General features: G+C 64.1%; 67 protein-coding genes (2 of these 67 cut by a window edge). 36 read left to right on the top strand and 31 right to left on the bottom strand.

What is annotated here, in order from left to right:
* The 3 genes in view from ACK4R0_RS03460 to ACK4R0_RS03450 are tightly spaced (at most 35 nt apart) and all read left to right on the top strand, a layout consistent with a single transcriptional unit that may run on beyond the window.
* On the top strand, positions 1 to 203 hold the 3' portion of the coding sequence (locus tag ACK4R0_RS03460) for a helix-turn-helix transcriptional regulator (protein ID WP_409670221.1). The gene continues 10 nt to the left of window position 1, outside the view; 203 of the gene's 213 nt are visible here — the last part of the coding sequence; its start codon lies off the left edge, out of view; its stop codon occupies positions 201 to 203.
* A complete protein-coding gene (locus tag ACK4R0_RS03455; protein ID WP_409670218.1) occupies positions 172 to 615 on the top strand; it encodes a hypothetical protein in 444 nt (147 codons plus the stop codon). Before ACK4R0_RS03460 ends, ACK4R0_RS03455 begins: the two co-directional genes overlap by 32 nt.
* A 35-nt stretch (positions 616 to 650) precedes the next feature.
* Positions 651 to 1,613, top strand: a complete 963-nt coding sequence (locus tag ACK4R0_RS03450) for a TraB/GumN family protein (RefSeq protein WP_409670215.1) — start codon at positions 651 to 653, stop codon at positions 1,611 to 1,613.
* 42 nt (positions 1,614 to 1,655) lie between these two features.
* Here the strand turns inward: ACK4R0_RS03450 and ACK4R0_RS03445 are convergent, their stop codons facing one another.
* Positions 1,656 to 2,786, bottom strand: a complete 1,131-nt coding sequence (locus tag ACK4R0_RS03445) for an epoxide hydrolase family protein (protein ID WP_409670212.1) — start codon at positions 2,784 to 2,786, stop codon at positions 1,656 to 1,658.
* Positions 2,787 to 2,993: 207 nt separating this feature from the next.
* On the opposite strand from ACK4R0_RS03445, the gene ACK4R0_RS03440 reads away from it, so the two are divergent.
* Positions 2,994 to 3,623: a fasciclin domain-containing protein gene (locus tag ACK4R0_RS03440; protein ID WP_409670209.1), complete on the top strand. Its 630-nt coding sequence runs from the start codon at positions 2,994 to 2,996 to the stop codon at positions 3,621 to 3,623.
* Between the two features lie 61 nt (positions 3,624 to 3,684).
* Here ACK4R0_RS03440 and phhA read toward each other — a convergent pair whose 3' ends face one another.
* A complete protein-coding gene (gene phhA, locus ACK4R0_RS03435; protein WP_409670206.1) occupies positions 3,685 to 4,629 on the bottom strand; it encodes a phenylalanine 4-monooxygenase in 945 nt (314 codons plus the stop codon).
* A 134-nt stretch (positions 4,630 to 4,763) separates the two neighbouring features.
* Between phhA and ACK4R0_RS03430 the strand changes: the two genes are divergently transcribed.
* The gene (locus ACK4R0_RS03430) at positions 4,764 to 5,231 is read left to right on the top strand and encodes an Lrp/AsnC family transcriptional regulator (protein ID WP_409670203.1); all 468 of its coding nucleotides are present in this window, start codon (positions 4,764 to 4,766) and stop codon (positions 5,229 to 5,231) included.
* Between the two features lie 6 nt (positions 5,232 to 5,237).
* Here ACK4R0_RS03430 and ACK4R0_RS03425 read toward each other — a convergent pair whose 3' ends face one another.
* Genes ACK4R0_RS03425 through ACK4R0_RS03415 form a run of 3 tightly spaced genes read right to left on the bottom strand, consistent with a single transcriptional unit; the run spans position 5,238 to position 8,161 of the window.
* On the bottom strand, positions 5,238 to 6,662 hold the full coding sequence (locus tag ACK4R0_RS03425) for a tetratricopeptide repeat protein (protein WP_409670200.1): 1,425 nt from the start codon (positions 6,660 to 6,662) through the stop codon (positions 5,238 to 5,240).
* A gap of 59 nt (positions 6,663 to 6,721) precedes the next feature.
* On the bottom strand, positions 6,722 to 7,417 hold the full coding sequence (locus ACK4R0_RS03420) for a hypothetical protein (protein WP_409670198.1): 696 nt from the start codon (positions 7,415 to 7,417) through the stop codon (positions 6,722 to 6,724).
* 27 nt (positions 7,418 to 7,444) lie between these two features.
* Complete coding sequence (locus ACK4R0_RS03415) at positions 7,445 to 8,161, bottom strand: AAA family ATPase (protein ID WP_409670195.1); 717 nt, start codon at positions 8,159 to 8,161, stop codon at positions 7,445 to 7,447.
* Between the two features lie 267 nt (positions 8,162 to 8,428).
* Here ACK4R0_RS03415 and ACK4R0_RS03410 point away from each other — a divergent pair, with 267 nt between their 5' ends.
* Complete coding sequence (locus ACK4R0_RS03410; protein ID WP_409670192.1) at positions 8,429 to 9,637, top strand: SPOR domain-containing protein; 1,209 nt, start codon at positions 8,429 to 8,431, stop codon at positions 9,635 to 9,637.
* Positions 9,638 to 9,784: 147 nt separating this feature from the next.
* On the opposite strand, the gene ACK4R0_RS03405 is transcribed toward ACK4R0_RS03410, so the two are convergent.
* The 3 genes from ACK4R0_RS03405 to rplU all read right to left on the bottom strand — a co-directional run bounded on the left by ACK4R0_RS03405 (position 9,785) and on the right by rplU (position 11,285).
* Positions 9,785 to 10,324, bottom strand: coding sequence for a GNAT family N-acetyltransferase (locus ACK4R0_RS03405; RefSeq protein WP_409670189.1), 540 nt, complete (start codon positions 10,322 to 10,324; stop codon positions 9,785 to 9,787).
* A gap of 181 nt (positions 10,325 to 10,505) precedes the next feature.
* Positions 10,506 to 10,781, bottom strand: coding sequence for a 50S ribosomal protein L27 (rpmA, locus tag ACK4R0_RS03400; protein ID WP_300880572.1), 276 nt, complete (start codon positions 10,779 to 10,781; stop codon positions 10,506 to 10,508).
* A 27-nt stretch (positions 10,782 to 10,808) separates the two neighbouring features.
* Positions 10,809 to 11,285: a 50S ribosomal protein L21 gene (gene rplU, locus ACK4R0_RS03395; RefSeq protein WP_409670186.1), complete on the bottom strand. Its 477-nt coding sequence runs from the start codon at positions 11,283 to 11,285 to the stop codon at positions 10,809 to 10,811.
* Positions 11,286 to 11,598: 313 nt separating this feature from the next.
* Here rplU and ACK4R0_RS03390 point away from each other — a divergent pair, with 313 nt between their 5' ends.
* From ACK4R0_RS03390 to ACK4R0_RS03380, 3 genes are all read left to right on the top strand, one after another.
* The gene (locus ACK4R0_RS03390) at positions 11,599 to 12,138 is read left to right on the top strand and encodes a hypothetical protein (protein WP_409670183.1); all 540 of its coding nucleotides are present in this window, start codon (positions 11,599 to 11,601) and stop codon (positions 12,136 to 12,138) included.
* 99 nt (positions 12,139 to 12,237) lie between these two features.
* Positions 12,238 to 13,146, top strand: a complete 909-nt coding sequence (locus ACK4R0_RS03385) for a hypothetical protein (RefSeq protein WP_409670181.1) — start codon at positions 12,238 to 12,240, stop codon at positions 13,144 to 13,146.
* A 166-nt stretch (positions 13,147 to 13,312) separates the two neighbouring features.
* A complete protein-coding gene (locus ACK4R0_RS03380) occupies positions 13,313 to 14,257 on the top strand; it encodes a glycine-rich domain-containing protein (RefSeq protein WP_409670178.1) in 945 nt (314 codons plus the stop codon).
* A 46-nt stretch (positions 14,258 to 14,303) separates the two neighbouring features.
* Here ACK4R0_RS03380 and ACK4R0_RS03375 read toward each other — a convergent pair whose 3' ends face one another.
* The 3 genes from ACK4R0_RS03375 to surE all read right to left on the bottom strand — a co-directional run bounded on the left by ACK4R0_RS03375 (position 14,304) and on the right by surE (position 17,316).
* Positions 14,304 to 15,353, bottom strand: a complete 1,050-nt coding sequence (locus ACK4R0_RS03375; RefSeq protein ID WP_409670175.1) for a potassium channel family protein — start codon at positions 15,351 to 15,353, stop codon at positions 14,304 to 14,306.
* Between the two features lie 10 nt (positions 15,354 to 15,363).
* On the bottom strand, positions 15,364 to 16,452 hold the full coding sequence (locus tag ACK4R0_RS03370; RefSeq protein ID WP_409670173.1) for a peptidoglycan DD-metalloendopeptidase family protein: 1,089 nt from the start codon (positions 16,450 to 16,452) through the stop codon (positions 15,364 to 15,366).
* Positions 16,453 to 16,545: 93 nt separating this feature from the next.
* A complete protein-coding gene (gene surE / locus ACK4R0_RS03365) occupies positions 16,546 to 17,316 on the bottom strand; it encodes a 5'/3'-nucleotidase SurE (protein WP_409670170.1) in 771 nt (256 codons plus the stop codon).
* Positions 17,317 to 17,592: 276 nt separating this feature from the next.
* Here surE and sseA point away from each other — a divergent pair, with 276 nt between their 5' ends.
* The 3 genes from sseA (at position 17,593) to ACK4R0_RS03350 (ending at position 21,132) form a co-directional block, all read left to right on the top strand.
* Positions 17,593 to 18,429 (top strand): 3-mercaptopyruvate sulfurtransferase, encoded by an 837-nt coding sequence (gene sseA, locus ACK4R0_RS03360; protein ID WP_409670167.1) that lies wholly within the window; start codon positions 17,593 to 17,595, stop codon positions 18,427 to 18,429.
* Between the two features lie 157 nt (positions 18,430 to 18,586).
* On the top strand, positions 18,587 to 19,816 hold the full coding sequence (metC, locus tag ACK4R0_RS03355) for a cystathionine beta-lyase (RefSeq protein ID WP_409670164.1): 1,230 nt from the start codon (positions 18,587 to 18,589) through the stop codon (positions 19,814 to 19,816).
* A 23-nt stretch (positions 19,817 to 19,839) separates the two neighbouring features.
* Entirely contained in the window at positions 19,840 to 21,132 is a 1,293-nt protein-coding gene (locus ACK4R0_RS03350) for a mechanosensitive ion channel family protein (RefSeq protein WP_409670161.1), read from the top strand.
* Between the two features lie 136 nt (positions 21,133 to 21,268).
* Here the strand turns inward: ACK4R0_RS03350 and ACK4R0_RS03345 are convergent, their stop codons facing one another.
* From ACK4R0_RS03345 to ACK4R0_RS03330, 4 genes are all read right to left on the bottom strand, one after another.
* A complete protein-coding gene (locus tag ACK4R0_RS03345) occupies positions 21,269 to 22,024 on the bottom strand; it encodes a hypothetical protein (RefSeq protein WP_409670158.1) in 756 nt (251 codons plus the stop codon).
* A gap of 167 nt (positions 22,025 to 22,191) precedes the next feature.
* Complete coding sequence (locus ACK4R0_RS03340; RefSeq protein WP_409670155.1) at positions 22,192 to 22,746, bottom strand: GNAT family N-acetyltransferase; 555 nt, start codon at positions 22,744 to 22,746, stop codon at positions 22,192 to 22,194.
* Between the two features lie 161 nt (positions 22,747 to 22,907).
* Entirely contained in the window at positions 22,908 to 23,396 is a 489-nt protein-coding gene (locus tag ACK4R0_RS03335) for a glycine zipper 2TM domain-containing protein (RefSeq protein ID WP_409670152.1), read from the bottom strand.
* 299 nt (positions 23,397 to 23,695) lie between these two features.
* Complete coding sequence (locus ACK4R0_RS03330; RefSeq protein ID WP_409670149.1) at positions 23,696 to 24,829, bottom strand: zinc-binding dehydrogenase; 1,134 nt, start codon at positions 24,827 to 24,829, stop codon at positions 23,696 to 23,698.
* A 97-nt stretch (positions 24,830 to 24,926) separates the two neighbouring features.
* Here ACK4R0_RS03330 and ACK4R0_RS03325 point away from each other — a divergent pair, with 97 nt between their 5' ends.
* Positions 24,927 to 25,469 (top strand): pseudouridine synthase, encoded by a 543-nt coding sequence (locus tag ACK4R0_RS03325; RefSeq protein ID WP_409670146.1) that lies wholly within the window; start codon positions 24,927 to 24,929, stop codon positions 25,467 to 25,469.
* 247 nt (positions 25,470 to 25,716) lie between these two features.
* Here the strand turns inward: ACK4R0_RS03325 and ACK4R0_RS03320 are convergent, their stop codons facing one another.
* The 10 genes from ACK4R0_RS03320 to ACK4R0_RS03275 all read right to left on the bottom strand — a co-directional run bounded on the left by ACK4R0_RS03320 (position 25,717) and on the right by ACK4R0_RS03275 (position 29,514).
* On the bottom strand, positions 25,717 to 26,136 hold the full coding sequence (locus ACK4R0_RS03320; RefSeq protein ID WP_409670143.1) for a SufE family protein: 420 nt from the start codon (positions 26,134 to 26,136) through the stop codon (positions 25,717 to 25,719).
* A 54-nt stretch (positions 26,137 to 26,190) separates the two neighbouring features.
* Complete coding sequence (locus ACK4R0_RS03315; protein WP_409670140.1) at positions 26,191 to 26,433, bottom strand: hypothetical protein; 243 nt, start codon at positions 26,431 to 26,433, stop codon at positions 26,191 to 26,193.
* A gap of 51 nt (positions 26,434 to 26,484) precedes the next feature.
* Entirely contained in the window at positions 26,485 to 26,757 is a 273-nt protein-coding gene (locus tag ACK4R0_RS03310; RefSeq protein WP_409670137.1) for a hypothetical protein, read from the bottom strand.
* A gap of 13 nt (positions 26,758 to 26,770) precedes the next feature.
* Positions 26,771 to 27,031 carry a hypothetical protein gene (locus ACK4R0_RS03305; RefSeq protein WP_409670134.1) on the bottom strand — a complete coding sequence of 87 codons (261 nt, stop codon included), beginning with the start codon at positions 27,029 to 27,031 and terminating at the stop codon, positions 26,771 to 26,773.
* A gap of 51 nt (positions 27,032 to 27,082) precedes the next feature.
* Complete coding sequence (locus ACK4R0_RS03300) at positions 27,083 to 27,370, bottom strand: hypothetical protein (protein WP_409670893.1); 288 nt, start codon at positions 27,368 to 27,370, stop codon at positions 27,083 to 27,085.
* Positions 27,371 to 27,405: 35 nt separating this feature from the next.
* The gene (locus tag ACK4R0_RS03295; protein ID WP_033924441.1) at positions 27,406 to 27,726 is read right to left on the bottom strand and encodes a hypothetical protein; all 321 of its coding nucleotides are present in this window, start codon (positions 27,724 to 27,726) and stop codon (positions 27,406 to 27,408) included.
* A gap of 54 nt (positions 27,727 to 27,780) precedes the next feature.
* Positions 27,781 to 28,191: an envelope stress response membrane protein PspC gene (pspC, locus tag ACK4R0_RS03290; protein WP_409670130.1), complete on the bottom strand. Its 411-nt coding sequence runs from the start codon at positions 28,189 to 28,191 to the stop codon at positions 27,781 to 27,783.
* Complete coding sequence (gene pspB / locus ACK4R0_RS03285; RefSeq protein WP_409670127.1) at positions 28,188 to 28,490, bottom strand: envelope stress response membrane protein PspB; 303 nt, start codon at positions 28,488 to 28,490, stop codon at positions 28,188 to 28,190. The genes pspC and pspB overlap by 4 nt, the downstream gene beginning before the upstream one ends.
* A 4-nt stretch (positions 28,491 to 28,494) precedes the next feature.
* Entirely contained in the window at positions 28,495 to 29,190 is a 696-nt protein-coding gene (gene pspA / locus ACK4R0_RS03280; protein ID WP_188513555.1) for a phage shock protein PspA, read from the bottom strand.
* Between the two features lie 126 nt (positions 29,191 to 29,316).
* The gene (locus ACK4R0_RS03275) at positions 29,317 to 29,514 is read right to left on the bottom strand and encodes a hypothetical protein (RefSeq protein WP_409670124.1); all 198 of its coding nucleotides are present in this window, start codon (positions 29,512 to 29,514) and stop codon (positions 29,317 to 29,319) included.
* Between the two features lie 162 nt (positions 29,515 to 29,676).
* On the opposite strand from ACK4R0_RS03275, the gene pspF reads away from it, so the two are divergent.
* From pspF to queC, 7 genes are all read left to right on the top strand, one after another.
* Positions 29,677 to 30,729 carry a phage shock protein operon transcriptional activator gene (pspF, locus tag ACK4R0_RS03270; RefSeq protein ID WP_409670121.1) on the top strand — a complete coding sequence of 351 codons (1,053 nt, stop codon included), beginning with the start codon at positions 29,677 to 29,679 and terminating at the stop codon, positions 30,727 to 30,729.
* A 12-nt stretch (positions 30,730 to 30,741) separates the two neighbouring features.
* Positions 30,742 to 31,548: a hypothetical protein gene (locus ACK4R0_RS03265; RefSeq protein WP_409670118.1), complete on the top strand. Its 807-nt coding sequence runs from the start codon at positions 30,742 to 30,744 to the stop codon at positions 31,546 to 31,548.
* A gap of 50 nt (positions 31,549 to 31,598) precedes the next feature.
* Positions 31,599 to 32,762: a JmjC domain-containing protein gene (locus tag ACK4R0_RS03260; RefSeq protein ID WP_409670115.1), complete on the top strand. Its 1,164-nt coding sequence runs from the start codon at positions 31,599 to 31,601 to the stop codon at positions 32,760 to 32,762.
* A 322-nt stretch (positions 32,763 to 33,084) separates the two neighbouring features.
* Positions 33,085 to 34,344, top strand: coding sequence for a dicarboxylate/amino acid:cation symporter (locus tag ACK4R0_RS03255; protein WP_409670111.1), 1,260 nt, complete (start codon positions 33,085 to 33,087; stop codon positions 34,342 to 34,344).
* A 64-nt stretch (positions 34,345 to 34,408) separates the two neighbouring features.
* On the top strand, positions 34,409 to 35,347 hold the full coding sequence (locus tag ACK4R0_RS03250) for an Hsp33 family molecular chaperone HslO (protein WP_409670108.1): 939 nt from the start codon (positions 34,409 to 34,411) through the stop codon (positions 35,345 to 35,347).
* Between the two features lie 130 nt (positions 35,348 to 35,477).
* Positions 35,478 to 35,894, top strand: a complete 417-nt coding sequence (locus ACK4R0_RS03245; protein WP_409670105.1) for a DUF3617 domain-containing protein — start codon at positions 35,478 to 35,480, stop codon at positions 35,892 to 35,894.
* 319 nt (positions 35,895 to 36,213) lie between these two features.
* The gene (queC, locus tag ACK4R0_RS03240) at positions 36,214 to 36,897 is read left to right on the top strand and encodes a 7-cyano-7-deazaguanine synthase QueC (protein ID WP_409670102.1); all 684 of its coding nucleotides are present in this window, start codon (positions 36,214 to 36,216) and stop codon (positions 36,895 to 36,897) included.
* A gap of 112 nt (positions 36,898 to 37,009) precedes the next feature.
* Here queC and ACK4R0_RS03235 read toward each other — a convergent pair whose 3' ends face one another.
* Together ACK4R0_RS03235 and lipB are read right to left on the bottom strand one after the other, a co-directional pair.
* The gene (locus tag ACK4R0_RS03235; protein ID WP_409670099.1) at positions 37,010 to 37,330 is read right to left on the bottom strand and encodes a hypothetical protein; all 321 of its coding nucleotides are present in this window, start codon (positions 37,328 to 37,330) and stop codon (positions 37,010 to 37,012) included.
* On the bottom strand, positions 37,327 to 38,010 hold the full coding sequence (gene lipB, locus ACK4R0_RS03230) for a lipoyl(octanoyl) transferase LipB (RefSeq protein WP_409670096.1): 684 nt from the start codon (positions 38,008 to 38,010) through the stop codon (positions 37,327 to 37,329). The genes ACK4R0_RS03235 and lipB overlap by 4 nt, the downstream gene beginning before the upstream one ends.
* A gap of 128 nt (positions 38,011 to 38,138) precedes the next feature.
* On the opposite strand from lipB, the gene ACK4R0_RS03225 reads away from it, so the two are divergent.
* Positions 38,139 to 38,900, top strand: coding sequence for a glycerophosphoryl diester phosphodiesterase membrane domain-containing protein (locus ACK4R0_RS03225; RefSeq protein ID WP_409670093.1), 762 nt, complete (start codon positions 38,139 to 38,141; stop codon positions 38,898 to 38,900).
* On the opposite strand, the gene ACK4R0_RS03220 is transcribed toward ACK4R0_RS03225, so the two are convergent.
* Positions 38,897 to 39,490 carry a GNAT family N-acetyltransferase gene (locus tag ACK4R0_RS03220; RefSeq protein ID WP_409670090.1) on the bottom strand — a complete coding sequence of 198 codons (594 nt, stop codon included), beginning with the start codon at positions 39,488 to 39,490 and terminating at the stop codon, positions 38,897 to 38,899. The two genes, ACK4R0_RS03225 and ACK4R0_RS03220, sit on opposite strands and share 4 nt — an antisense overlap.
* A 67-nt stretch (positions 39,491 to 39,557) precedes the next feature.
* Here ACK4R0_RS03220 and ACK4R0_RS03215 point away from each other — a divergent pair, with 67 nt between their 5' ends.
* On the top strand, positions 39,558 to 39,839 hold the full coding sequence (locus ACK4R0_RS03215; RefSeq protein ID WP_409670087.1) for a BrnT family toxin: 282 nt from the start codon (positions 39,558 to 39,560) through the stop codon (positions 39,837 to 39,839).
* Positions 39,799 to 40,089, top strand: coding sequence for a helix-turn-helix domain-containing protein (locus tag ACK4R0_RS03210; RefSeq protein ID WP_150126191.1), 291 nt, complete (start codon positions 39,799 to 39,801; stop codon positions 40,087 to 40,089). Before ACK4R0_RS03215 ends, ACK4R0_RS03210 begins: the two co-directional genes overlap by 41 nt.
* Here the strand turns inward: ACK4R0_RS03210 and ACK4R0_RS03205 are convergent, their stop codons facing one another.
* From ACK4R0_RS03205 to ACK4R0_RS03195, 3 genes are all read right to left on the bottom strand, one after another.
* On the bottom strand, positions 40,090 to 40,779 hold the full coding sequence (locus ACK4R0_RS03205) for a hypothetical protein (RefSeq protein ID WP_409670082.1): 690 nt from the start codon (positions 40,777 to 40,779) through the stop codon (positions 40,090 to 40,092).
* 66 nt (positions 40,780 to 40,845) lie between these two features.
* A complete protein-coding gene (locus tag ACK4R0_RS03200) occupies positions 40,846 to 41,244 on the bottom strand; it encodes a polymer-forming cytoskeletal protein (RefSeq protein ID WP_409670079.1) in 399 nt (132 codons plus the stop codon).
* A gap of 28 nt (positions 41,245 to 41,272) precedes the next feature.
* Positions 41,273 to 42,460 (bottom strand): M23 family metallopeptidase, encoded by a 1,188-nt coding sequence (locus ACK4R0_RS03195; protein ID WP_409670076.1) that lies wholly within the window; start codon positions 42,458 to 42,460, stop codon positions 41,273 to 41,275.
* 370 nt (positions 42,461 to 42,830) lie between these two features.
* Here ACK4R0_RS03195 and ACK4R0_RS03190 point away from each other — a divergent pair, with 370 nt between their 5' ends.
* The 13 genes from ACK4R0_RS03190 to ACK4R0_RS03130 all read left to right on the top strand — a co-directional run.
* A complete protein-coding gene (locus tag ACK4R0_RS03190) occupies positions 42,831 to 44,012 on the top strand; it encodes a glutamate-5-semialdehyde dehydrogenase (protein ID WP_409670073.1) in 1,182 nt (393 codons plus the stop codon).
* Positions 44,013 to 44,055: 43 nt separating this feature from the next.
* On the top strand, positions 44,056 to 44,325 hold the full coding sequence (locus tag ACK4R0_RS03185; RefSeq protein ID WP_409670070.1) for a CopG family ribbon-helix-helix protein: 270 nt from the start codon (positions 44,056 to 44,058) through the stop codon (positions 44,323 to 44,325).
* Complete coding sequence (locus ACK4R0_RS03180) at positions 44,322 to 44,609, top strand: type II toxin-antitoxin system RelE/ParE family toxin (RefSeq protein WP_409670067.1); 288 nt, start codon at positions 44,322 to 44,324, stop codon at positions 44,607 to 44,609. Before ACK4R0_RS03185 ends, ACK4R0_RS03180 begins: the two co-directional genes overlap by 4 nt.
* A complete protein-coding gene (locus ACK4R0_RS03175; RefSeq protein ID WP_409670064.1) occupies positions 44,606 to 45,250 on the top strand; it encodes a nicotinate-nucleotide adenylyltransferase in 645 nt (214 codons plus the stop codon). The genes ACK4R0_RS03180 and ACK4R0_RS03175 overlap by 4 nt, the downstream gene beginning before the upstream one ends.
* A gap of 241 nt (positions 45,251 to 45,491) precedes the next feature.
* Positions 45,492 to 45,806: a ribosome silencing factor gene (rsfS, locus tag ACK4R0_RS03170; protein WP_188513872.1), complete on the top strand. Its 315-nt coding sequence runs from the start codon at positions 45,492 to 45,494 to the stop codon at positions 45,804 to 45,806.
* Positions 45,807 to 45,841: 35 nt separating this feature from the next.
* Positions 45,842 to 46,264, top strand: coding sequence for a 23S rRNA (pseudouridine(1915)-N(3))-methyltransferase RlmH (locus ACK4R0_RS03165; RefSeq protein WP_409670061.1), 423 nt, complete (start codon positions 45,842 to 45,844; stop codon positions 46,262 to 46,264).
* 6 nt (positions 46,265 to 46,270) lie between these two features.
* Entirely contained in the window at positions 46,271 to 47,482 is a 1,212-nt protein-coding gene (locus ACK4R0_RS03160) for a murein hydrolase activator EnvC family protein (protein ID WP_409670058.1), read from the top strand.
* Positions 47,483 to 47,740: 258 nt separating this feature from the next.
* A complete protein-coding gene (locus ACK4R0_RS03155; protein ID WP_409670890.1) occupies positions 47,741 to 49,114 on the top strand; it encodes a S41 family peptidase in 1,374 nt (457 codons plus the stop codon).
* Positions 49,115 to 49,174: 60 nt separating this feature from the next.
* Positions 49,175 to 49,681 carry a disulfide bond formation protein B gene (locus ACK4R0_RS03150; RefSeq protein ID WP_409670055.1) on the top strand — a complete coding sequence of 169 codons (507 nt, stop codon included), beginning with the start codon at positions 49,175 to 49,177 and terminating at the stop codon, positions 49,679 to 49,681.
* Positions 49,678 to 50,226 (top strand): demethoxyubiquinone hydroxylase family protein, encoded by a 549-nt coding sequence (locus ACK4R0_RS03145; protein ID WP_409670052.1) that lies wholly within the window; start codon positions 49,678 to 49,680, stop codon positions 50,224 to 50,226. The genes ACK4R0_RS03150 and ACK4R0_RS03145 overlap by 4 nt, the downstream gene beginning before the upstream one ends.
* A gap of 81 nt (positions 50,227 to 50,307) precedes the next feature.
* Positions 50,308 to 50,901, top strand: a complete 594-nt coding sequence (locus ACK4R0_RS03140) for a hypothetical protein (protein ID WP_409670049.1) — start codon at positions 50,308 to 50,310, stop codon at positions 50,899 to 50,901.
* 137 nt (positions 50,902 to 51,038) lie between these two features.
* Positions 51,039 to 51,545: a PH domain-containing protein gene (locus ACK4R0_RS03135; protein ID WP_409670046.1), complete on the top strand. Its 507-nt coding sequence runs from the start codon at positions 51,039 to 51,041 to the stop codon at positions 51,543 to 51,545.
* Positions 51,542 to 52,041: the start of a PH domain-containing protein gene (locus ACK4R0_RS03130; RefSeq protein ID WP_409670043.1), read on the top strand. Its footprint extends 1,012 nt past the window's final position; 500 of the gene's 1,512 nt are visible here — the first part of the coding sequence; its start codon is at positions 51,542 to 51,544; its stop codon lies off the right edge, out of view. Before ACK4R0_RS03135 ends, ACK4R0_RS03130 begins: the two co-directional genes overlap by 4 nt.

Genomic DNA, 52,041 nt, shown 5'->3' with positions numbered 1-52,041 from the left:
GGCTGAAAGTGCTGCGCGCGGAACGCGATTGGAGCCAGGCGGAGCTGGGGGCGCGGCTTGATGTCTCGCGCCAGGCCGTCAACGCGATCGAGACCGGAAAATACGATCCATCGCTGCCGCTGGCGTTCCGGATCGCGCGGTTGTTTGAAATGCAAATCGAGGAGATTTTCGATGACGAATTCACCGGAGGCGACAATGGCTGAAGGCGATTGGCAGGTCCGCGCACGGCAACGCAGGCGCAAGCTCTATGCCGTAATCGGCGTACTGTTCGGCATGGGTCTGGTCAGTGGTTTCCTGATCGGCTTTTTCGAAGACGACCAGAGCGGCTTCATGGCTGGCGGCAGCATACCGCCCGCTGTCGCGATCTTCGCCGCGGTCATGCTGGGCATTGCAATCACTTATGGCGGGCTGCGCTTCCACCGCAGTTCGGATGAGCTGGAGCGGCGCAACATGGTGTTCGCTGCCGCGATGGCCGGCAACGTCGCGCTGGCGGGCTATCCGCTGTGGTTCATTCTCTGGAAAGGCGGCCTGGTGCCAGAGCCCGATGCACTGGTGCTGTTCGGCGCTGCCTATGCCGCCAACCTGATCGCCTATTTCTGGTACAAGTTCCGCTAACCCTTCTTCACCTTCAACACAGGAAAGCTATGTCCATGACGTTCGCCTTCAAACCTTTTCGCACGGCTGCAACCGGTATCGCACTGGCAGGGGTTGCCCTGTTCAGCTTCGCCAGCGAGCCGCTGCTCGCACAGCAGGCGACCAGCGCCGCCGAGGCGCCGGCCGCTGCTCCGGCTCCGGTGGTGCAGGACATCAACCCGGCGATGTGGATTGTGCGCGATGCTGACACGACCATCTACCTTTTCGGCACCGTCCATGTTCTGCGCCCGGGTCTCAACTGGCTCAAGGATGACGTGAAGGCCGCATTGGAGACATCAGACGAGCTGGTGCTCGAGGTGATCGAACCGTCTGACCCCACGGTCGTCCAGGGGATCGTGTCGGCTATGGCGACCAACCCGCCGGGCACGACCCTGCGCAGCCTGTTGCCCGCGCCGGTGCTGGCCAAATACGAAACCACATTGGTCACGCTGGGCATCCCCGCCGTCGCTCTCGATCAGTACGAACCCTGGTTCGCCAGCGTGACCCTGACCACGGTACCGCTGCTGATGAAGGGCTATGACCTGAACAGCGGTGCGGAAAAGATCCTCACCGCCGCAGCCAAGCAGCAGGGCAAGCCGATCGGCCAGCTAGAAACGATCGAGCAGCAGCTCGGCATCTTCGACAGCCTGGGCACCCAGGAGCAGATCGCGTTTCTCGACGTCACGCTCGACGGCGTTCCCGAAGTCACCACCCAGATCGACGCGCTGGTCAATGCCTGGGGCAAAGGCGATCTCGATACGCTCGACACGCTGCTGAACGAGGGGATCGAGAGCTATCCGGGCCTGTATGACGCGCTGCTGAAGGATCGCAACGCCAATTGGGTGACGTGGATCAAGGCGCGGATGGAGCAGCCGGGCACTGTCTTCATGGCCGTCGGCGCGGCGCACCTGGTCGGCAAGGACAGCGTGCAGGCGCAGCTTGAAAAGCAGGGCATCACCAGTACGCGGGTCACCCGATAGGATATGCCAGGACCCCGCTTGCGCTTGCGCGCAGGCGGGGTTTCAGGCGTTCAACGACACCGTGCGAAAGCAGGCACGCACCTCTTCGACGAATATCGTCGGAACCTCCAATGCGGCGAAATGCCCGCCACGCTCGACCTCGTTCCAGTAGACGATGCTGCTGAAGCGCTTTTCCGCCCAGCGGCGCGATGTCTGGAACAGCTCCTTGGGAAAGATCGTCCCGCCCATCGGCAGGCTGATCGGATCAAAGCCCATATCGGCGAAGCTGTGCCAATAAAGCCGTGCCGAGGAGGCGGCGGAGTTGGTCAGCCAATAGAGCGTGATCGTGTCGAGCAACGCGTCGCGGCTGAAGCCCGAGAAACTGTCGTCGCAGTCCGACCAGTTGCGGAATTTCTCGAGGATCCATGCCATCTGCCCGACAGCGGAATCGGCGAGCGCATAACCAATCGTCTGCGGTCGCGTGCGCTGGATGGAAGAATAGCCGCTTTCCTTTTCCTGGTAATACTGCATCCGTCCCGCCGCGCGCTTTTCCAGATCGCTCATGTCGCCCAGCGTCGCGGGATCGGGCTTGGCCAGCACCATATTGGAGTGCACCGCCGCACATGCCCCGAGGTTCTGCCGCGCTATCTCGAGCGTTACCGCCGAACCCCAGTCGCCGCCTTGTGCGAAATACCGGTCATACCCCAGCGCCAGCATCAGATCGTTCCACACCTTTGCGATCCTCGGGATGCCCCAGCCGGTCTCGGCTGGCTTGCCCGAAAAGCCGAAGCCGGGAAGCGATGGAATGACAAGGTGGAAGGCGTTGGCCGGATCCTGCGGGTTGATCAGCGGTTCGATGACTTCCATGAACTCCAGCACCGAACCGGGCCAGCCATGCGTCATGATCAGCGGGCGCGCGCCTTCATGGGGCGAGCGGATATGGAGGAAGTGGATGTCGACCCCGTCAAGCTCGATCAGGAACTGAGGATAGGCGTTCAGCGCAGCTTCGCATTTGCGCCAGTCATAGCCATCGGCCCAGTACGCAGCGTAATCGCGCACCACCGCAAGCGGAATACCCTGATCCCAATCATCGACCGTTTCGCGCTCGGGCCATCGCGCCGCGCGGATTCTGGCCTTCAGGTCATCGATCTGCGCCTGGGGAATATCTATTCGAAACGGACGGATATCGCTCATCGCTATGGCCTGTGTCTTGCTGCCGTGGCAGGCAGAATGGAGTCGCGCACACTGACTATCTTTTTGTTCGGGTGAAACAAATACCATTCTGTGCAGTTTCCATCAGGACGCGTCCGCATCACGGTCTGTTGCCGTGATTGCCGCCAGAGGCACGACGTAGTGCCCAGTGCGGACTATCTCTTGGACGCTCCTCAAGGAGAGCTTTTGATGAAAAATGCCATTTTGACGTCCGTGGCTGCTGCCTCGGCCCTTTTGCTTGGTGCCTGCGGATCGGAAAACACCACGGTGACCACCGATGCCGACACCGCCGCTGCCGATGGTACTGCGGTTGCCGATGGCATGGACGCATCGGGCAATGTGATGGTGGGCGGCGCAGCGATGCTGCCGACGCGCAACATCGTCGAGAACGCATCCAACTCACCGCTTCACACCACGCTGGTATCGGCCGTCACGCAAGCAGGGTTGGTTGATACCCTGTCGGGCACCGGACCGTTCACGGTGTTCGCCCCGGTCAACGCAGCTTTTGAAAAGCTTCCTGCCGGTGCGGTGGATTCGCTGATGGCGGACGAAGGCAAGGCCCGCCTGGGCACGGTGCTGACCTATCATGTCGTATCCGGTCGCATGACCGCAGCTGACCTGGCACAGGCCATCACCGATGGTAACGGCACGGCAACGCTGACGACGGTGCAGGGTGAAAACCTGACTGCCAGGATGGACGGCAGCAACATCGTCCTGACCGGTGAAGGCGGCAGCACCGCCGTGGTCACGCAGGCAGACGTTCCGCAGTCGAACGGCGTGATCCACGTCGTCGACGGCGTATTGATGCCCAAGGCCTGATCTTATGCTTCGGGCGGTCGGCAGCGATGCCGTCCGCCCGAAGGACTTTACCCCGGCCCGGTCAGACTGGCTTCGCGCCAGATCCCTGTCCGCCGCGATTGGCATATTCCTGGGTGCCCAGATGATACACCCTGTCGCCGCCCAGCACCGCCTGGTTGGAGTAGGTGAAACCCGGATTGAGCCCACGATACAGGTCATCGAAGTTGCGCTCGACGGTCTTGCGGAACAGCTCTTCGAAGCTGTCGATCACGAAATAGGTCGGCTGCATGTCCGAGATGACATAATCGGTACGCATCACCCGATCGACTTCAAGATGGATCCGGTTCGGCGAGCGCCCCTCGACCGAGAATTTCGCCTCGAGCGGCCCTGACAATATGCCCGCGCCATAGGCCTTGATGCCATCGGCTTCGCGGATCAGTCCGAATTCCACCGTGTACCAGTAGAGCGCCGACAGCGCCTTCAAGCGATTGTACGCCAGCGCCTTCCACCCTGCGCGCCCATATTCCTGCATGTAATCGGCATAGACCGGATCGGTCAGCATCGGCACATGTCCGAACACGTCGTGGAACACGTCGGGCTCGGAGATATAGTCGAACTGTTCGCGCGAGCGGATGAAATTGCCCGCCGGAAACCGCCGGTTGGCGAGGTGATAGAAGAACACGTGATCGGGGATCAGCATCGGCACCGGAACGACCGACCAGCCGGTGATCGGTTGCAATTCCTCGCTCAACGCGGCGAAGTCTGGCACGCCCCCGCGCCCGAGATCGAGCCGTTCGAGCCCAGCCATGAAACTGCTCGCCGCGCGACCGGGCAGCACGTCCATCTGCTGGGCAAACAGATCGTCCCAGATGCCGTGCTCTTCGCGCGTATAGACGCGCTGCTTCGGCTCCAGCCAGTCCTCGCCCAGATGCACCGGGCGCTGGAGCGGGGCGACGCAGGTGCCCTCAGGCACCTCGGGAATGATCGAATAATCGACCGCATCCGGTCGGATGAGTAGGTTTTCCATGCTGCGTCCCCTGTTGCTGTTATGGGCCGCTTTTTAACATGGCGACGGTGAAAAGTCCTGCCGCATTCTTGCCTTGGCGACGCCTTCAGAAGAAGATTCTTTCCATTTTTCAAGCAATGCGATAAATCCTGCCGATGATCGATCTAGATGCAGAAGATATCCGTATCCTGCGTGCGCTGCAGGACAACGGACGCATGACCAACGCAGAACTGGCCGAAACCGTCGGCATGTCCGCCTCCCCCTGCTGGCGGCGGGTGCGCAGGCTCGAGGCCGATGGGGTGATCCGCGGCTATACCGCAAGGCTGAGCCGGCGCGCCTTGGGGCTTGGCGTGCTTGCCTATGTCAGCGTCGAGATCGCCGACCACAGCGAGGCACTCACCCGCGAGTTCGAGCAGGCGATTGCCGGGCTGGAAGAGGTCATCGCCTGCCACCAGGTCACCGGCGGCGCGGACTATATCCTCACCGTCGTGAGCCAGGACCTCGACAGCTATGCCGATTTCGCGAACAAGCGGCTAAGGCCGATCGTCGGGATCAAGGCGATCAGCACAAGCTTCGTGTTGAAGGAGGCAAAGCCGCAATCGGGCTTGCCCCTCCAGCGATAGGCCGGTTCAGCGTCGCGCGGCGATCTGGGTGCCGGCAGCCTTGGAGGGCGCCACGCGGGTGATGATGCACTCGCCGCCTGCCGATCGCACCTTGGCACACATTGCGCGGGCGCTCTTTTCATCGCCAAAACCGTTCGCGGTCAGGCGGTGCAGCGCGCGGCCGCCGACATTGGCAGGCGTCGAGACCTTGGTGAACGATGCCAGGTCCTTGTGCTTGACGCTATATGCGGCCCATGCCCGGTTGGCGTTGGCGGTGTTCGAAAAGACGCCCAACTGTACGGCGAAGGTGCCGCCGCTTACGGGCGCGAAACTCGCCTTCTGGAACACAGCCGGGGCCTCGACAGCGCTGGCCGCAGCCACCTGCGGCGCGACAGACTTTTTCGGGCTCTCGCGCTCGATGATCGGCTCACGCGAAGCGAACTGGCCAGGGCGAACCTTCTGGATCGGCTTTTCGCGATAGTTGCCGGGAAGCGGCTGAACGATTTCGCGCGCGGTCACCAGCGGCGCCAGCATGGCGCGCGGCTGTTCGGCGGGTGCTGCAGCAGCAGCCATCATGACAGGCGCGGCTTCGGCATAGACCGGTTCAGGCGCACGTTCGATGCTGGCGCGCTCCATCGGTGCATCCTGGACGGGCGGAAGCGCGATCGGACCGGCGACCGGCATGGCTGCTGCCATGGCCTGCTGGCCGATGGCGGTTGCGGTTTCGGCCATCGAGGGCGTGGCCGACAGCGCGAGCTGCATCGGCTGACCGGGGTCGAATTCTGCCGGGCTAACGCCAAGAACTGACGCGACCCGCTGCTTATAAGCCTGGGGATGGGCAAGCCGTGCCCATTCGGCGATGCGATCCTGTGCGATCTTGGGGTCGAGGTCCTGACCGACCATGACCTGCGCCTCGCGCCAGCGACCGTCGAGCGCATAGGCAAAGGCGAGGTTCTGACGAACCTTGGCGGAATTCTCACCCGAGCGGACCTGGTCGACCAGCACGTCGACTCCCCCCTGGGTGTCGCCAGCCAGCGCCATGGCGAGGCCGTAATCGCTCGCTGGAATAGATTGCATGTGTTCGCGCAGCAGCGCCTGTGCCGCCTGGCCGCGGCCCTCGGCCGCATGCATCAAGGCAAGGCTGATGATGGTCCGGGCGCTGGCATCCCCCAGCGCGAGCGCATCGTCGAGGCTTTGGCGAGCGGACGAAAAACGGCCGTTGGCCAGATAGGCGTTCGCCAGCGTCTTGCGCAGATCGGCATTGCGCGGATCAAGAGCGACCGCAGCTTCCGCCTGAGCGAGCGCCTTTTCCGGTTTGCCCGACTCGAGCGCCTTCTGCGCATTGCTGGACAGTGTCTGGGGGCGACCACCGGAGCTTGTCGAGCAGCTGACCAGCACGCTGCCGACCAATATGGTCGATACGGCCAGTTTGAGCATCAGTGCCCGGTTCATTCTTGCTCCGCTCGTCATCGCCATTTCCCTCTTCGTCCGGCCCGACCCGCTCGTCAGTCTTAACGCCCTGCCGATCGCGGCACGCGACCAGCCAGGTCTTCTATTTCGGGTATTTTGGTTAACATTTCGTCAAGTGCCGCCGTGACCAGCTGTTGCGCCGACTGCCCGGTCACTGCCGTGGCCAACCGCAACCGCAGATGCCGGTCACTGTCGAGCCGCAGCGTGAAGGCCGCTCGCCTGGCCTGCGGGATGGCTGCGGGTATCGGCGTTGCAGCCGGAACCGCCGCCTTGCGCTTCCGCACAGCCAGCACCTGCGGCGGCGCGGCTTCGCGTTCGGCTTCGGGTTCGACCGCTGGAACAGCCTCTTCACCAACTGGATCTGCCATCCGCTCGGCGATCTCTTCCTGCTGGCGCAGCACCTCGGGCGTCACCGGAACCGGCACGCTGGCGGCTGCTAACGCTTCCGCCGCTGCGATATCGGCCTCCTGCGCGGGCAGTGCATCGGGGATAGCGCCTGCGAGCAGGTTGCCATAATCGGGCGCGTGCTCCTCGTGCGCGGGATCGACATCATAGCCCATGTCGTTCCAGCCCAGGTCATCCTGACCCGCATGATCGCCTTCGGACAGCTGATGCGGCATCATGCCAGCGCCCAGGGGCATCTGGCCCAGCCCCTGGCGGCGCATTGCGGGGCGCGCGGCGCCCTTGCGCGCCAGCAGCCCGGACGAAAGCGACGCGATCGGTTTGGGTTCGGCCATAAAGCTCATCCTTGCCCCCGTCTTCGCTTACGATCCCGCGACGCGGCGACCGAAGCCGCCCATCGGACGGATCGAGCCGGGGATCACGGGCGCGTTGGGCACGGCAAACACCGTGCGGCGGAAATTCTTCTCGAGCCGGTCGGAGATATAGGTCCACAACGCGCGCACTTCGGCGGCGGACTTGCCGTTGGGGTCGACCTCCATCACCGTGCGGCCATCGATCATCGATGCCGCAAAATCGGTGCGGTGGTGCAGCGTCGTCGGGGCGACGGTGCCGTGCTGCGACAGCGCGACGGCAGCTTCCGACGTGATCCGCGCCTTGGGCGTCGCTGCGTTGACGACGAAGATCAGCGGCTTGCCCGCGCGGTCGCACAGATCGACCGTCGCGCCCACTGCGCGCAGATCGTGCGGGCTCGGACGGGTCGGCACCACGATCAGTTCGGCGACCGAGATCACCGACTGGATCGCCATGGTGATCGCAGGCGGCGTATCGATGACCGCAAGCTTGAAACCCTGCTGGCGCAGGATCGAAAGGTCGGCTGGCAACCGCGCCACGGTGGTCTGGGCAAACGCCGGATAATCCGGCTCGCGCTCGTTCCACCAGTCGGCGAGCGAACCTTGCGGATCGATATCGATCAGCACAACCGGGCCATCGCCTGCCAGTTGCGCCTGGACGGCGAGATGACCCGACAGGGTCGTCTTGCCAGATCCGCCTTTTTGAGATGCCAAAGCGAGTACGCGCACTCAAACCCCCTGTTTGGTCCATTCGATCGGGGCTGAAAATGCGCTTGCGGCGCCTAATTTTGAGTTAACGCTGCATTGTGCCGAAACGGACCAATGACGCTGGGCTGCGGGTTTGATGCCGGTTGATTGCATCATGCCCGCTTTGCTAACGTCTCGTTAGGCATACAGGTTTACGCTTGTAAGGAACGGTAAGCGCTGCTTGCCGCACACTTCCGGCCTGATATGGTCGGTCCCAGGCTTTACCATATGCGATGGAGCAAGACCCGCATGGCACATTCAAAAAGAATTTCGCGCGCCGCAACCATGCTGGCGGCAGGCCTGATGGCGCTGGGAACCGCATCGCCGGCGCTGGCCGACGTCAAGGCCGGAGTCGACGCGTGGGAGCGCGGCGATTTTGCCGGGGCGATCGCCGAATGGCGCGAACCTGCGGCCAGCGGCGATGCCGACGCGCAATTCAACCTCGGCCAGGCCTACAAATTGGGCCGCGGCGTACCGATGGACCTGAAGATGGCCGAGAGCTGGTACAAGAAGGCCGCCGACAAGGGCCATGTCCAGGCCGCCGACAATTACGGACTGGTGCTGTTCCAGGACAACCGCCGCGAAGAGGCGATGCCGTATATCCGTGCTTCCTCGGCGCGAGGCGAGCCGCGCGCACAATACGTATTGGGAACCGCGATGTTCAACGGTGACATCGCCGAGAAGGACTGGGTCCGCGCCTATGCGCTGATGACCCGTGCTTCGGCGCAGGGGCTACCCCAGGCATCGCGCAGCCTGGCGACGATGGACAAGTACATCCCGCTCGCCGACCGCACCAAGGGCACGCAGCTGGCCGCCCAGCTAGAGCGCGAGGCCACGGCCGAACGCCAGCGTCTCGCCGGAGCCGCAGCGGGCCTCAGCGGCGACAGCGCAACCGGGGTCATGGCCAGTGCCAGTACTGCTCCCAAGTCGCCAGCTCCCGCTGCGCCCGGGCGCAAGCCCGGATCTCCATCGACGATCCAGACGACCAGCCTGCCGCCCTCGAACGTCGATGGCAGCGTGATTCCGCAGCCCCCGTCAAACCCGACCAGCACCGCCGCCAGCGCGGGCGTGGATTTCGCGACGATGGGCACCCCTTCGGCCTCCGCACCGCCGCCTGCAGCCAATCCGGCCCCCAGGGCACCAGCACCTGCCCCGGCGCCAGCTCCGGCCCAAACTCCAGCGGCGGTTGCAACCGCAGCCAGCACCGCACCTGCAGTTGCCACGACCGGCGACTGGCGCATCCAGCTTGGCGCGTTCAGCGAGGAAGCCCGCGCCCGCACCTTGTGGTCAGGCCTCGAACGCCAGAACGCCGCGCTGACCGGGCTGCAGCCCTATCTGGTCAAGGCAGGCACGATCACCAAGCTGCAGGCCGGCCCGTTCGCCAGCCAGGCCGCAGCCAAGCAGGCCTGCGATACCGTCGCCCGCTCGGGCCAGGCTTGCTTTGCGGTGAAGAAGTAAGGGTTGCCTAAAGCCCTCTCCCCTTCAGGGGAGAGGGTTGGGAGAGGGGGAAGCCGTATCGATCGAGAACCCCTCTCTACTCCGGCTAGCCAGCAAGCTGGCAAGCCTGCGTATCTCTCCCCTGAAGGGGAGAGAGCAAGGTGCCCCTCAAGCCGCCAACGGTCGCTCCACGTCCGCCATGTCGCTTTCCAGGACGTATTCCTGCGCCATCGCGTCGTAACCGCGCCCTGCGCTGAAGCGGGGGCGGGTGATGCCGGTGGGGCGGAAGCCCAGGCGGCGGAGCACCGCACCCGAAGCGGGGTTATCGATGAAATGGCTGCCGACCAGCTGGCGGTGACCTAGCATCCACGCGTTGGCGATGACGGCGCGGGCGGCTTCGGTGGCATAGCCCTGCCCCCAATGCTCGCGCGCGATCCAGTATCCGATCTCCGCCTCGCCGTTGAGCGGGGCCAGCCCGCAGGTGCCGATCACGGTCTGTCCGGCGTCACCGGGCAGCGTCAGCAGAAAATGGGGATACAGCGGATCCTGGGCACGGGCGGCAAAGTCTTGCGCGTCTTCGAGCGTGTAAGGCCAGGGCGCGTGTGCAAGGTTGCAGACGATGCCCTGATCATTGACCGCCGTGAACAGCGCCCCGGCGTCCTCAGGCCAGATCGGCCGCAGCAACAATCTTTGCGTTCTTGCAAACATTATTTCTCTCCTGTGTTGCCCGGCCCATGCCACCCAAAGGTGACAGGGCTGAGTCAATGGCGTGACAGGGAGACAAAAAGAAAGGGAGATGGGACGGACCCCATCTCCCTGTCATCTGGTCCAGTGGCGTACCACTGTCCGGGGTCATCCCTGTGAGGGACGACCCGTCATCGATCGTCCGTTATTCTGCCGCTTCGGCCATCGCCGGGGCGACCACCGATACGTATTTGCGGCCAAGGCGGCCGGCGTGAAATTTCACCTGGCCTTCGGTCAGCGCAAACAGCGTGTGGTCCTTGCCCATGCCGACATTGGCACCGGCATAGACCTTGGTTCCGCGCTGGCGGATAATGATGTTGCCACCAATCACCGGCTCGCCGCCGAACTTCTTCACGCCAAGACGGCGACCTGCGGAATCACGACCATTGCGCGACGAACCGCCAGCTTTCTTATGTGCCATTTTTCAAAACTCCTTGTGCGCGCGCTATCAGGCGTTGTCGGCCGACGTGTCGGCCTCAGGCTTGGCGGCGGCCTTCTTCGGTGCTGCCTTCTTGGCGGGGGCCTTTTCAGCCTTTGCCGGAGCAGCCTCTGCGGCGGGTGCGTCAGCAACGGCTTCTGCCGGTGCTTCGGTCTTGGCGGCGGCCTTCTTCGGCGCAGCCTTCACCTCGTCACCCACGCCCAGAATGCGCAGGATCGTGTGCTGCTGGCGATGGCCAAGCTTGCGGCGATAGTTGTGGCGACGCTTCTTCTTGAAGATCACGACCTTGTCGGCCTTCGCTTGCGCGATAATCTCGGCAGAAACGACCACGCCGGCCAGATCCTTCGATTCGCCACCGTCACCGGCGAGCAGAATGTCGTTCAGCGCGATGACATCGCCAGCCTCACCGGCCAGCTTTTCCACTGCGATTTTATCTCCGGCTGCAACGCGATACTGCTTGCCGCCTGTGCGCACGATAGCGAACATGGTTTTCTCGTTTCTGTTTGCTTCAATCGGTTCCGGGCACGCAAATCGCGATGTCCAATCCTTTGACCCGACTGTTGCCAGTACCGAATCAGCAGAGTGAAAACCGCTGCCCTGCGACGGGATGTCCCGCGCCGGAAAGCCATGCCCGTTAGGTGAAACTGCCGGGGCTGTCAACCATGCCCACGGCTTTTTTGGCCGCGCTGCACCAGACAATCGCGGGTCTTATACCCTGTGCGCTGGACGGATGACAAGCCCGAAACCGTGGCTCTACACCCATTGCGGGGGCGCCTGCCGTGCCGTAAAGCTTGCCACCATGAAAGCCACCGCCTCGACATCGCTGCTGTCCTTGACGCTCATGCTCACCACGACGCTGGGGGGTTGCCTCGAGCCGATGGACGATCGCCCGTCGCTGGCGCGCCGCGACGTCGAATTGCGCGACCGGCAGGCAGAAGCCAAGGCGCCGCCTCCCGCGATCGAGTCGATAACCGACCCCTCGCTGGCGCGCGATCTGACCGCGCTGCTCGCCCGTGCCGACAAGGCGGAGGCCGATTTTGCGGTCGCCAGGTCAGCAGCCCAGCAGGCGGCCAACGCCGCCAGGGGCGCGGCAGTCGGCAGCGAGGCGTGGTCGGTCGCCCAGACGCGGATCAGCGCGCTCGATTCGCCCCGCCGAGAGCTCAGCCAACTGCTCGGCGACCTGGAAGTGCTGTACGTCGACCGCTTGCAAAAAGAAGCCTCGGGAGACGTCGCTCCAGGCGGCGCGGCGCAGATCGACCAGACCCGGGAGCATGTGTTGTCGCTGGTCACTTCGCAGGACGCAGTAATCAATGCGCTGACATCGGGACTATCGGGGTAATTGCGGTTGACTGAGAACTAAGAGAGCGGGGCCTTCCATCGCAGCAACCCTTCGGTTGGTCGCACGTACAGCGTTGACCAATGGATGAGGATTATCCTGATGAAGTCACTTTACACCGCTACCGCTGCCGCTGCCCTGATGCTCACCAGCACCGCGGCGTTCGCGCAGACCAACACCACGACCAGCGATCAGCAGCGCTCGCGCCAGCAGGAGCGGCTCGGCTCGATCTTCGGCGCGCTGTTTGGCGATCGTACCGGATCGACCGGATCGATGGAGGCGCAATGGTCGCTGGGCCGCACGCCGCTGGCCAACCAGCGCAGCCAGTTCGAGACCCAGATCGACGCAGACGTCCGCTCGCGGGTGATCGACCAGCGCACCGGCGCCCAGATCAAGTCGGACTATTATGATCTTGTGCAGCTGGAAGCGCGCTATGGCGCCGATCGCCGGTTCACCCAGCAGGAACAGGCCGATCTGGCGCAGCGCTACAGTCAGCTGGCCCAGGCGGTTACCGATGGCGGTTATGCCGGTGGCGCGGGCAATGACCTCGGCATCTCCATCACCGACGGCCAGAGCGAATTCAACCAGCGCGTCGATGCATCGGTTTCGTCGGGCCGGATCACGCGTGTTGCCGGCGCCCGGCTGAAGACGGACTACACCGCACTCGTCCGTACCGAAGCGACCTATCTGCGCGACGGCCGGTTGACCGATCAGGAGCGCGAGGATCTGTATACGCGCCTCGAAGCGCTCGATGCGCGCGTCGGTGATTTCGCGAATTCAGGTGGCAGCGGCGGTGTTGCGCAAACCCCGCGTGCGCGCCTCGATGCGATAGCACGCGCCCTGCCCTCGAGCGGACTTTCGGCCAGCGCGCAGGCGCAACTCCGGGTCGAGCATGAGGACATCTCGCGGCTCGAAGCAGCCTATGCCCGCACCAACGCGTCGGCCAGTGACCGCGCCTATGTCGAGCGCCGCCTGACCGACCTGGAAACCCGCGCCCGCATCCGTCGATAAAGCCGCCGCCGCATCGCCGACAATCGGCGACCGTCCGGACCTTCGGGGCCATCTGCCATCTGCGCAGGTGGCCCCTTTTTTTTCAGCGCGCAGCATTTTACAACCCGATTGCTCAGACCACGCTTCCGGTATAGCCTCCATGCTCCACGACAGCGGGAGGGCGGTTATGGGCTTCATCGACGATCCATTGTGGCGGGCGCTTGCTGGCATGCGCATCTCGCCAGAGGGAGCGGCGCTCACGTTTACCAAGAGATTGGCGCGCGAGAATGGCTGGTCGCGCAAGCACGCTGAATCGGTGATGGAGGAATACAAACGCTTCCTCTATCTGGCCGCAACCGGATCGGACCCGGTGACCCCATCGGAGCAGGTCGATCAGGCGTGGCACCTCCACCTTTCCTATACCCGGCATTACTGGGGCGAGTTGTGCGCGCATATCATCGGCAGACCGCTGCACCATGCCCCGACCACAGGCGGGATCGAAGGCCGCAAATACCGCAGCCTCTACGCCGCGACCCTTGATCGCTATCGCTCGACCTTCGCTGCAGAGCCGCCTGCCGATATCTGGCCACCGGTCAGTTTGCGCTTTTCGGCACGCTATCAATGGGTTGATCGCTCGCGTCACTATGTGTTGCCGCGCCGCGTCGTTTCGACCGTCGGGATAGCGGGAGGCGCGACCTTGCTTGCAGCCTGCACCGCCCTGGCAGTGGACAGCGCCGGCGCGCAGGTTCCGCAATCGTTGAAGACGCTTTCAAGCGGCGTGCTGAGCTCGGATCTCGGCTTTGTCGCGTTTGTGGTGCTGCTGTTCCTGGCGCTGGTGGTGATCGTCACCACCATCAATCGCCTGCGCAGCAAGGGCAGCAGCGGCAGACGCAAACGCAGTGACGACAGCAGCGGCGGGGTGGGCACCGACGGGGTCTATGACGGTTGGTCCGGATCGGGCTCCGGCGCTGCAGCTGCCGGCGGAGCGGCATTCGTCGCAGGTGGCGGCAAATATGGCGGCGGCGGCGCGAGCGGCGATTGGGACAGCGGAGGAGAGTCCGGCACAGATTCGGGCGGCTCGGATTCGGGCGGGGGCGACAGCGGCTGTGGCGGAGGCTGCGGCGGCGATTGAATCTCTCCACCCTGCCTGCGGGAGGGCAGAGGCGGGCGTACGCGCACTAATCGCCGAACATCGTCGCCGGCACCCGGCCATCGCCCTGGGTGATCACCACCACCAGGTCACCCGCGCACAGGCTTTCGCACTCGTCGTCCCAGAACCCGTAAGGCTTGCCGTTCCGATAAACCCGCACGCCAACGCCGTCGGTGATGTCCTTGAGCGACTTGCCGACCTCATCGGGCCGCACCATCCGTTCGATCAGCACGACCCGCCCGCTCGACGAGGCAAGGTCGGCCAGATAGCTGCTGATATGTGGCCCCTGGCACGAGCCGGCGAGCAGCAACCCGGCAAAGCTCACCGGATTGATCACGGTGTTCGCCCCTGCCTGCCTGGCGAGCAACTCGTTGTCGGCCGCGCGCACGACGACGCTGATCGGGACATCGGGCGCAAGATGGCGAATGGTGAGCACGATCAGGATCGAGGTGTCGTCGCGCCCGGCTGAAACGATCACCGAGCAGGCGCGGTCGATGTGCACATCCCGCAGTGTTTCATCGCGCGTGGCATCGGCATTGAGCACATTGCACCCCATCGCCTCGGCGCGCGCAAGCGAAGCGTCGTGCTGATCGATCACGACGATGCAGCTGGGATCGGTGCCGCGTGCGATAAGCTCGCGCACCGCTTCGGAGCCGCTGGTGCCAAAGCCCAGCACCACGATATGCCCCGTCAGGCCTTGCTGGATCCTGCTCATCTGCCATTTTTCCCAGGTTCGTTTGAGGACAAAGCTATAGGCGGTGCCGACGAAGATGAAAATCACCGCGACCCTTACCGGGGTCACCACCACCGACTCGATCAACCGCGCCTGGTCCGTGACAGGGGCAATATCGCCGAAGCCGGTCGTGGTAACCGAGATCATCGTGAAATAGACGACATCAAGGAAGCTGATCTCGCCATCGGCATGATCGACGAGCCCGTCGCGGTCGAGCCAGTGAATCAGGATCACGATGCCGATCAGGAAAAACGCGAAGCTCAATCGCAAACCCACGTCTGCCCAGACCGGCAGGCGCGCCGCGCGCTTCAGCAGCGCCCTTGGCTTGATATCTGAATCGGCCATCCGTGCCCCGTCAGCTCTTGGGCAGGTACAGCAAGGGGTCGACCGGCTTGCGGTCCTTGCGCAACTCGAAATGCAGCTTGGGCGTCTCGGCAAAGCCGCTCTGTCCGGCGGCGCCCAGCACCTGCCCCGCCTTGACCGCCTGGCCGCGGGTCACGTCGATCCGCTCGGCATGACCATAAGCGCTGACCCAGCCATCGCCATGGCTGATCAGGATGAGACCGCCATAGATCGCAACCTCGCTGCCGGCATAGCTGACCACGCCATCGGCAGCGGCGCGGAACGGTGCGCCGCGGGGTGCCGTGATATCGATGCCATTGCTGATCTGGCCCTTGCCGACCGGGCCGTAGCGGGTCAGCAGAGGGCCGTTGATCGGCCAGGCGAACTTGCCAGCAAACGCCTTGGGGACCGATACCGGAACCGAGGCGGCGACCGGTGCGCGCGCCGCCCGTGCCGCAGGGATCCGCGTTCCCTCGGCGATCGCGGGCTGGCTGCCGGTCACGACATCGTCGATGTTGACCACCAAAGCGCCGATGCGGCTCTGCTTGGTCGATGCTGTCGCCGATTGGCCCGGCGCGGACGGTCCCGAACCGGCGAGCGCACCTGCCGGCAGCTTGAGCCGCTGGCCGATGCGCAGGACATAGGGTTCGCTCAGTTCGTTGAGCGCGACGATATCGCTCCACGCGACACCATAAGCATGCGCGATGGCAATCCCGGTCTCGCCCTGCGACACCGCGTGATAACGTCCGCCGGGGATGGTAAGCTGCTGGCCGGGGCGCAGCATGTAAGGTGGGCTCAGCGCGTTGGCAGCGGCAATCGCCTCAGACCCTGCGCCGGTCCGGTTGCCGATGCCGCGCAGCGTATCGCCCGGCTGCACGGTGTATTGGGTGCCGATCACATCGGCCGCGCTCGCGCTGACGCTGCGGCTGGTCCAGACCGGGTCACCGCTGCCGATAACCTCCGGACTGGTGGCGGGAATGGCTGCTGTACCCGCCTCGGTGATCGCGGGCTGCAGACCCTGCTTCGACACCCCGCCAGGAATGCAACCGGCAAGCGCCAGTGCGCCCAAGCCGGTGGACAAGGCCCCGCAGGACCGGATCATGCTACGCGTATTACCCCTCGCCATGACGTCAACGTCTAGCATGATCTGAACGCTTTGCCACTGTTTCCAGGCTGATTTCCGCCGCCTGGGGGCTCAATTATTGTCAAATGTTGCCGTCAGCGCAGCCATGGATTCATAGTGCGTAAGGTCAAGGTGCAGCGGCGTCACCGAGACATATCCGTCGAGCACCGCTTCGAGATCGGTGCTGTGCGCCGGGGTCTGCTCGACCGCGCCAAGCGCGAACCAGTGATAGTCGAAGCCGCGCGGATCGGTGTTGGTGACGATCTTCAACCGACCATAATCGCGAAAGCCCTGACTGACGACGCGCACGCCGCGCACCTGGTCGGCTGGGATCGCGGGGAAGTTGATGTTGATCAGCGTGCGCGCGGGCATCGGCTGGGCGATGATCGGGCGCAGCACCCGCTCGCCCCATTCTGCAGCGGCATCGAACGACACGTCGAGCCCGGCGCCTTCGCGGGCATAGACCTGGCTCAGCGCGATAGATGGGACGCCCGCCAGCGCCCCCTCCATCGCGGCGGATACGGTGCCCGAATAGGTCACGTCCTCGCCCAGATTGGCACCGCGGTTGACGCCCGACAGGATCAGGTCGGGGGGCGTGTCCTTCATCAGCCGCGCCACCGCCATCATCACCGCATCGGTGGGGGTGCCCGTTACCGAAAAATGCTTCGGACCGTGGGCCTGCACCCGCAAGGGGCGCGTCAGCGTCAGCGAATGACCGGCGCCCGATTGCTCCTCTGCCGGGGCGACGATCCACACGTCGTCGGACAGCGCGGAAGCGATCTTGACCAGCACCTCAAGCCCGGGTGCGTTCACGCCGTCGTCGTTGGTCAACAATATGCGCATGGCTAAACTGCTCCTGATGAAACGATTACCGACCCCTATCGGCCCTGGCATCAATCCGCCACCGCGAACCCGTTCGCGCCCACACATGATTGCAACATATGCAAAAAAACTGGAGTAGCGGTGCGCTAGCACTCGACGCGCCCTGCCCGACACGATAATGTTGATGGTGCAGCGCAACAAAACCACGGCATCCCGGCTGAGCAACCAGCCGGGTTTCCCGTCTAAAAGGCCGGGAAAAAGCCAAAAAGGCGCAAGCGCGCAGAGGGAGACACAAAGATGGATTCGCTGGTTTCAACCGAATGGCTTGCCAACGAAATTGGCGCCTCTGACCTTCGCATCGTGGATGCGACGAAATTCCTGGCCGACACCGGTCGCAATGCGCTCGCCGAATACGAGGCAGGCCACATTCCCGGCGCGGTCTTCATGGACCTCGAGGATCTGGTCGACACCAACGCGTCGGTCGAAAACACCCTGCCGCCTGCGGAAAAGTTCGCCAGCCGCATGCAGTCGCTGGGCCTCGGCGATGGCAGCCGGATCGTGCTCTATGACGACAGCCCGCTCAAATCCTCGGCCCGCGCCTGGTTCATGCTGACCATGTTCGGCGCGCACGCGGTCGCCATCCTCGATGGCGGCATCGCCAAGTGGAAGGCCGAAAGCCGCCCGATCAAGACCGGCAAGGAAACGCTGCGCCATCGCCACTTCACGGTCTGGGAAGACAAGAAGAACGTCCGCACCAAGGCCGATATGCTGGGTAACCTGCACAGCAAGGCCGAGCAGGTGGTTGACGCGCGTCCGGCCGCACGCTTCTCCGGCGCTGAGGCCGATCCGCGCCCGGGCATTGCCGCTGGCCACATCCCCGGTGCCGTCAACCTGCCGCACACCACCCTGTTCAACGCCGATGGTACCTGGAAGACCGGAGACGACCTCAAGGCCGCGTTCGAGGCCGCCGGCGTCGATATCGAAAAGCCTGTCGTCACCACCTGCGGATCGGGCATGACCGCCAGCGTGCTCGCCTTCGGCGCGCACCTGCTCGGCAAGACCGACGTCGCATTGTACGACGGCAGCTGGAGCGAATGGGGTGCCGATGCCGACACCCCCAAGGTTACGGGGTGATCTGAATCTCAAGCCCTCTCCCCTTCAGGGGAGAGGGTTGGGAGAGGGGCAAGGCGCACCGCTTTGCATAACATTCCCCCTCTCCAACTCCGCCTGGGCAGCAAGCTGCCAAGGCTTCGTATCCTCTCCCCTCAAGGGGAGAGGGCAGGAAAATGCCATGCCCAAGCCCACCGATCCGCAATCGCCCGCGACCCGGCTCGTGACGGGTGGCCGACGTGCCGAATGGACGGGGACGGCCGAGCAGCCCGGCGCGGTGGTCAATCCGCCGGTGTGGCGCGCCAGCACCCATCTTTATCCAGATACCGCCGCGCTGAAGGCTGGCCCGCACAGCAACGAGGATGGCCGCTTCTTCTACGGTCGCCGCGGATCGCCGACGCAATGGGCGCTGGCCGAGGCGCTGACCGCGCTCGAACCGGGCGGACATGGCACCATGCTGTACCCCTCGGGCGTCGCGGCGGTCACAGGCGCGCTGCTGACGGTGCTCTCGCCTGGCGACGTGCTGCTGATGACCGACAGCGCCTATGATCCCTCGCGCAGCTTCGCCGAGGGGTTCCTCAAGCGTTTCGGCGTCGAGACGCGCTATTACGATCCGTTGATAGGGGCCGGAATTACCAGCCTTGTCTGCGAGCGCACCCGCGCGATCCTGATGGAAAGCCCGGGCAGCCTGACCTTCGAAGTGCAGGACGTCCCCGCGATCTGCGCCGCCGCGCGCGCCGCCAATCCCGATATCGCGCTGCTGATCGACAACACCTGGGCGACCGGCCATTTCCTGCCCGCCCTGGCACTCGGCGCAGACATGAGCATTCTGGCCTGCACCAAGTACATCGTCGGCCATTCCGACGTGATGCTGGGTTCGGTCACCGCGACCGAGCGCTTCTATCCCCGGCTGCGCCAAACCGCGCAGACGCTCGGTCAGGTCGTCTCGCCCGACGATGCCTGGCTGGCGCTGCGAGGCCTGCGCACGCTCGATGTCCGGTTGCGCCAGCACCAGGCTTCGGCGCTCAAAATCGCACGCTGGCTGGACGAGCAACCGCAAGTCGCGCGCGTGCTGCACCCCGCGCTGCCCTCCTGCCCCGGCCACGAGCTTTGGGCGCGCGATTTCAACGGATCGAGCGGGCTGTTTGCATTCGTGCTCCACGGCGGCAGCGATGCCGCACGCGCCGCGCTGATCGACACATTGTCGCTGTTCGGCATCGGCTATAGCTGGGGCGGGTTCGAGAGCCTTGCCATCCCTGTCGATCCCGCCCGCTGCCGCAGCGCGACCGCCTGGCCACCTGCAGGCGAGGACAACGCGCTGGTGGTCCGTTTGCATATCGGCCTGGAAGACCCTGATGACCTGATCGCCGACCTTGCCAAGGGGCTGGCAGCCTTTACGATGACGGCATGAACGCAGCGATTTCGTCACTTTTCATGCGATGGGGCTGGATCGAGCGCCCCGACGACCTGCAATATGTCGAGGGTATCCTCGCGGCGCTGATCGCGACCACCGCGCTGATTGTCGGCTGGGGATTGAGCCGCCTGCTGTATCTGCGGCTCGCCGCAATATGGGAGCGCCGCGCAGGCTATGAAAGCCCGCTTGCGCGCCGCCGTATCCGCGACATGCTGCGCCGTTTCACCACCGCGATGCTGATCGGCATGGCGCTCAACCTGTATGAGTGGAGCCTGATCGCATCGGTCATCTTCGGGTTGACCCTCTCGATCTCGCTGGCGCTGTTCGTCAACGATCTGGTGCGCGGGGTGCGGATGCCCGACTGGCTGGGCACCTTCCTGGGGTTGGCGACGCTGATCTCGATACTCGCCAGCATGTTCGGCGGTCTCGACCCGATTACCATCGCGATGGACCGGGTGGGCTTCAACCTCGGCGAAAAGCGGTTCTCGCTGTTGTGGGTGGTGACGATCGCGGTCACCGTGCTGGTGCTCTACACTGCCGCGCGCGTCATCAACCGCATCGCCGGGCACATCATCGGCAGCAGCGATGGGCTGGACCCGACGCAGAAGCTGCTGGGTCAGAAGATCGCAAGCGTCTTCGTTATCGTCCTGGCCTTCTTCGTCGGCATCGATGCGCTCGGGATCGACCTCACCGCGCTCAGCTTCTTTTCCGGGGCGTTCGGCCTGGCTGTCGGCTTCGGGCTGCAGAAGACCATCGGCAACCTGTTTGCAGGCATCATCCTGCTGCTCGACCGGTCGATCAAGCCCGGCGACGTCATCGCGGTGCAGGACAGCTTCGGCTGGGTGAACAAGATCGGCGTTCGCGCAGTCTCGGTGATCACCCGCGACGGCAAGGAGCATCTGATCCCGAACGAGGACCTGATGACCCATCCGGTGGAGAACTGGTCGTATTCGGACCGCAACGTGCGCATGCGCATCCCGGTGGGGGTGGCGTATTCGAGCGACATGCAGCTGGTGCAGGAACTGCTCTACCGCGCGGTCGACGAATCCGCCCGAGTCCTCAAGGAGCCGGCGCCGCGCATCTGGATGACCGATTTCGGCGACAACTCGGTGAACTGGGAAATCCGCGCCTGGATCGGCGATCCCGAAGGCGGCATGGGCAATATCCGCGGCGACGTGCTGATGCGGGTGTGGACGCTGTTCAAGGAACACGGCATCGAAATCCCGTTCCCGCAGCGCGATCTGTACATCAAGGAATTGCCGGGGATGGGTGGTGAGACACCTGCCGCGCCACGCCCCGACGATGCCGACTGAAGCAGCGGTAAGTCATCGTCACCCCCGCGGACGCGGGGGTCCCGCTTTTGCGCTGAAGGTCCAGAAAAAGCGGGATTCCCGCGTTCGCGGGAATGACGAGAGCGGCACTGGCTAGCTTAGCTCTACCAAGCGACAGTTATCGCCCGCCGTTGGCGACAATATCCACTTCAGTCCCGCCATTGGCCATCGGCTTGAGGAACAGCACATAGGCCGCCTCGCCCTTGGTGCCGCCGAGCACATGGTCCGCGCCGCGCAGTTGATATTCGGCCGAATAGCCGCCGCGCCGCGCCTTGGTGTAATAGAAATCGACCACGTTCTTGAGCGCGGCGGGCGTGGTGAAATTGACCACGCGGATGTTGCACTGGCCCTTGTCGACCCCGGCGGCCTCTTTCACGTTGGCGCGCGGATAGACGGCAAAGTCGGCAGGCATGCGGTTGGCCCAGCCCATCGCGTAATCGAGCTTGCCGTTGCAGACGCCGTTCTGCTCCGCCGCCTTGGCGCCCAGGGTGCTGCCCTGGTTGCAGTCCTTGCATTCTTCGTCTGCGACCTTTTTGGGCTCGGGCGCCTTCATCAGCCCGCGCGGACCGATCGCGGCAGCGGCGGCCTTTTCGACCGCGGCAAGCTGTCCCTTGGGCACGCCAGCCGAGGGCACCGATCCGTCGCTGCCCTCGGCGAGCACGGCATTGCGGTTGGACTTGTCGACCAGATCGGGATCGACCAGAATCTGGTCCTCGAGCGCGCCCTTCATCGCCGGATCGGCAGCATCGGCGAGCAAGGCGGCATCCTCATCCTGCGCTGCGCTGTCATTTGCCTTCTGGCACGCGGTGAGTGCCAGCGCCCCAGCCGTGAGCGCCAGCAGGTTGCGCGACATTGCGAAGGAACGGTGTGCCATGGCAGAAGTCCTCATAATCAAGCAGATGCCTGCCGCATTACGACAAGGCTCTTAGCATTCTGTTAGCCATGCCTCCTTTGGGGCAACCCTGTCCCGGCAAAAGAGGGTTAACCCCCGCCTGGTCATCACCAAGGCTGTCCCAAACCGGGATTCGACCGCGAGCCGTTTCAGTATCGGACAAATTTCTTGCGGTTTTCCTGCCACTGCGCCTTCGACTGGCCATAACAGTCGACGGGGTGATCCTGATACGGCTCGGGCAATCGGGTCGGGCCCTGGTTGTACGACCCCAGCCGCTCGGCCAGCGCGATCGAGGCCGTGTTATCCGGATCGATCGTGTGGATGACGCTGTCCCAGCCGAGCAAATCGAACGCATAATCGATCGTCGCGACCGCCGCTTCGAGCGCATAGCCCTTACCGGCATGGCTGCGGAGCACACCCCAGCCCACTTCCTCGCCCGGCCAGCCTTCGGGACGCCACGGGCCGATCCGGCCGATCCATTCGCCGGTGTCGCGGGTGATCAGCGAGAACATCGCATAGCCGCGGATGTGCCACGCGCCTGCCATCGCGCACAGCCCGCGCCAGGCAACCGCGCGCGGCTGGACCCCGCCCAGATAGCGCATCGTCTCCTCGTCGGCGGAAAACCTGGCCCAGGCCTCGAAATCCTCTGGCCCCGGTGGACGCAGGATAAGGCGCTCGGTCACCAGAATAGGTCCGTTGATCATCGCGCATGCTCCCCCTTGGTTGAGCCTGCGGGGATAAGCAGAGGCGCCGCCGTTGGCAAGCCGCGCGCCCAACACGCGAAACCCCTCCCCGCCTTTCGGCGCAGAGGGGTCTCCCTGTTCACCTCGCTCACTCGCTTATGAGGAGCGTGGGCGAAAGCTGGTTAGCGGCAGGTATAGCCGTTGTTGCCGTTGCGATCGATCGTCCGGCCGAGCAGGGCGCCACCGATGCCGCCGATGATCGCGCCGACAGTGCGGTCACCGCGTCCGGCGATCTCGTTGCCGGCAAGAGCGCCCACTGCGCCGCCGATCAGCAGACCGGTGGTGCCGTTGTCACGGCGGCAATAGGTGCGGCCGTCGTTGCCGCGCCAGGACTGGCCGTTCCAGCCCTGGACGGGCCGGCGATCGTAGCGATCGTTGTACTGGTTGTTGTAACCGCGGTTGCGATTGCCATAGCCGTTGTTGTCATAGCCGCGACGCTGCCAGTCATTGTCATACCCGCGCCGATACTGATGCGCGGTGGGCGCTTCGTAGGTCAGGCCATAGGCAGCGGCAGCGCTGGGGGTGGAATGGGTCAACGGAGCCGCCATGGCGGGGGCTGCGGTGATGGTGACTGCACCGGCGGCGGCAGCAGCGAGAAGGAACTTCTTCATAATCTGTCTCCCTTGAGACCGGGACAGCGCCGATTCGCCATCCGTTGTGTTCATGTTTAAGGGAGTGAAGGTGAACGGATTGTGGAAGGGTCGTTCATCGAACAGCAGGGTTTGTTGAACGACCACTGGGCTATAAGTGTGGGCTAACGTTACTAGCCACAAGACGCTTTCGTCACCCCCGCGAACGCGGGGATCCCGCTACCACGCTTACGGCAGCGAAATAGCGGGATTCCCGCGTTCGCGGGAATGACGGGTAGGCCGGACAAGGCACAATGCCCTGCCCGCCCGCACCCCAGCACTTATTTTTGCGGGCAGATCAGGAACTTTTCGCCCGTGGTCTTGGCATAATAGCGCGCGACGACATCCGCCTGCAGCGCCTGCTCGAGCGAAAGCTCATCGGTGTAATGGCTGGCAAAGGTGGTCTTGAGCTCGTCCGCCACCCGCGCACGAAGGCGCATCGCGACATCGCCGCCGGCCTTGGCGAGGAAGTTGGGCAACAGCCAGCCGCCGACACCCCACGCCATGCCATAGGCACGGTTGAGCACGGTGGGCGAGGTATCGAGCCCGCCATACAGATAGACCTGCTTGTGCTTGACCGACCCATAGATGCTGTAGGCGCCCGGGGTGCGCGCAGCGGCGGCCTCCATCGCAGCCAGGATGTTGGACGCCAGCTCGCCGCCGCCTGTCGCGTCGAACGCCAGCGTCGCGCCGGTGGCGTGGATCGCGTCGACCAGATCGGCCTTGAAGCTCTCGCTGCTCGAATCGACCACGTATTTTGCGCCCATGTCGCGCAGCAGCTGCGCCTGTTCGGGCTTGCGCACCACGTTGACCAGCTCGACACCATCGGCCTGGCAAATGCGGTTGAGCATCTGGCCAAGGTTGGAGGCGGCAGCGGTGTGGACCAAAGCGGTGTGATCTTCCATCCGCATCGTCTCGACCATCGACAGCGCGGTCAGCGGGTTGACGAAGCACGAGGCTCCGTCGCGCGCGGTGTGGCCGTCCTTGAGCGGCAGGCACATCATCGCGGGCGCCTTGCGATATTGCGCATACATGCCGCCGCCCATCACCGCGACGACCTTGCCCATCAGGCTCTGCGCATAGTCGCCCGAGCCCGCAGCCACGACCGTGCCTGCGCCTTCATTGCCGACGGGCAGCTGCTGGCCGACGCGCGCCTTCATCACGCCCATGCCCTGCGGCGAGACCGGGGCGGTGAGCCGGGTGTGTGCGCCGCTGCCCGACGAGGTCGCCTTGGCCATGCTGGCCCAGCCGAACATCACGCCCTGATCGGAGGGGTTGATCGGGGTGGCCTCGACGCGGATCAGGACCTCGTCGTCACCAAGCTCGGGCATGGGCTTTTCGACCAGCTCCATGGTCAGCTCGCCTTCGGCGCTGACGGTGGAGATCATCTGCAGATAGCTTTGGGGAAGGGTCATGATTGTGCCTCTCTCGATTATGGTTGTTGTGTCTGGCACCCATGTGCCAAGCCTTGGGCGATTACGCCACCCTTGCAGCGCAGAAAGTCGCATCTCCTTGTCCCGGCTCATCCTGTTCAACAAACCCCATGGCGTGATCTGCCAGTTCAGCCGGGATGGAGACCGCCCGACTCTGGCGGACTTTGTCGACGTTCCGGGCGTGTACCCCGCCGGGCGGCTCGATCACGACAGCGAGGGGCTGGTATTGCTCACCGCCGACGGCCGCCTGCAGGCACGGATTGCCGATCCGAAGTTCAAGATGGCCAAGACCTATCTGGTGCAGGTCGAAGGCACGATCACCGAAGAGGCGCTCGCAGCCCTGCGCCAGGGCGTGCAATTGAAGGACGGCATGACCCGCCCTGCCGAAGCCAGCGCGATTGCCGATCCCGATCTGTGGCCACGCGATCCGCCGGTGCGCTTCCGCAAGACCGTCACCGATGGCTGGATCAGCCTCACCATCCGCGAGGGCCGCAACCGCCAGGTGCGGCGGATGACCGCGGCGGTGGGCTTTCCCACGCTCAGGCTGGTGCGCTGGGCGGTGGGGCCATGGTCGCTCGAAGACGTGGCGCCTGGCCAGTGGCGCGAAGTGGATGCGGGCTGATCAGGCGTCCGGTTCTCTCGTTCGGCACCGGAGGCGCCGTCGATTTCCCTTGATATCCGTGCCGGCAGGGTCGGCCAACGACATTGTGGCGATCGCACCACGCTGGGCGTGACGATGTGATAAAGGGTCACGCTCGCTTGGGCGTGGTGGTTGTTTTCTTCCTGACCGCTCCCCGTCCAGATCAAGCCATCCGGCCACCGCACGATATCGCCCGAAAGCCGTCGTTCAGCGCCGTAATCCAGGCATTTTAGCCCGTATACCGCCCCGCCGTCTCGCGGATCAGTGCGATCATGTTGGGGATGCCCTGGGTGCGGTTGGACGACAGCTGGTTCTTCAGATCGAACGGGGTCAGCGCCCCCTCGATGTCGGCGCCCGCAACGTCAGCCGGCGCCTTGTCCTGTACGCTAAGCAGCACCAGGGCGATGATGCCCTTGGTGATCGCGGCGTTGCTGTCGGCGAGGAAGTGCAATGACCCGTCGTCGGTGCGGGTGGGGTAGACCCAGACCGAGGCCGAGCAGCCGCGGACCAAAGTCGCGTCGGTCTTCAGCGCATCGGGCATCGGATCGAGCGTGCGGCCCAGATCGATGATCAGCCGGTAGCGATCATCTGCGTCGAGGAATTCATATTCTTCGGCCAGATCGGCCAGCGTTGGCGGGGGAGTTGTCATGGTGGGCAGATAGGGGCGCAGCGGGGCAAAGTCACCCCGCTGCGCGCGCGATTGTTACAGCTCCACTCCGGCGGCGATCGCTTCGAGCTTGCGGATGCGCTCCTTGAGGTCGGCGATCTCGATCCGCGAATGGGTCGAGGGCGATCCGCCATCGTTGATCGCGTGGCTCTGCGTTTCCATTTCGTGGCGCTTGAACGCCAGCCAGTCACGCCAGCCGCGCAGCGCGGTGGAAGACAGCAGGGCAATGCCGAGCAATGCAGACGTTGCCATCGTCAGATAGAAATAGGCGCTTTCCATGATCGTACCCTTTACGGCCCCCGCCGCCCGGTTGGTGGTTCATGCGCCGCCTCAGCGGTCGCGCAGTTTTTCGATTTCCAAGCTGAGGTCGCTGGTCTGGCGTTGATCGGTGATCACGCGTTCCAGCACCTGCACCCGCTCCTTGAGGGCGCGGACGTCTTCGCGCAGGCGCGCCGCATCGGGATCATCGCGAACCGCGAGCGTCTGATTGCCGTTGCCGTCTTGCAGGATGCCGTGCTGCGCCTTGTAGCGGGCTTTCAAAACAGTCGCGGCCATCACCATGAACACGATCGCCACGACCATTGAAAAGGGATTATCAAACATGACGTGAGATCCTTTAGCTAATTTGCTTCTCGCGCAGATCCTCGATCTGCTGGGCCAGCGCATCGCGGCTGCGGCCATCGGTGATGATGCGTTCCAGCGTGCGGACGCGCTGTTCGAGCTTGTCGTTCACTGGCGGGCGTTCCATTGCGCGGGCCTTGGCGATCTCCAGTTCCAGCTTCAGCGTCTTGCGCTTGTGGGTGGTCCAAATCGCGAGGCCACCCAGCGCAAACGGCGCGATCGGGATGAGTGCGAAGACGAAACTGAAGTCGATCATGCCATTTACCCCAGGAGCTAGTGTTTCAGTTGGCCCGCTTGCCGCGCCCCATCAATTCGCGCGCTTGTCGCGCAGGGCCTCGATCTCGTGGGTCAAGCGGTGCGCGTCGTCGGTGACGATGCGCTCGACATTGCCCAGACGGTCCTTGATCGATCCCAGTTCGGCGCGAAGCTGGGCGTTTTCCTGGCTCAGCAGCTTGATCCGCTCGACCGATTCCTGGTCGGTCCTGGGATAGATGGCCTTGCCCCAGCTGCTTTCGAGCGGATAGCCGTTCTTGATGCGCAGCCAGGTGTTGGCGACCCAGCCCGCGGTGCCGATGGCGACGATGATCGAGATCATCGGGCCAAGGGCTTGAAACAGTGCGATCTTGTCGGTCATGCTCGGTCCTTCTCAACTCGCAGTCGCTCGATCTCGTCTGCGAGGCGGCTGCTCGAACTGTTGGCGTCTGTGGCGATGCGTTCGAGCACCGCGATCCGTTCTTCCAGCCGTCCGATCTTTCCCGTCAACTGCTCGTTTTCGTTGGTGAGCAGCGATATTTTTCGATCAGCGTCGGGATCGGTTCGTTCAATGACTTTGCCGGTCCACTGATCTTCGAGCGGATAGCCATGCTTGGCGCGGATCCAGGTGGTGAACACCCATGCGCTCATCGACAGCATGACAATCGCGATAACAAAACCTGGTCCACCCCAGCTCATGATGCTCTCCTCAAGCCTTCTTGTGGCCTAAAACCTTCTCGTGGATCGTGCCGATCAGCGCAGGCTTTCGATCTCGTCGGCCAGCCGCGTGTTCTTGGCGGTGTAGAACAGCTCGACATCGGCCAGGCGGCGATCGATCTCGCGGAACCGGGCCTTGACGTCGCGGGCGGTGCGGGTCGGCGACTGGCGCACGCCCTGCCAGAACTTCTGGTCCTGATCGTCGGTGTACAGATGCGCCGGCTTTTTCTCGGAGAAGAAACCGAGCGCGAAATACGCGATGATCGGCCAGCCGCTGGTGAAAATCGCGAGCATCACGGTCGCAACACGGACCCAGAGCACATCGATTCCGGTATAGTCGGCGATGCCGGCGCACACGCCCATCCACTTGCCGTTCTGCTTGTCGCGGTAGAACTTGGTCTTGCGCGGTGCGGGGGCGTCGTAGCTGTATTTGTCGAGACGGCTCATTTTCTTACCCTTTCCTTCATCAGGCGCTCAACCTGTTCCAGGCCGTAATCGTCCTGGTCATCCGCACTGGTCAGCCGCGCCGGGCGCCAGTCGGGGTTGTCGGCGGAGATGATCCGCTCGACGGTATCCATGCGGTCATCCAGACGGCGCGCCATCGCGTGCAGTTCTTCCAGCAGGTGCTCGTCGGATGTTGTCAGAGTGGCCATGGTCTTCCACTTCGTGATGTAGTGAAAAACGATCCACGGCAGGCCGATCAGAAATGCCGGTATCGCAACCAGCGGAACAAGAATATCGTCCATCAGGTCAGCCCTCCTTCTTCATGGCGCGCTTCATCGCCTCGAGTTCTTCGTCGACCTTGTCCGATCCCGCCAGAGCGGCGAATTCGTCGTCGAGGCTGCGCTGGCCCAGCGCCTTGCGCTCGCCGCGTTCATCCTCGGCCATGCCCAGCGCATCGGCGCGGCCCTCGGCCATGTCGACGCGGCGCTCGAGCAGGTCGAAGCGGCTGAATGCCTCGCGGACCTTGTCGCCGTTGTACATCGTGCGCAGCTTGACGCGGTTCTCGGCGCTTTCCAGACGGCTCATGATGTTGTTCTGGCGCATCCGGGCTTCGCGCAGCTTGGCCTGCAGCTTGGCGATGTCCTGTTCCGAGGCGCGCAGCGCGTCGTCGAGCACGTTGATTTCGACATTGAGCTGGTCGGCCATATCGGCAGCCTTCTTCTTTTCGAGCAGAGCGGCGCGGGCGAGGTCCTCGCGGTCCTTCGACAGGGCAAGCTCGGCCTTGTCGGTCCAGTCGGCCTGCAGCTGCTCCAGCTTGTTGACGTGCCGCTTCATTTCCTTCTGATCAGCGATGGTGCGCGCAGCAGAGGCGCGGACTTCGACCAGGGTTTCTTCCATCTCGAGGATGATCATGCGGATCATCTTTGCCGGGTCTTCGGCCTTGTCGAGCAATTCGGTGACATTGGCGGCGATGATATCGCGGGTTCGAGAAAAAATACCCATGGCGAAAACTCCGTTCTGAGGGGGCAAGGTGATCGGATCCTGATCTACCATACCCCCGATTGCTGCTACGATAAAAGAGATTGGCCGGGACGGGGCAAGGGGGGGTAAGCGTCCCGGCCAAATCCGTCAGGCAAGATACCGGACGGAAACCATTTTGCCGGCATCCACCCCGTTACGGGGCGAGGCAGCTGCCTCGATGCTGGCGAATGCGGTGACGAAGAGGGTGCTGACCAGCATCAGCGCGGCAACCGTAGTGATCAACGTGGACTTGAAGACGCTGTCTTCCTGGGCCGTCTGATCGTTAGAATGGTTGGCGTACTGCACTGACTTTCTCCCTTGTACCGCTGTGTGTCGGTGTTGCCCGATACATTGCAGGGGTCGTGCCAAACTGAAAAACGACGAAAAATCAACAATTTGCAAAATTCGGGTGGCGCGCCTGTTGGTTGGGATTGCCATCAGTTGGGATTCTGCACTATCTCTTGGCGCATGGAACGGGGCAGTCAGTTCATCGGGGAGTCAGGAGCGTTTCTGGACGCGGTCGAACGCGCCAGCCGCGCGGCCATGCTCAACCGTCCGGTGCTGGTCATCGGAGAGCGCGGGACCGGCAAGGAGCTGATCGCCGAGCGCCTCCACCGCCTGTCCTCGCGCTGGGACGGCCCGCTGATCACGCTCAACTGCGCAGCGCTTCCCGAGACGCTGATCGAGGCCGAACTGTTCGGGCACGAGGCAGGCGCATTCACCGGCGCCACGCGCGCGAGACAAGGCCGGTTCGAGGAGGCCGATGGCGGCACGTTGTTCCTCGACGAACTCGCGACCTTGAGTTCTGCGGCGCAGGAGCGGCTGCTGCGCGCGGTCGAATATGGCGAGATCACCCGCATCGGTTCCTCGCGCGCGATCAAGGTCGATGTCCGCATCGTCGCTGCCACCAACGAACACCTGCCCGAACTGGTCGACCAGGGCCGCTTCCGCGCCGACCTTCTCGACCGGCTGTCGTTCGAGGTGGTTACGCTGCCGCCGTTGCGGGTGCGCGAGGGCGACGTGATGGTGCTCGCCGATTTCTTCGGGCGGCGGATGGCGGCAGAGCTCGACTGGCCCGACTGGCCCGGCTTCGGCGCGATGGCGACCGAAGCGATGAAGCGCCACAGCTGGCCGGGCAATGTCCGCGAGCTGCGCAACGTCGTCGAGCGCGCGGTGTACCGCTGGGACGATCCTGACCGCGCGGTCGATCACATCGTGTTCGATCCGTTCGAATCCCCCTGGAAGCCGCAGCCGAGCAAGCGGTCGACCGCCAACACCTCGCCCTGCGACGAGGTCATCGATGCCGCGCTGGAGGACTCGAAGGTCCGCGCGGCAGTCGGCCAGACGCCAAACTTCGACGATGTCGATGACCTGCGCGCCGCAGTCGATGCGCACGAAAAGCGCATCCTGCAGGCCGCCCTCGCCCGCCACCGCTACAACCAACGCCAGACCGCCAAGGCGCTCGGCCTGAGCTACGACCAATTGCGCCACTGTTTGAAGAAGCACGATCTGCTGGGTTAGGAGATGCTTGCGATGCTCAGCTCATTTGTGAAGACGGCCTTCGCGGTGGCGCTGCTGGTCGGCGGGGCAAGTGGTGCACAGGCCAAGGCCGAAAAGAAGGACGTCGAAGCTACGCGCGCTGCCGAGCGAACAGGCGCTATGCTCTTTGCCTATGATCAGGCTGCGTGGCACGGCACCGACAAGTTCATAAAGGATGTGGCTTCATCGGAGTCCACATCGGTGCGGGGATACATTGTTTTGCCTGAGCCTGGCGGCAGGATGCGGGTTGTCTTCTATGCGGATAAGGAAGGCATTCTGGTCGCTTTCCGATCCTATAGCGTCGCAGGTGGTCGTTCGGTACGTGCCTTGCCTGCCGAATCCGGGGTCCCGTTGGATGCAAGGGGTTTGCGCATGGTAGCTGCGCGTGAGGCAGCGCTGGCTTACGTAAAAGATAACACGCTGCCGCTATGTGCGACCGCTGCGCCGAACATGGTTGTGTTCCCCCCGAACCAGAATGATCAAGTTGTCGTCTACGTAATGACGCCCCAGGTTGAAAATGGCCGGATCCCGATGGGAGGACACTACCGGTTCGAATTCGATTCCGAGAACAGGTTGCTATCGCATCGGAAATTCTCGGAAGGGTGCCGGGTGATGAAGACGTCAATGGAAGGACTGGGCTTGGCGATCCTAAGCCATCCTCTTGACGATCATCCCACTGAAATACACGGGTTCCTCAGCCGAATGACTCCATTTCCCATCACCATCGGCGTTGCCAATCGCGATGTCTGGATCGCTAGCAAAGGCAAGTTTGAATACGCTGGGCGCTTGAAGCCGGAATGAGCAGCCGAAAATCGCTGGACGCGCGAACGATGGGCTGAAAGGGGAGGCCGATGAAGCTTGCCCATTTCGATCCCGCCCAGTTCCTCGCCACCCATTGGCAGCGCGCACCGCTGCTGATCCGCAGTCCATGGGATGACTGGCAGTGCCCTATCGAGGCCGACGAGCTTGCGGGGCTGGCCTGCGAGCCGCAGGTGGAAGCGCGGCTGATCGAGCAGACCGGCGCCGATTGGGCAGTCGAGCATGGGCCGCTGGCCGAGAATCGCTTTGCGTCGCTGGGCCCGAGCCCGTGGACCTTGCTGGTGCAGGCGGTCGATCATCATATGCCTGAAGTCGCCGCGCTGCTGGCGCAGTTCCGCTTTATCCCCAACTGGCGCGTCGATGACGTGATGGTCAGCTTTGCCAGCGATGGCGGCGGGGTGGGGCCGCATTTCGACCAGTATGACGTGTTCCTGATCCAAGGTCAGGGGCGCCGGTGCTGGCAGATCGGCGCAATGTGCGACGAGAACAGCCCGTTGCTGCCGCACGGCGATCTCAAGCTGCTGCGAGATTTCGTGCCGACCGAGGAGTTCGTGCTCGAGCCCGGCGATATGCTCTATGTCCCGCCCGGCGTCTCGCACAACGGCATCGCGCTGGGCGATGATTGCATGACGCTGTCGATCGGCTTTCGCGCGCCCTCACGCGCCGAACTGATCGGCGACTGGAGCGATCATCTGCTCGAGGAATTGAGCGAGGACGACCGCTATGCCGACCCCGGCCTTGCGGTGCAGGCCAACCCCGGCGAGATCGGCGCGGATGCGCTGGATAGGCTGCAGGCGATGGTGCTCGAGGCGCTGGGCGACAAGCAGCGGTTCGCGCGCTGGTTCGGCGCATCGAGCAGCACGCGCAAATATCCCGATATCGACTGGCGCCCCGAAGAGCCGCTGACCATCGAGGATGTGCGCGGAGCCATCGAGCAGCGCGTGGAGCTTCAGCGCAATCCCGCCAGCCGGTTCGCGTTCGTGCGCGAAGGCGGCGATGCGCTCGTCCTGTTTGTTGACGGCGAGACGTTCGAATGCGGCGCGGAGACGGCTGCGCTTGCCGAAGCGATCTGCGCCAATGACACCCTCACGCTCGACACAGTGAGCGACGCTGGATGCGAACTGCTGCTGGCGCTGTGCAACATGGGTAGTCTCGCGTTCGTTGAGGACGACGACGCGGCCCATGGCGGAACGTAAGTTGAAAATAGACGATATCCTGTCCCGCTGTCGCCCCCGGTAAGTCTCACTCCTAAATCGCCATCAAGGTCCACCGTTTTCCGGCGAAAGCCCGAATCCAGGGCGACCGCAGTGCCATCTGACCCCTGGGCTCCGGCTTTCGCCGGAGAACGGCAGGGCCAAGCCGCCGCCAACACGAGGCGTTCGCGAGCTGATCGCGAGCCGATCGGCGAGACGGTGCGGCGGTGGACAGAAGATGCAATGGTGTGCCCCGAATCCGGAAAAAGCCAGTCAAGCACGCGAGGGGGTGAACCATCTGCCGGTCCGTGTATTGATGGTTCGCATGAAAAACTTGGCAGCGCTCTGGTTCGGCATTCCGCTTTGGCAACGCATTCTGGCCGCGCTGGCGCTGGGTGCGCTGACGGGCTGGTTGATGGGCCCGGCCGCGGCGCAGCTTCAGTGGATCGGCGATCTGTTCATCCGGCTGATCCGCATGCTGATCGTGCCTTTGGTGTTCGTGACCCTGGTCTCGGGGGTGGCGTCGATGGCGGCACCGGCTAAACTGGGGGCGATCGGGCTCAAGGCGATGGCGTTGTACATGGCGACGACGTTTGTCGCGATCCTGTTCGGGCTCGCGGGCGCGCTAATCCTGCAGCCGGGGCGCGGGGTCACGCTCGATGCTGCGGCGGCATCCGAACCGCTGCCCGCACCGATGCCGCTGGGCGAGCGCCTGATGGCCATCGTTCCCGAAAACGTCTTTGCCGCTTTTGCTGCAGGCGACATCCTCGCGATCATTTTCTTCGGCGTGCTGCTTGGCGCGGGTCTGCTGATGGCGGGCGACGCCGCAAAGCCGCTCACCCGCCTGTTTGCCGCAGGTTCGGCTGCGATGCTCAAGGTCACGCATATCGTCATGGAGATCGCGCCGATCGGGGTGTTCGCGCTGGTCGCATCGGTGATGGGGAGCGAAGGCGTCTCGGCGTTCGTCACCGTCTTTTCGCTGGTGCTGGTGATCTATCTCGGCGGCGCTGCGCATATGATCGTCGTTCATGGCGGGCTGGTCCGCTTCTTTGCCGGCCGCTCGCTGCCCGGTTTCTTCGCGGTCGCACGCGCGCCCCAACTGCTGGCGTTCTCGACCAGTTCGAGCGCAGCAACCCTGCCGGTGACGCTTTCTGCCGCCGAAGAGGGCATGCACATCCGCCCGGCGGTTGCATCCTCGGTGATCCCGCTGGGGGCAACGATCAACATGGATGGCACGGCGCTGTACGTTGCGGCCGTGGCGGTGTTCGCTGCGCAGATCTTCGACGTGCCGCTCAGCATCGGCGACTATGCGACGATCGCGCTGACCACGGTGCTGGTCTCGATCGGCACGGCATCGGTGCCGTCGGCGTCGCTGTTCCTGATGGCTGCGGTGCTCGACGTCATCGGCATCACGCCCGATCAGACCGCGCTGGTCATCGGCTTCCTGCTGCCGTTCGATCGCATTCTCGACATGTGGCGCACCGTGATCAACGTCACCGGCGACCTGGCGGTGGCGACCAGCGTCGCGGCGATGGAGGGCGAACTGGATGATGGCCCTCAGGCGGCCGGCGCACAGCAGGCGTGAATACATGGGGCTTGAGCTCCCGCCGGGTTTGACGCGCCCCCTTTGCCACACCATATAGCGGCGCATGACCTCACCCTTCGAAGCCCTGCCCGTCCATTTCACTTTGCCTGACCGCGATGCGCGCGGCCGTTTCGTGCGGCTCGACAGCGTGTTGCGTGAGATCCTCGCAGCGCATGACTATCCGACCTGCATCAAGCTGGTGCTGGCCGAGGCGATCACGCTCGCAGCATTGATCGGATCGCTGATGAAGCAGGATGGCGGCCAGGTGACCATCCAGGCGCAGACCGAGGGCGGCATCGTCGAACTGCTGGTGGTCGATTATCGCGGCGGCGAATTGCGCGGGCACGTGCGCTTCGATGCCGAGCGGCTCGCCCGGCTGGGTGCCAACCCCTCGCTGTTCGCGCTGTTCGGCAAGGGGTACCTTGCGATGACCTTCGACCAGAGCTTCGGCAAGGGCCGCTATCAGGGCATCGTGCCGCTCGACGGAGACTCGCTGTCGCAGGCGTGCGAGAGCTATTTCACCCAGTCAGAACAGGTGCCCACGATGATCCGCATCGCGATCGAGAGCGACGCCACCGGTTGCCGCAGCGCGGGCTATCTGGTGCAGCATCTGCCCGAGGGCGAGGAGGGCCGCGAGCGCTTGCACGTCCGGCTCGACCATCCCGAGTGGGAGCATGTCTCGATCCTCTCGTCCACGCTGACCCATGCCGAGCTGCTCGACCCGGCGGTCGATGGCCGCGACCTGCTGTGGCGGCTGTTCCACGAGGAGGACGAGGTCCGCGCCGAGGATGGCGTGCCTCTGGTCAAGGGCTGCCGCTGCAACCTCGACCACATCCGCGACGTCATCGGCCGCTTTCCGCCCGAGGATCAGGCCGAGATGGTCGGCGAAACCGGCACGATCGTGGTCGATTGTGCGTTCTGTTCGCGCGCGTTTCATCTTGAGCCACAGACTCTGGCCCAGGCCGATCCATCCAATACCGGGCCGCAAACCCGCCATAATTAACAAATGTTTTCGCCATGATTGCTGGCTAAGGCGTCTTCATTGCCTGGGGCAAGAAACCTGTATCGGGTCGCACACTCATGACTGTTCCTGCCGCAGTGACCGGCACGGACCAACGATAAGGTTACACCCGATGACGAATCTTCGCAGTGCATGGAAATGGTTGGCCGTGCCCGCTCTGGCCGTTGGCATCGCCTCCGTTTCCGCGCCCGCCCAGGGACCCGAGCTTGCTATGCTCGACAAGGTTCAGCCCGGACTGTGGCAACTCAAGGAACGCGGGAGCAGTGACGCCGCCGACAAGGTGTGCGTGCGCGATCCGCGCAAACTGCTGCAGCTTCGCCACAAGGATGCGCAATGCAGCCGCTTTGTCCTTTCCGACACACCCGACGAGGTTACGGTGACCTATCGCTGCACCGCGGGCGGATCAGGCCGTACCACGATCCGATATGAAGGCCGCGGCCTCATCCAGATCGATTCGCAGGGTATCGCGCAGAACTCTCCGTTCGCTTTCGCAAAGGAAGGACGGTTTATGGGCACCTGCAGCGATTGATGCGCGGCAGTCCGGGCTGCACGCTTTCTTAACCAAAATCAGGCTAACAAGGTCAGGTGCCGGACTCGGTACGCTTTCCTCCATTCAGGTCTTAACGACCTCACTGGGCCGCCGGATACGTCCGCGCGGCCCGATTTTTGTGCGAGCCCAATCCTCCCCTGCAAGGGGAGGTGGCGGGCCGCAGGCCTGACGGAGGGGTGTCACCCTCTATCAGGCGTGGATACCCCTCCACCACTTCGTGGTCCCCCTCCCCTTGCAGGGGAGGATTTTCAAGATTTTTTGGTTTGCCCGAGATGGCGCGGCGCAATATGCGCACATCATGACACATTCCCAGAAAATTGCCGTTGTCCTGCTGTCCGGCGGCCTTGATTCCATGGTTTCCGCAGCGCGCGCGCAGGAAGCCGGTTTTGCCGTCGCCGCGCTGACCATCGATTACAACCAGCGTCACCGCGTCGAGATCGAGGCTGCACGCCATATCGCTGCACACATCGGTGCGGTGCGGCATATCGTGCTGCCGCTCGACCTGCGCCAGTTCGGCGGATCGGCGCTGACCGATGATATCGATGTGCCCAAGACCGGCGTCGGCGACGACATTCCGGTGACCTATGTGCCCGCGCGCAACCTTATCTTCCTGTCGCTGACGCTGGGATGGGCCGAGGCCTTGGGCGCGCGCGACATCTTCATCGGTGTCAACGCGCTCGATTACTCGGGCTATCCCGATTGCCGGCCCGAATTCATCCAGGGGTTCGAACGGCTCGCCGACCTTGCCACCAAGGCGGGCGATCAGGGCGAGCCCTTCACGATCCACGCACCGCTGCAGTTTCTGGGCAAGGCCGAGATCGCTGCCGAGGCCGCGCGGCTCGGGCTCGATCCGGGGATGAGCTGGTCGTGCTATGATCCCACGCCCGAGGGTCTCGCCTGCGGCCTGTGTGACAGCTGCCGCCTGCGCAAACAGGGATTTGCGGATGCGGGGCTGGTCGATCCGACGGTTTACGCGGGTTAGTACGACCGATCTGTACAGCCGTCATTCCCGCGAACGCGGGAATCCCGCTTTGGTCCAGACGTCAGCCAAAAAGCGGGACCCCCGCGTTCGCGGGGGTGACGGAAAGCAGAGTTTACTCCCCGATCGATCCCTCAAGCGCTGGCTCTGCTGGAGCTGGCGAGGCCTGCGGTGCGTCGCTTGACAGCGCGCGCTCGGGCGCGGTCGGAGCAGCACCCGGCGTCCCTGGCCCCGAAGGCGAAGCGGCAGGATCAGCAAGTGGCGCGTCGTTGGGCAGCAGCTCCAGATTGGGTAGTTCGTCGCTGATCGTGCCTTCGGGCGCACTGCCCTGTGCGACCGCGGCCGTATCTGCCGCCTTGTCCCTGCAACCGCCAAGCGCAAGCGCTGCGGCGCAGAGCGTGGTTCCCAGAATGATCGGCCTCAATGTCATCGTCATGTCTCCTGTGCAGCCGGGCCTTGGCACGTCCCGCCAAGTGCCGCAAGAAAGCCGGGGGCATGCGCCGCCAGTGCCGCGTCGAGATCAGCCATGGTCGCAGCGATGCCCAGATCTGCCAGGCTGGTGACCGGATATTCGGCGATTCCGCACGGCACGATGCCGCCGAAATGCGACAGGTCCGGGTTCACGTTGACCGCAAAACCGTGCATCGTCACCCAGCGGCGCACCCGCACCCCGATCGCGCCGATCTTGGCCTCCTGCCCGGCCCGCGTATCGGTCCAGATGCCGACGCGTCCTTCAGCACGGCGTGCCGAGACGCCCATATCGCCGAGCGCCGCGATCACCCAGTCCTCAAGCGCATGGACGAAGCAGCGCACGTCCCTGCCCCGCTGCCGCAGGTCGAGCAGCAAATATCCCACCCGCTGCCCGGGTCCGTGATAGGTGTAGCGCCCGCCGCGCCCGGTATCGTAAACCGGGAACTGCTGGCTGAGCAGCTCGGCAGGGTCGGCACTGGTGCCGCCAGTGTAGAGCGGCGGGTGTTCGACCAGCCAGACCAGTTCCCCGGCCTCATGCGTCTCGATCGCGCGGTTGCGCTCTTCCATCGCCCTCAGTGCGTCTGGATATGGCAACAGCCCAGGCTCGATCCGCCATTCCGGATTTGCGCTAAATGTATCTGCCATCGTACCCGTTGTCGCCATTGCGCGTTACCTAGTGCCGGACGCTTGCGCGCGGCAAATGCCTTGCGCGCCGACCCGGTGCCGTTTAGCGCACCCCTTTAATCGCTTTAGTCCGTGAGGCCAATCCCGCCATGACCCGCAAGCTCGATCTTTCCGCCTGCTGGAACGACGTGATGCACGTGTTTCGCTCCAACCGCGAACTGCTGCTCAGCGTGGCCGGGGTGTTCATCCTGCTGCCAAGCCTGGCGTTTGCGCTGTTCGTGGATCGCCCTGTCACGCCTGCGGATGCCGATCTGGAAACGCTTTATCAGGGGATGCAGCAGTTCTACGTCGACAATATCGTATGGATCATGCTCATCGGGCTGGCCAACGGCTTTGCCAGCGTGGTGATGCTGGTGCTGATCCTGGATGCCGACAAGCCATCGGTCGGCGAGGCGATGCGCAAGGGGTTGTCGATCCTGCTGCCGTTCTGGGCAATGGGAATATTGAGCGGGGTGCTGGTGTTCTTCGGCTCCCTGGCCTTCGTGCTGCCCGGCATTTACGTGTTCATCAAGCTCGTGGTCGCGGGCCCCGCGATGGTCGCTGAACGGACTTACAACATCAGCAAGGCGCTGCGCCGGTCCTGGGCGCTGACCAAGGGCAACAGCGGGCGCGTCTTGCTGTTCGTGGTCGTCGTCGCGGTTACCGCGTTCTTCGTCTACATCACCTCGGTCACGGTGATCGGGCTTGTCATCCGGCTGGCGGTCGAGGGCGGGCTGGCCGATACATTGACCACGCTGGTCGATGGCGTGATCAGCATGTTCCTCGCGGTGTTGATGGTGTGCGTTTATGCGGCGCTGTATCGCCAGCTGGCAGGGCCTTCGGCTGATGAAATGGCCGATACCTTCAGCTAACCTGCAATCACCGGCACATGCGGCGCGGCGTCGCGCGGGATAAGGCCGGTCAGCCGCGGGTCGTCGAGCACCTCGATCTCGCGCGCTGTGGCCGTGAACCCTTGCGCGATGTAGAACCCCAATGCGCGCGGATCGTCGAGCGTACAGGTGTGCACCCATACCCGCTCCACTCCGGCACGCCAGGCAAGCGTAAGCGCCTGCGCCATCAGCCAGCCGCCGAAGCCCTGTCCGGTGAGCGGAGGGATAAGCCCGAAGAACGCGATCTCGCAGGCTCCTGATTGGCGGAAATCCAGTTCGAGCAATCCGACTTCGATCCCCTGCGGATCGAGCATTGCGAAGATCTCGACCCCCGGATCATGGATGATCGCAGCCAGCGCATCGTCTGACATCACGAGCCGCGAGAACCACAGCCATGGCTCGCCGACGCGGCGATAAAGCAGCCGGTATTTTTCGACCGAAGGCGCCTGCCAGCGTTTGAGCCTGAGCGGCACCGCCTTGAGCGGACGCGCACGCGGACGCATCCGCATCTCGAGATGGGTTACGACGGTCGCCAGCTGACCGGCTGCTACGGGCGTGAACTGCGAAGCCATGCTGCTGCCCTAGCGACAAAGCAACAGACTTGCCAATGCTGTGTGAAACACATAGTATGCACGCTCGATGGACATCGCATTCGATCCCGCCAAGGATGAAGTGAACCGGTTCAAGCACGGTGTCTCGCTCTCGTTCGGCAAGCGCGTGTTCGAGGACTCTGAACTGGCTATCCTTCCGACCATAAGGTTGGGAGACGAAGAGGAAAGGTTCAAAGCGATTGGCTTGGTCGATGGCAAACTCTGGACCGCTATTCACGTCTGGCGGGACGACATTTGCCGCCTGATATCGGTACGAAGGAGCAATGGTAGTGAACAAAGAGACTATGATCGCTATTCCGGCGGACCCTAACGACCCGGAAGACCGCGACGTCAGCGTCGCCGGGCTGGAACGGGGCCTGATGGGCCGTCGCATCCGCATGCTGCGCAACCGGCTGGGCATGAGCCAGGACGAGTTCGCTCGCGCCTACGGCATTCCGCTCGCCAACATCCGCCAATACGAGATCGGCCGGCATATGCCGCCGCCCGCCGTGCGCGCCTATCTCAAGGTCATTGCGGCTGAGCCCGAGCTTGCGGCCAAGGCGATTGCCGACGCTGCCTGATCAGCGGAAGACGCAGTTCACGCCTGACCACAGGTTGGTGACTTTGGCCTTGGCACCGGTACCATCCAATATGCCCGAAAGCCCCGCGGCGTTGAACTCGGTGCCCAATGTCGTCTGCTCGATCTTGGCGTCGTAAACATCCAGCAACTGGGCGCGGGTCGAGCCGATGCCGATGCCGCTGATGGTGGTCAGCCTGGGTGTCGGCTGTGCCTTGGCGTCCGACTTGGCAGGCGCGGCAGCCCCGCGTTCGTCGAGCGCCCAGCCTGCAAAAAGCCCGTCGAGCGAATAGAGCGTCAGCCCATCGTCCCAGCTGAGATAGGTCAATGGCCCCGCGCCGCACTCGTCATTGCGCCCGGACTGGGCCGGACCTTTCAATTTCTCCGCGACCTGCTTGAGCTGCGCGGCGCCGACGCCGAACGCCAGTGGCCGCGTCGCACCACTCTTGGGATCGACCAGCCGCAAACCTTCGCCATCAAGGCTGATCACCGGGGGGTGCGCGGACACAGCGGCATCGGTGGAGGCGACGCCCTCACCGGGGACCGCGATCGCCGGATGGCCCGGGGGCAGATCGATGCCCTGATGCGGATCGGCGTCTGCCTCGGCGCGTTTCTCGGGCTCGGCCTGGCAGGCAGAGAGCAAGGTGGCGGCTAGCAGCGGCAGCGCGGCGAGGATCGGGCGGAATGTTGTCATGGCGCAATGAGTACGCGCCCTATCCGCCCGCGCAAAGCGGCTTTTTGTGTAGACGCTATCTCGCGGTCAGTTGGAGAGCAGCAGTGCCGGCCGGTCCTCGGCGCCCGCGCCGCTCGCGAGCACCGATGCTGCGGTATGGCCGGCCTTGCTCTTGTGGCGGAACTGGCCATCGACATGGCCGCCCTGCTCGATGGTGATCGTCTCGTAACTGACGTCGCCGGTCACATGCGCACTGGCGGTGATCACCAACTCGCGCGCATCGACCGATCCGGTGACGGTGCCTGCGAGGCGCGCGGTCTCGGCGGTGACGGCACCCTGGATGATGCTCGATTCGCCCTGCACCAGCGAGGCGCAGGCGATATCGCCTTCCACGCGGCCATCGATGTGCAGATCGACCTTGGCGGATACATTGCCGGTGATCACCACGTCGGCACCAATCACGGAGAATGTGGAACTGCCGACCATGCTGGACCCTGACCTGGTTGCGCGTGCGTTAGCGGGTGGAATCGTCTGTCCGCTGTTCGGCGACGGCTTGGATCTTGAGAACATCTCTGTTGGCCTCCAGGAACGGACGGGGGTTCATCGCGCGGTCGTTATGGCGCACCTCGAAATGCAGGTGAGTGCCGGTCGATCGGCCGGTGCTGCCCATGCCGCCGAGCCGTTGGCCCTTGTCTACACGTTGTCCGGTGCGGACGCCGATCGACGAAAGGTGAGCATAGCGGGTGACAAGGCCGTTGCCATGCGAAACCTCGACGCAGTTGCCATAGCCGTTCTTGACCCCGGCGAACACGACCTTGCCCTGCGCCGCAGCGAGGATGGAGGAGCCGTGGGCGCCTTTGAAATCAATGCCGCTGTGCAGGGCTGCGGCGCCGGTGAACGGATCGCGGCGATAGCCGAAACCGCTGGTGATGGCAGGTGCGAGCGCGGGCGAGCCCGACGGGATGGCCACCAGACCGCGTTCGAGCGCATCCATGCGGGCCAAGGTCTGGCCCAGCGTGGTGAAGCGCGGATCGAGGCCCAGGTTGCCGCTGCCTTTCTTGCCCTTGGATTTGAGCGGAATGAAAGGACCACCCTGTGCCGTCGCACTGGCGCGCGCGACGCTGTCGGGATTGAGCCCGAACTTGCGGATCGCGTCCTCTGCGCTGGTGGCGCGCAGCGATGCCGCCTTGGTCAGCTTTTCGACAAACGCGATCTGGCGGGCTTCCATCCGGGCAAGGCCGGCAGCTTCAGGCACCAAGGCGCTGATCTTGCGTGCGGTCTTGTCCGCCTCGTCGCTGCTGTCGGCGGCCGCATCGCCGACGACGGCTCCGGCATCCTCGCTCGCGGCCTGTTCGCCGATATAGCTGGTCACGATGGTCTCGAGGAAGGCCTGGCGCTCTTCCAGATCAGCTGCGACATCATTGACCGACGAACGGTAGGCAGCGACCCGGCTGGCGGAACTGGCCACCTGCGCCTGCTTCTGCACCAGCGCCATGCGCTCGGCGCTGATGCTGTACTGGCTGACCAGCATCGCCAGCGTGACCAGCAGCCACAGCAAAAAGGCGGCAGCAAAAGCGCCAGCCACCGTCATTTGCAGACGGGCCGAAACCTTGACGAATTTGATCTGTCCCTGCGATCGCATAAAAAATTCGCGATCAGGGAACCATTGCGCAAGCGTATCGGTAATACGCTTGCGCACCATTGAAATGTGCACGACCCGTTAGACCCTAAAGTTAACCCCGAAGCGCGGCTAGCAAAGGGGGTGCAGCTTGGCGAATCGACTCCTCGTGGATTCCCACGAGTCGGACGAGTCGTGCGGTGAGTTGCATGTCAGCAACGGTTTTTTGGCGAATCGACGCCCGGCTGGCTGGAAAAACAGCCGCAAAAACCCACCAAACGTCCGTTTCTTCCTATCAAATGTTAATCTCGAGTCGCGGGTTGGAACCGTGCGGCAGCGCTGTTACAGCCGCGCCATGTCGAACCTCGCCTCATCCTCCTCTACCCTGTCGGCCGAATGCATCATCGAGCGGTGCTGCAGCGACGCGCGATTGGCAGCGCAGCGCCTCAGACGCATGAGCGATGCCGACAAGGCAATGGCCCTGTGCGCAGCGGCAGACGCGTTGCGACAAGACGCAAAAGATATCCTGGCTGCCAATGCACGCGATTGTGAGGCTGGGGAAACACGCGGCCTGTCGACCGCGCTGCTCGACCGTCTCCGGCTCGACCCATCGCGGCTCGCCGTAATCGCCGACAGCGTTGATGCGGTTGCAGCCCTCCCCGACCCGGTCGGCCAAGAGATCGACCGGCGCATCGCGCCTGCGGGCATGGTGTTGCGCCGCGTGCGCGTTCCGATCGGCGTCATCGGCATCATCTACGAGAGCCGCCCCAATGTCACAATCGATGCGGCAGCGTTGTGCGTACGCTCTGGCAACGCGGTGATCCTGCGCGGCGGCAGCGAGGCGGTGCACAGCAACCGGGCGCTGCGCGGCAGCTTTGCGCGGGGGCTGGCCAGCGCCGGGATGGACCCTGCGGCGGTGCAGCTGGTTCCGACTCAGGACCGCGATGCGGTCGGCGCGATGCTGGCCGCAAGCGGCGGGATCGACCTTATCATTCCGCGCGGCGGCAAGTCGCTGGTCGCGCGGGTGCAGGCCGATGCCCGGGTTCCGGTGCTCGCGCATCTCGACGGTATTTGCCACACTTTCGTCCATGCAGAGGCCGATCCTGACACCGCGCGCGCGATCGTCGTCAACGCCAAGCTGCGCCGCACCGGCATCTGCGGGGCGATGGAGACGCTGCTGATCGATCGTGATTACCCCGATGCTGCGCGCCTACTGGCCGCGCTGGTCGAAGGCGGCTGCGAGGTGCGCGGCGACGATATGGTGCTGGAGCTTGAACCGCGCGCGGTATCGGCCAGCGACGAGGACTGGGATACCGAATATCTCGACGCGATCGTTTCGGTCGCGTTTGTCGGGGGGCTCGATGGCGCGCTCGCGCACATCGCCCGCCACAGTTCGGGCCACACCGACGCGATCATCACCCGTGATGCCACCGCCGCAGCCCGGTTCCAGGCCGAGGTCGACAGCGCGATCGTGATGGTCAACGCATCGAGCCAGTTTGCCGATGGCGGCGAATTCGGCCTTGGTGCCGAGATCGGCATTGCAACCGGACGGCTGCATGCGCGTGGTCCAGTGGCGCTCGAAGGACTGACGACCTACAAGTGGCTGGTCGAGGGAACCGGCCAGATCCGCGCCTGACCAACCGGTTGCCTAGCGCAGGTATACATTGTATACATGGGCAATGAGCAAGTCACAGGTCATCACCGCCCGCATCGATCCTGAAGTCATGGAACTCGTCGACCGTCTTGCCGCTGCGCAGGGCCGCAGCCGCAGTTGGCTCGCCGCGCGCGCAATCGAGAAAATGGCCCGCGCCGAAACCGCGTTCATGGATTTCGTGAAGGAAGGCGAGGACGACATCGCCGCCGGACGCTATCTGACGCAGGAGCAAATGGAGGAGTGGATTGCAGACCGGGTTCGCAACCGCCAGGCAGCCAGGCAAGCGGCTGAATGACGAAAGTCGTCTGGTCGCCCAAAGCGCAAACCGATCTTGCGTCTATCGACGATCAATTGTTTCTGGAAGACCCCGATTTTGCGGATCGAGTGGCTATTGCATCGGTGCAATCTGCCCGCTTTCTGCTAGACTGGCCTTTTGCCGGTCCGATGGTGGGCGATCAAGACCACCGCAAATGGCGGGTAAAGCGGACCCCTTACATCTTCATTTATCGGCCCGTTGATGGTGACGTGCACATCCTGCGGGTTTACCACGAGCGCCAGGACTGGGGCCTGGAACCATGAACAGCCGCCCCGTTCGTACCGGCCTGCTCGGCGGGTCGTTCAATCCTGCGCACCGCGGCCACCGCGCGATCAGCCTGTTTGCGATGGAGGCGCTGGGGCTGGACGAAATCTGGTGGATGGTGAGCCCGGGCAATCCGCTAAAGGCGGGCGCAGCCGACATGGCGGACATCAAGGCCCGCCTCGGGTCGGCCCGGGCCATGGCGCGCCGCAGCCGCATCCGCGCCACCGCAATCGAATCGCAGCTGGGCACCCGGTACACCGTCGATACGCTCGCCAAGGTGCGAAAGCGCTACCCGAAACGCGAGTTCATCTGGATCATGGGGGCCGACAATCTGGCCGGATTCCACCGTTGGCACCGGTGGCGCGACATCGCGCGGCAAATGCCGATTGCAGTGATCGCCCGGCCCGGATATGATGGGCGTGCCATTTCGGCTCCCGCAATGGCCTGGTTCGGGCATCGTGTCCGTCCCCGGAACCAGGCAACTGACTGGACACGATGGAGTATGCCGGCGCTCGTGCTGCTGCGCTTTCGTCCCGATCCGCGGTCTGCAACCGCCTTGCGCAGGAGCGATCCTGACTGGTTTGTCGAGCATGCCGAGCATCCGGTTCGCGATGCGGTGACCCGGCAGGTTCTGGCGTGACGCGACCGATCGGACCTTCATCCATCCCAAGCCGGGATATGTTTTCAACCCCTCACCCTGTGCCAATCTCGCGGTCGCCTCATCGGCGCCGCAGCCAGTATCAAGCGTATGTTCGCAAGGAGCTCCATTGACCAATCTTTCCCCCACCCCGTCCGGGACCTCTCAGCCCGGCGCCGTCGGCCCGGCCCCGCGCTCGGCTGAGACGCAGCTGGCCGAAGCCACCGAATTGCACGCGCTGGTCATGCAGTCGCTCGACGACGATCAGGCCCAGGAAGTGGTCTCGATCCCGCTCGCGGGCAAAAGCAACATCGCCGATTTCATGGTGATCGCATCGGGCCGGTCGACGCGGCAGGTCGCATCGATGGCGCAGAAGCTCGCCGAGCGCATCAAGCAGTCCGGCGGCACGGCGCGCATCGAGGGAATGACCAACGCCGATTGGGTGCTGATCGATGCCGGCGACGTGATCGTCCACCTGTTCCGCCCCGAAGTGCGCACGTTCTACAATCTGGAGCGCATGTGGGCCTTTGGCGAAGCCCCCGAGACGCCGAACGCCTGATCCGGCGCAGGCTCGCACCGGCAGGATGATCGTTTATGCGCCTGCACATCATCGCGCGCGGCAAGATCGGCCGGTCACCCGAGGCCGAGCTGGTGCAGCGCTATGTCAAGCGCATCCAGTGGCCGCTGGCGATCACCGAGCTGCCCGACCGGGGCGGCGCTGTGCCGCCCGCGCCACAGGGCAGCCGCACGGTGATGCTCGACGAGCTGGGCAAGCAGCTGACGTCGATGGACTTCGCGCAGGCGCTCGAACGCTGGCGCGACGACGGCGTGCGCGAGACCCGCTTCCTCATCGGCGCGGCGGACGGTTTCGATGATACAGAACGCGCTGGCGCAGACCTGCTGATCGCGTTCGGCAAGGCGACCTGGCCGCACCTGATGGCGCGCGCGATGCTCGCCGAACAACTCTACCGCGCCACCAGCATCCTGGCCGGCCACCCCTATCACCGCGAGGGGTGAGCGAGAATGCGCCGGCGATCCCTTGCCCTGACCTCGATCGCGGGCGCGCTGATCACGCTGTCGCTGCCCGGAAGCGCCGCGCCTGTCGTCCGTAACGTCGATCTGCTCGAGCAGGAGCGCGCAGCGCTCGCCCGCTCGCTCGCCGATGCCCGGGCCGCCTCGCGCCGCAGCCGCCAGCTGGAAAGGCAGGCTGCAGACGCTGTCGAAGCTGCGGACCGCGCCCGACGCGAAGCGCGTGCGCTCGCATCGCGCGTCCAGGAAGCCGAAGCCGAAATCGCCGCTGCAGAAGCGCGGGTGAAGATCATCGCGACGTTGCAGCGCGCACAGAAGGCGCGACTCGCCAAACGACAGCAGCCGCTGGTCCGGCTGACTGCGGCACTGCAGTCGCTTGCTCGCCGCCCGACGGTGCTGGCGTTGGTCCAGCCCGGGTCGATCGACGACATGGTCCGCGTTCGCGCGGTGCTCGCGACCACCCTGCCCCGGGTCGAGGCGGAGACCGCGCTGCTGCGCAAGGACATCGCGCGCTCGGCCGATCTTGCCGTGCAGGCCGCGCGCGCGGCACGGTTGCAGCGCGAAGGACAGAGGGAGCTGGCCGTCCGCCGCGCGGCGCTCGCCCGGCAGGAGGCGCAATCGCGCGCGCAGTCGCGTCAGCTGGCGAGCACCTCGCGGCTGGAGGAAGAACGCGCGCTGGGCCTTGGCGAGCGCGCGCGCGATCTCGACGCGCTGGTCAGCGATATCGAGGCAAGCGGGACCTTGCGCGAACGGCTGGCCGCGCTCGATGGCCCGGTGCTCCGCCCACCTCGACCGCAAGAGTCGCAGGTGGTCGAAAACGCCCCCACGCGCGTGCGCAGTGGCCGCCCCGCCTATCGCCTGCCGCTGATGGGACCGATCGTCGCCGGCTTTGGCGAGGTGGCCGCCAGCGGCGTGCGTTCACGCGGGCTGACCATCGCCGCGCGCCCCGGTGCTCAGCTGATCGCGCCCGCCGAAGGCCGTGTCGGGTTTGTCGGGCCGTATCGCGGCTTCGGCCAGATCGTCATTATCGAACATGTCGGCGGGTGGACCAGCCTGATCACGGGGATGCAGCGTACCGGCCTGCAGGTCGGCGAGCGCGTGGCGCAGGGGGATCCGATCGGCCGCGCTGGCGAAAACCGACCCAGAATCACCGTCGAACTGCGCCGCAACGGTCGACCGATCGACATTGCCGCGCTGATCACCTGAGGTCGGCTCATTCACCTGCGAGCAAGGTATCCTTGCTAGCTTTGCACGCTGATCGAAACGGAACGCGGTTTGATAGCAAAGCATCTGGCAATTGGCCGCGCAGAAGGCTAGATTACCGTCCACGCGCTGTGGGGTGTGCGCGACGATGAGTGCCTGGGGAGCAAGCCGGCCATCCGCGAAGACGGAGGCGGCGATTTCCGGCACCAGATATTGGGACCAAAAGTCCAAGCCGGTTCAACAACAAGGTTGCGTTTGATGATGAAGTCCCACCTCGCCCGAGTTTCCGCAATCGCCTTTGCCGTCGCGCTGGTTCCTGTAGCGACGTCGGCGATCTCGCAGGTCGAGTCCGACACCCAGGCCGAGATTTCCCGCTTCATCGATATCTTCGAGCGGGTGAAGACCGATTATGTCGAGCCGGTCAACGACGACAAGCTGGTGCGCGGTGCGATCGATGGCATGCTCGCCAGCCTCGATCCGCACAGCAGCTATCTCGACGCACGCGATTTCGAAAACCTGCGGACCCAGACCGAGGGGCTGTATGGCGGCCTCGGCCTGTCGGTGACGCTGCAGGACGGCGCGGTCAAGGTGATCGCCCCCACCCGCGAGACCCCTGCCGACAAGGCCGGTATCAAGGCCGGCGATTACATCACCCATCTCGATGGCAAGCTGATCTACGGCGGCACGCTCGACGACGCGGTCGACCAGATGCGCGGCGCGCCTGGCACCTCGATCAAGCTGACGATCGTTCGCGAAGGCCGCGACAAGCCGTTCGACGTGACGATCACCCGCGCAATCATCGACCTCAAGCCGGTGACCTGGGAGATCAAGGACAATATCGGCATCATCACCATCGCGAGCTTCACCTCGAGCGTGGGTGCGGACGTTGCAGAAGCGGTGCGGGGCATCGAGGCACAGCTGGGCCGCAAGCCGACCGGCTATGTGCTCGATATGCGCTCCAACCCCGGCGGCCTGCTCGATGAGGCCGTGGCTGTTTCCGATGCATTCCTTGAAAAGGGCGAGATCGTCTCGCAACGCGGCCGCCACAAGGGCGATATCGAACGCTATTTTGCACGACCGGGCGATATCATCGGCGGAGCGCCGCTGATCGTGCTGGTCGATTCAGGGTCGGCGTCGGCATCCGAAATCGTCGCAGGCGCGCTGCAGGATCATCGCCGTGCGCTCGTGATGGGTGAGCGCAGCTTCGGCAAGGGATCGGTGCAAACGTTGCTGCCGCTTTCCCGCACCACCGCGCTCAAGCTGACCACCGCACGGTACTTCACGCCTTCGGGCAATTCGGTGCAGGAAGGCGGGATCGAACCGGATATCGCGGTGCCGCAGCTGTCCGATCCCGACTACAAGACCCGGATGAAGCTGCGCGAATCCGATCTGCGTGGCCACCTGATCAACGAAATCGGCCTGGACGACAAGGATCTGGAAATCGACAAGCTTGCCGATCCGCGCTTCACGATGACCACCGAGCAGCTCAAGGAAAAGGGGATCGAGGATTTCCAGCTGTATTACGCGATGGCGACGCTGCAGCGCACTACGATGGCGAGTGCTCGCCTTGCCGCAACCGGCAGCCGGCCCGCGCGTTCCCCTGCTGTGGCGCGTCCGGTGACTCGCCGCAACTGACGGGTGGTCGATCAAACCCATCCGTTTCATTCGCATCGAACCCCGGGGGCCTGATCTGACATGACTTCGCGCGCGCCGCGTATTGCTGCCTGGCTGGCACTGCTTATCCCTGCATTCATGCTAGGCGGAGCTCTGGTGAGCCAATATGTCTTTGGACTGTATCCTTGCGAGATGTGCTATTGGCAGCGCTGGCCGCATTGGGTCGCGCTCGCGCTGGGCGGAATTGCCGTGCTGTCGGTGCGCCGCATCCAGGGGCTCGCCGTGGGAATGGCTGCGCTTGCCGCAGTCGCGATTGCCATCAGCGGGCTGATCGGCGGGTTTCATGCAGGCGTCGAATATGGCTGGTGGGAAGGCCTGACGCGATGCGCTTCGTCGATGCCCGCCGGTGCAACCACCGATGATGTGCTCAACTCGATCATGGCCGCGCCATTGGTGCGCTGCGACACCGCGCCATGGTCGATGTTCGGCATCTCGCTTGCAGGCTATAATTTCCTCTTGTCGCTCACAGGGGCCGCCGCCATCTATCTGCTGCTACGCCGCAAGAAGCCGGGAACCATAGTCGCATGACGAACGCCAACGAACCGCTGAACCCCGTTAGCCACGAGGTCGATCTCGCCGAGATGATCCGCGTCAACCAGGCCGGCGAATATGGCGCGACCCGGATTTATGCCGGGCAGCGCGCGGTCATGGGCGATACCGGCCCCGAAGCCCGCGCGATTGCCGGGATGGCCGAGCAGGAAGAAATCCATCGCGCCTATTTCGACAAGCTGATGGCCGAGCGCGGGGTCCGCCCGACCGCGCTGCAGCCGTTCTGGAACGTGGCCGGCTTTGGCCTGGGTGCGGTCACCGCGCTGATCGGCCCCAAGGCGGCGATGGCCTGCACCGTGGCGGTTGAGACCGAAATCGACCGGCATTATGCCGATCAGCTCGAGGAGCTTGGCGAAAGCCACCCCGAGTTGAGCACCGCGATCGCCAAGTTTCGTGACGAGGAACTCGAGCACAAGGAACGCGCGCTGGCCGAAGGCGCCGAGCAGGCATTCGGCTATCCGGTGATGAGCGCGGTGATCCGTATGGGGTGCCGCGCAGCGATTGCGCTGTCCAAGCGTATCTGAACTGACCTATGCGTCACATGCCGTTCATGCGCCTGTCGCTAGTACGGTTGACGCGCTGATTTGATCTTGAGGAGACGAACGATGAAGACCGGAACCCTGGCAGCCCTGCTGCTCGTTGGAACGGCCTTCGCCGCGCCCGCCTCCGCTCAGGATTCGGCAGGCGACAAGGTCGTGCAGCGGATCGTGTACGGCAACGAGGCGTGCGAGCCATCGACCAATCCCAACGAGATCGTCGTGTGCATGCGGATGGACGAGCAGGAGCGCTATCGCATCCCCGAGAACCTGCGCAGCGACCCCAATGCGATCGCCAACACCTCCTGGACCGAGCGGGTACGCTCGATGGAGACCGTCGGCAACTTCGGCACCGACAGCTGCTCTCCGGTCGGTGCGGGTGGGTTTACCGGCTGCACCCAATCGCTGGTCCAGGCCGCACGGCTTGAAAAGAAGACCGGTGAGGACGCCCGTGCCGGTCGTTTGATCGAGGAGGAGCGCCAGCGCCGTCTGTCGAACATCGATGCGGACGCTGCTGCGGTCGAAGCGCGCGAACAGGAAATCGGCGCCGAGCTCGACCAGCGCAAGGCGGAGCGCGAAGCCGCAGCTGCCGCGATGCGCGCGCAGGCTGATGGCGTGGAACCCGACCGCAGGCCGGAGCCCCAGGTTCGATCACCCGAATAAGTCCGAATAAGGCTGGCGCCTTCACGCGATCAACCGACTTGCACGGATAACACACCTCGCCCATATACAGCTTGGCGGGCAAATCGACCCGCGACGTGTGCGGGAGTGCGTGACCAATGGCGGGATCATCGGCGGATATGTTCGCTCAGCGAGACGAACCCGTCTCTGCGCTCGCCGTCGGACTTCATCCGGTCGAACCCTCCTACGCCCATGTGATCCGCATCATGACCGCGTTCGTGATGCTGCCCTTGCTGGTTGGCGCGGGCGTATTGGAGTTCGTGCTGCAGCGTAAGATCGGCATGCAGCCCGGCGCCCTGCTGGCGCCTGTGATCGCGCTGGCGGCGTTCATCATTGTCTTCCTGCCGCAGCGCAAGTGGAAGCGTTGGGGCTATAGCGGCGTGGACGAACAGCTGCGTGTCGCGCGCGGCTGGCTGGTTCGCACCGATACGATCGTCCCGTTCAAGCGCATCCAGCATATCGATGTTGCCCAAGGGCCGGTCGAGCGGGTGTTCGGCCTGGCCAGCCTGACCGTGCACACCGCCGGCACGCACAATTCGATCGTCACGCTGCCGGGACTGACCCGCGACGATGCCGAAGCGATGCGCGATACCATGCGGCTGCATATCCGCCGCGAGGCAGAATGAGCGAAGCGCTAAGCCAGGCGGTACCCGCCATCTCGCCGGAGGCTTCGACCGAGCGTCGGCTGCACCCGCTGACGCTGCTGCTCAATCTTGCCCGGCAGCTGCCTCAGGCGATCATCGGGCTCATCGCGCTGCGGCTGAGCGGCCCTGACGAACTGCGTGGCTGGGTGGCTCTTATTGCATTTGTCGCGGTCGTCGCGCTGTTCGGGACCGAGCTGTGGAAATGGTGGCGCTTTTCCTACCGGCTCGATCCGCAAGAGCTGCGCATCGCCAGCGGGATCATCAACCGCAACGTGCGGTCGATCCCCTATGAGCGCATCCAGGATGTGAACCTCGAACAGGGGCTGCTCGCGCGCGTGCTGGGCATGGCGAAATTGCGGCTGGAGACGGGCAGCAGCGGCAGCGGCGACGAAGGTGTGCTCGATTCGGTCGATCTGGCCGAAGCAGAGCGGTTGCGCGACGTCATCCGGCTTCGCAAGGCGGTGCAGGCGGGCGTCGC

Origin of the sequence: Blastomonas sp., from assembly GCF_046294995.1 — a bacterium.
Taxonomy (GTDB): Bacteria; Pseudomonadota; Alphaproteobacteria; order Sphingomonadales; family Sphingomonadaceae; genus Blastomonas.
The sequence above is the reverse complement of the archived record's forward strand: the minus strand, read 5'-3'. Positions and strand labels throughout refer to the sequence as shown.

Coding starts and splice junctions, on each gene's coding strand:
- ACK4R0_RS03345 (WP_409670158.1), bottom strand. CDS start 22,024: ATGGCACACCGTTCCTTCGCAATGTCGCGCAACCTGCTGGCGCTCACG.
- ACK4R0_RS03330 (WP_409670149.1), bottom strand. CDS start 24,829: ATGACCCTTCCCCAAAGCTATCTGCAGATGATCTCCACCGTCAGCGCC.
- ACK4R0_RS03155 (WP_409670890.1), top strand. CDS start 47,741: ATGAAGTCCCACCTCGCCCGAGTTTCCGCAATCGCCTTTGCCGTCGCG.
- ACK4R0_RS03160 (WP_409670058.1), top strand. CDS start 46,271: ATGCGCCGGCGATCCCTTGCCCTGACCTCGATCGCGGGCGCGCTGATC.
- rplU (WP_409670186.1), bottom strand. CDS start 11,285: ATGTTCGCTATCGTGCGCACAGGCGGCAAGCAGTATCGCGTTGCAGCC.
- surE (WP_409670170.1), bottom strand. CDS start 17,316: ATGCGCATATTGTTGACCAACGACGACGGCGTGAACGCACCCGGGCTT.
- ACK4R0_RS03450 (WP_409670215.1), top strand. CDS start 651: ATGACGTTCGCCTTCAAACCTTTTCGCACGGCTGCAACCGGTATCGCA.
- ACK4R0_RS03195 (WP_409670076.1), bottom strand. CDS start 42,460: ATGGTGCGCAAGCGTATTACCGATACGCTTGCGCAATGGTTCCCTGAT.
- metC (WP_409670164.1), top strand. CDS start 18,587: ATGCCCAAGCCCACCGATCCGCAATCGCCCGCGACCCGGCTCGTGACG.
- ACK4R0_RS03200 (WP_409670079.1), bottom strand. CDS start 41,244: ATGGTCGGCAGTTCCACATTCTCCGTGATTGGTGCCGACGTGGTGATC.
- ACK4R0_RS03385 (WP_409670181.1), top strand. CDS start 12,238: ATGAAGTCACTTTACACCGCTACCGCTGCCGCTGCCCTGATGCTCACC.
- ACK4R0_RS03250 (WP_409670108.1), top strand. CDS start 34,409: ATGACCTCACCCTTCGAAGCCCTGCCCGTCCATTTCACTTTGCCTGAC.
- phhA (WP_409670206.1), bottom strand. CDS start 4,629: ATGGAAAACCTACTCATCCGACCGGATGCGGTCGATTATTCGATCATT.
- pspB (WP_409670127.1), bottom strand. CDS start 28,490: ATGGACGATATTCTTGTTCCGCTGGTTGCGATACCGGCATTTCTGATC.
- ACK4R0_RS03420 (WP_409670198.1), bottom strand. CDS start 7,417: ATGGCCGAACCCAAACCGATCGCGTCGCTTTCGTCCGGGCTGCTGGCG.
- pspA (WP_188513555.1), bottom strand. CDS start 29,190: ATGGGTATTTTTTCTCGAACCCGCGATATCATCGCCGCCAATGTCACC.
- ACK4R0_RS03180 (WP_409670067.1), top strand. CDS start 44,322: ATGACGAAAGTCGTCTGGTCGCCCAAAGCGCAAACCGATCTTGCGTCT.
- ACK4R0_RS03190 (WP_409670073.1), top strand. CDS start 42,831: ATGAGCGATGCCGACAAGGCAATGGCCCTGTGCGCAGCGGCAGACGCG.
- ACK4R0_RS03440 (WP_409670209.1), top strand. CDS start 2,994: ATGAAAAATGCCATTTTGACGTCCGTGGCTGCTGCCTCGGCCCTTTTG.
- ACK4R0_RS03350 (WP_409670161.1), top strand. CDS start 19,840: ATGCGATGGGGCTGGATCGAGCGCCCCGACGACCTGCAATATGTCGAG.
- queC (WP_409670102.1), top strand. CDS start 36,214: ATGACACATTCCCAGAAAATTGCCGTTGTCCTGCTGTCCGGCGGCCTT.
- ACK4R0_RS03430 (WP_409670203.1), top strand. CDS start 4,764: ATGATCGATCTAGATGCAGAAGATATCCGTATCCTGCGTGCGCTGCAG.
- ACK4R0_RS03255 (WP_409670111.1), top strand. CDS start 33,085: ATGAAAAACTTGGCAGCGCTCTGGTTCGGCATTCCGCTTTGGCAACGC.
- pspC (WP_409670130.1), bottom strand. CDS start 28,191: ATGAGCCGTCTCGACAAATACAGCTACGACGCCCCCGCACCGCGCAAG.
- ACK4R0_RS03215 (WP_409670087.1), top strand. CDS start 39,558: ATGGACATCGCATTCGATCCCGCCAAGGATGAAGTGAACCGGTTCAAG.
- ACK4R0_RS03150 (WP_409670055.1), top strand. CDS start 49,175: ATGACTTCGCGCGCGCCGCGTATTGCTGCCTGGCTGGCACTGCTTATC.
- rsfS (WP_188513872.1), top strand. CDS start 45,492: ATGCAGTCGCTCGACGACGATCAGGCCCAGGAAGTGGTCTCGATCCCG.
- ACK4R0_RS03370 (WP_409670173.1), bottom strand. CDS start 16,452: ATGATCCGGTCCTGCGGGGCCTTGTCCACCGGCTTGGGCGCACTGGCG.
- sseA (WP_409670167.1), top strand. CDS start 17,593: ATGGATTCGCTGGTTTCAACCGAATGGCTTGCCAACGAAATTGGCGCC.
- ACK4R0_RS03225 (WP_409670093.1), top strand. CDS start 38,139: ATGACCCGCAAGCTCGATCTTTCCGCCTGCTGGAACGACGTGATGCAC.
- ACK4R0_RS03135 (WP_409670046.1), top strand. CDS start 51,039: ATGTTCGCTCAGCGAGACGAACCCGTCTCTGCGCTCGCCGTCGGACTT.
- ACK4R0_RS03185 (WP_409670070.1), top strand. CDS start 44,056: ATGAGCAAGTCACAGGTCATCACCGCCCGCATCGATCCTGAAGTCATG.
- ACK4R0_RS03315 (WP_409670140.1), bottom strand. CDS start 26,433: ATGGAAAGCGCCTATTTCTATCTGACGATGGCAACGTCTGCATTGCTC.
- rpmA (WP_300880572.1), bottom strand. CDS start 10,781: ATGGCACATAAGAAAGCTGGCGGTTCGTCGCGCAATGGTCGTGATTCC.
- ACK4R0_RS03295 (WP_033924441.1), bottom strand. CDS start 27,726: ATGAGCTGGGGTGGACCAGGTTTTGTTATCGCGATTGTCATGCTGTCG.
- ACK4R0_RS03245 (WP_409670105.1), top strand. CDS start 35,478: ATGACGAATCTTCGCAGTGCATGGAAATGGTTGGCCGTGCCCGCTCTG.
- ACK4R0_RS03140 (WP_409670049.1), top strand. CDS start 50,308: ATGAAGACCGGAACCCTGGCAGCCCTGCTGCTCGTTGGAACGGCCTTC.
- ACK4R0_RS03145 (WP_409670052.1), top strand. CDS start 49,678: ATGACGAACGCCAACGAACCGCTGAACCCCGTTAGCCACGAGGTCGAT.
- ACK4R0_RS03300 (WP_409670893.1), bottom strand. CDS start 27,370: ATGATCTCGATCATCGTCGCCATCGGCACCGCGGGCTGGGTCGCCAAC.
- ACK4R0_RS03380 (WP_409670178.1), top strand. CDS start 13,313: ATGGGCTTCATCGACGATCCATTGTGGCGGGCGCTTGCTGGCATGCGC.
- ACK4R0_RS03340 (WP_409670155.1), bottom strand. CDS start 22,746: ATGATCAACGGACCTATTCTGGTGACCGAGCGCCTTATCCTGCGTCCA.
- ACK4R0_RS03220 (WP_409670090.1), bottom strand. CDS start 39,490: ATGGCTTCGCAGTTCACGCCCGTAGCAGCCGGTCAGCTGGCGACCGTC.
- ACK4R0_RS03305 (WP_409670134.1), bottom strand. CDS start 27,031: ATGATCGACTTCAGTTTCGTCTTCGCACTCATCCCGATCGCGCCGTTT.
- ACK4R0_RS03390 (WP_409670183.1), top strand. CDS start 11,599: ATGAAAGCCACCGCCTCGACATCGCTGCTGTCCTTGACGCTCATGCTC.
- lipB (WP_409670096.1), bottom strand. CDS start 38,010: ATGGCAGATACATTTAGCGCAAATCCGGAATGGCGGATCGAGCCTGGG.
- ACK4R0_RS03410 (WP_409670192.1), top strand. CDS start 8,429: ATGGCACATTCAAAAAGAATTTCGCGCGCCGCAACCATGCTGGCGGCA.
- ACK4R0_RS03445 (WP_409670212.1), bottom strand. CDS start 2,786: ATGAGCGATATCCGTCCGTTTCGAATAGATATTCCCCAGGCGCAGATC.
- ACK4R0_RS03205 (WP_409670082.1), bottom strand. CDS start 40,779: ATGACAACATTCCGCCCGATCCTCGCCGCGCTGCCGCTGCTAGCCGCC.
- ACK4R0_RS03455 (WP_409670218.1), top strand. CDS start 172: ATGACGAATTCACCGGAGGCGACAATGGCTGAAGGCGATTGGCAGGTC.
- ACK4R0_RS03405 (WP_409670189.1), bottom strand. CDS start 10,324: ATGTTTGCAAGAACGCAAAGATTGTTGCTGCGGCCGATCTGGCCTGAG.
- ACK4R0_RS03375 (WP_409670175.1), bottom strand. CDS start 15,353: ATGGCCGATTCAGATATCAAGCCAAGGGCGCTGCTGAAGCGCGCGGCG.
- ACK4R0_RS03260 (WP_409670115.1), top strand. CDS start 31,599: ATGAAGCTTGCCCATTTCGATCCCGCCCAGTTCCTCGCCACCCATTGG.
- ACK4R0_RS03310 (WP_409670137.1), bottom strand. CDS start 26,757: ATGTTTGATAATCCCTTTTCAATGGTCGTGGCGATCGTGTTCATGGTG.
- ACK4R0_RS03320 (WP_409670143.1), bottom strand. CDS start 26,136: ATGACAACTCCCCCGCCAACGCTGGCCGATCTGGCCGAAGAATATGAA.
- ACK4R0_RS03175 (WP_409670064.1), top strand. CDS start 44,606: ATGAACAGCCGCCCCGTTCGTACCGGCCTGCTCGGCGGGTCGTTCAAT.
- ACK4R0_RS03425 (WP_409670200.1), bottom strand. CDS start 6,662: ATGAACCGGGCACTGATGCTCAAACTGGCCGTATCGACCATATTGGTC.
- ACK4R0_RS03235 (WP_409670099.1), bottom strand. CDS start 37,330: ATGACGATGACATTGAGGCCGATCATTCTGGGAACCACGCTCTGCGCC.
- ACK4R0_RS03265 (WP_409670118.1), top strand. CDS start 30,742: ATGCTCAGCTCATTTGTGAAGACGGCCTTCGCGGTGGCGCTGCTGGTC.
- ACK4R0_RS03335 (WP_409670152.1), bottom strand. CDS start 23,396: ATGAAGAAGTTCCTTCTCGCTGCTGCCGCCGCCGGTGCAGTCACCATC.
- pspF (WP_409670121.1), top strand. CDS start 29,677: ATGGAACGGGGCAGTCAGTTCATCGGGGAGTCAGGAGCGTTTCTGGAC.
- ACK4R0_RS03165 (WP_409670061.1), top strand. CDS start 45,842: ATGCGCCTGCACATCATCGCGCGCGGCAAGATCGGCCGGTCACCCGAG.